General features: G+C 72.3%; 53 protein-coding genes (2 of these 53 only partly in view). 22 read left to right on the top strand and 31 right to left on the bottom strand.

Annotated elements, in window-relative coordinates; all coding sequences use genetic code 11:
- From AMK10_RS06500 to AMK10_RS06485, 4 genes are all read left to right on the top strand, one after another.
- Positions 1–190 carry the 3' end of a sensor histidine kinase gene (locus AMK10_RS06500; protein ID WP_073745655.1) on the top strand. 3,047 nt of this gene lie to the left of the window's left edge, so only the last 190 of its 3,237 coding nucleotides appear in the window; its start codon lies off the left edge, out of view; its stop codon occupies positions 188–190.
- Between the two features lie 10 nt (positions 191–200).
- The gene (locus AMK10_RS06495; protein ID WP_006127847.1) at positions 201–614 is read left to right on the top strand and encodes a roadblock/LC7 domain-containing protein; all 414 of its coding nucleotides are present in this window, start codon (positions 201–203) and stop codon (positions 612–614) included.
- A gap of 89 nt (positions 615–703) precedes the next feature.
- A complete protein-coding gene (locus AMK10_RS06490; protein ID WP_073745653.1) occupies positions 704–1,384 on the top strand; it encodes a DUF742 domain-containing protein in 681 nt (226 codons plus the stop codon).
- Positions 1,365–1,946, top strand: coding sequence for a GTP-binding protein (locus tag AMK10_RS06485; protein ID WP_014048542.1), 582 nt, complete (start codon positions 1,365–1,367; stop codon positions 1,944–1,946). Before AMK10_RS06490 ends, AMK10_RS06485 begins: the two co-directional genes overlap by 20 nt.
- A gap of 125 nt (positions 1,947–2,071) precedes the next feature.
- On the opposite strand, the gene AMK10_RS06480 is transcribed toward AMK10_RS06485, so the two are convergent.
- Positions 2,072–2,275: an acyl-CoA carboxylase subunit epsilon gene (locus tag AMK10_RS06480; RefSeq protein ID WP_073745651.1), complete on the bottom strand. Its 204-nt coding sequence runs from the start codon at positions 2,273–2,275 to the stop codon at positions 2,072–2,074.
- A 68-nt stretch (positions 2,276–2,343) separates the two neighbouring features.
- Positions 2,344–3,927 carry an acyl-CoA carboxylase subunit beta gene (locus AMK10_RS06475; RefSeq protein WP_073745649.1) on the bottom strand — a complete coding sequence of 528 codons (1,584 nt, stop codon included), beginning with the start codon at positions 3,925–3,927 and terminating at the stop codon, positions 2,344–2,346.
- Between the two features lie 595 nt (positions 3,928–4,522).
- On the opposite strand from AMK10_RS06475, the gene AMK10_RS06470 reads away from it, so the two are divergent.
- From AMK10_RS06470 to AMK10_RS06460, 3 genes are all read left to right on the top strand, one after another.
- The gene (locus AMK10_RS06470; RefSeq protein WP_198959651.1) at positions 4,523–5,734 is read left to right on the top strand and encodes a glycoside hydrolase family 64 protein; all 1,212 of its coding nucleotides are present in this window, start codon (positions 4,523–4,525) and stop codon (positions 5,732–5,734) included.
- Positions 5,735–5,931: 197 nt separating this feature from the next.
- On the top strand, positions 5,932–7,254 hold the full coding sequence (locus AMK10_RS06465; protein WP_073745645.1) for a metal-dependent hydrolase family protein: 1,323 nt from the start codon (positions 5,932–5,934) through the stop codon (positions 7,252–7,254).
- 288 nt (positions 7,255–7,542) lie between these two features.
- Entirely contained in the window at positions 7,543–9,291 is a 1,749-nt protein-coding gene (locus AMK10_RS06460; protein ID WP_073745643.1) for an amidohydrolase, read from the top strand.
- A gap of 87 nt (positions 9,292–9,378) precedes the next feature.
- Here the strand turns inward: AMK10_RS06460 and AMK10_RS06455 are convergent, their stop codons facing one another.
- Positions 9,379–9,903, bottom strand: coding sequence for a hypothetical protein (locus AMK10_RS06455; protein ID WP_073745641.1), 525 nt, complete (start codon positions 9,901–9,903; stop codon positions 9,379–9,381).
- Positions 9,904–10,145: 242 nt separating this feature from the next.
- Here AMK10_RS06455 and AMK10_RS06450 point away from each other — a divergent pair, with 242 nt between their 5' ends.
- Entirely contained in the window at positions 10,146–10,760 is a 615-nt protein-coding gene (locus tag AMK10_RS06450) for a YceI family protein (RefSeq protein ID WP_073745639.1), read from the top strand.
- A gap of 64 nt (positions 10,761–10,824) precedes the next feature.
- On the opposite strand, the gene AMK10_RS37930 is transcribed toward AMK10_RS06450, so the two are convergent.
- The 3 genes from AMK10_RS37930 to AMK10_RS06435 are packed head-to-tail and all read right to left on the bottom strand — an operon-like array spanning position 10,825 to position 12,959.
- Positions 10,825–11,466: an SAM-dependent methyltransferase gene (locus AMK10_RS37930; protein WP_073745637.1), complete on the bottom strand. Its 642-nt coding sequence runs from the start codon at positions 11,464–11,466 to the stop codon at positions 10,825–10,827.
- A complete protein-coding gene (locus AMK10_RS37925; RefSeq protein ID WP_073745635.1) occupies positions 11,463–12,500 on the bottom strand; it encodes an NAD(P)/FAD-dependent oxidoreductase in 1,038 nt (345 codons plus the stop codon). Before AMK10_RS37925 ends, AMK10_RS37930 begins: the two co-directional genes overlap by 4 nt.
- Before the next feature lie 15 nt (positions 12,501–12,515).
- Entirely contained in the window at positions 12,516–12,959 is a 444-nt protein-coding gene (locus AMK10_RS06435) for an ATP-binding protein (protein WP_073745633.1), read from the bottom strand.
- A gap of 112 nt (positions 12,960–13,071) precedes the next feature.
- Between AMK10_RS06435 and AMK10_RS06430 the strand changes: the two genes are divergently transcribed.
- Together AMK10_RS06430 and AMK10_RS06425 are read left to right on the top strand one after the other, a co-directional pair.
- Positions 13,072–13,893, top strand: a complete 822-nt coding sequence (locus AMK10_RS06430; RefSeq protein WP_073745631.1) for a helix-turn-helix domain-containing protein — start codon at positions 13,072–13,074, stop codon at positions 13,891–13,893.
- Positions 13,890–14,141 (top strand): DUF397 domain-containing protein, encoded by a 252-nt coding sequence (locus tag AMK10_RS06425; RefSeq protein WP_073745629.1) that lies wholly within the window; start codon positions 13,890–13,892, stop codon positions 14,139–14,141. The genes AMK10_RS06430 and AMK10_RS06425 overlap by 4 nt, the downstream gene beginning before the upstream one ends.
- Before the next feature lie 22 nt (positions 14,142–14,163).
- Here AMK10_RS06425 and AMK10_RS06420 read toward each other — a convergent pair whose 3' ends face one another.
- From AMK10_RS06420 to AMK10_RS06410, 3 genes are all read right to left on the bottom strand, one after another.
- Positions 14,164–14,667: an NUDIX hydrolase gene (locus AMK10_RS06420; protein WP_073745627.1), complete on the bottom strand. Its 504-nt coding sequence runs from the start codon at positions 14,665–14,667 to the stop codon at positions 14,164–14,166.
- Positions 14,668–14,725: 58 nt separating this feature from the next.
- Positions 14,726–15,754, bottom strand: a complete 1,029-nt coding sequence (locus AMK10_RS06415) for an RNA polymerase sigma factor (RefSeq protein WP_158070864.1) — start codon at positions 15,752–15,754, stop codon at positions 14,726–14,728.
- A gap of 119 nt (positions 15,755–15,873) precedes the next feature.
- Complete coding sequence (locus tag AMK10_RS06410) at positions 15,874–16,095, bottom strand: hypothetical protein (RefSeq protein WP_073745623.1); 222 nt, start codon at positions 16,093–16,095, stop codon at positions 15,874–15,876.
- 532 nt (positions 16,096–16,627) lie between these two features.
- Here AMK10_RS06410 and AMK10_RS06405 point away from each other — a divergent pair.
- The 6 genes from AMK10_RS06405 (at position 16,628) to AMK10_RS06380 (ending at position 24,041) form a co-directional block, all read left to right on the top strand.
- Positions 16,628–17,488 (top strand): SMI1/KNR4 family protein, encoded by an 861-nt coding sequence (locus AMK10_RS06405; RefSeq protein WP_241839481.1) that lies wholly within the window; start codon positions 16,628–16,630, stop codon positions 17,486–17,488.
- Positions 17,489–17,682: 194 nt separating this feature from the next.
- A complete protein-coding gene (locus AMK10_RS06400; RefSeq protein WP_073745619.1) occupies positions 17,683–19,056 on the top strand; it encodes a cellulase family glycosylhydrolase in 1,374 nt (457 codons plus the stop codon).
- Positions 19,057–19,215: 159 nt separating this feature from the next.
- Complete coding sequence (locus AMK10_RS06395; protein ID WP_382566571.1) at positions 19,216–20,346, top strand: cellulose binding domain-containing protein; 1,131 nt, start codon at positions 19,216–19,218, stop codon at positions 20,344–20,346.
- Positions 20,347–20,413: 67 nt separating this feature from the next.
- The gene (locus AMK10_RS06390) at positions 20,414–21,280 is read left to right on the top strand and encodes a hypothetical protein (protein ID WP_073745615.1); all 867 of its coding nucleotides are present in this window, start codon (positions 20,414–20,416) and stop codon (positions 21,278–21,280) included.
- Positions 21,281–21,444: 164 nt separating this feature from the next.
- Entirely contained in the window at positions 21,445–22,680 is a 1,236-nt protein-coding gene (locus AMK10_RS06385) for a M23 family metallopeptidase (protein ID WP_073745613.1), read from the top strand.
- 320 nt (positions 22,681–23,000) lie between these two features.
- Entirely contained in the window at positions 23,001–24,041 is a 1,041-nt protein-coding gene (locus tag AMK10_RS06380; protein ID WP_073745611.1) for an SGNH/GDSL hydrolase family protein, read from the top strand.
- Positions 24,042–24,151: 110 nt separating this feature from the next.
- Here the strand turns inward: AMK10_RS06380 and AMK10_RS06375 are convergent, their stop codons facing one another.
- The 8 genes from AMK10_RS06375 to AMK10_RS37405 all read right to left on the bottom strand — a co-directional run bounded on the left by AMK10_RS06375 (position 24,152) and on the right by AMK10_RS37405 (position 31,710).
- A complete protein-coding gene (locus AMK10_RS06375) occupies positions 24,152–25,393 on the bottom strand; it encodes an NADase-type glycan-binding domain-containing protein (protein ID WP_073745609.1) in 1,242 nt (413 codons plus the stop codon).
- Positions 25,390–25,977 (bottom strand): phage tail protein, encoded by a 588-nt coding sequence (locus AMK10_RS06370; RefSeq protein WP_073746093.1) that lies wholly within the window; start codon positions 25,975–25,977, stop codon positions 25,390–25,392. The genes AMK10_RS06375 and AMK10_RS06370 overlap by 4 nt, the downstream gene beginning before the upstream one ends.
- 62 nt (positions 25,978–26,039) lie before the next feature.
- Complete coding sequence (locus AMK10_RS06365; RefSeq protein WP_073745607.1) at positions 26,040–27,998, bottom strand: putative baseplate assembly protein; 1,959 nt, start codon at positions 27,996–27,998, stop codon at positions 26,040–26,042.
- Positions 27,998–28,441: a GPW/gp25 family protein gene (locus AMK10_RS06360; RefSeq protein WP_073745605.1), complete on the bottom strand. Its 444-nt coding sequence runs from the start codon at positions 28,439–28,441 to the stop codon at positions 27,998–28,000. The genes AMK10_RS06365 and AMK10_RS06360 overlap by 1 nt, the downstream gene beginning before the upstream one ends.
- The gene (locus AMK10_RS06355; protein ID WP_073745603.1) at positions 28,441–30,312 is read right to left on the bottom strand and encodes a VgrG-related protein; all 1,872 of its coding nucleotides are present in this window, start codon (positions 30,310–30,312) and stop codon (positions 28,441–28,443) included. The genes AMK10_RS06360 and AMK10_RS06355 overlap by 1 nt, the downstream gene beginning before the upstream one ends.
- A complete protein-coding gene (locus AMK10_RS06350) occupies positions 30,312–31,034 on the bottom strand; it encodes a CIS tube protein (protein ID WP_073745601.1) in 723 nt (240 codons plus the stop codon). The genes AMK10_RS06355 and AMK10_RS06350 overlap by 1 nt, the downstream gene beginning before the upstream one ends.
- A gap of 3 nt (positions 31,035–31,037) precedes the next feature.
- Positions 31,038–31,475: a phage tail protein gene (locus AMK10_RS06345; RefSeq protein ID WP_073745599.1), complete on the bottom strand. Its 438-nt coding sequence runs from the start codon at positions 31,473–31,475 to the stop codon at positions 31,038–31,040.
- Positions 31,476–31,560: 85 nt separating this feature from the next.
- Complete coding sequence (locus tag AMK10_RS37405) at positions 31,561–31,710, bottom strand: hypothetical protein (protein WP_158070863.1); 150 nt, start codon at positions 31,708–31,710, stop codon at positions 31,561–31,563.
- A gap of 1,033 nt (positions 31,711–32,743) precedes the next feature.
- Between AMK10_RS37405 and AMK10_RS06340 the strand changes: the two genes are divergently transcribed.
- Positions 32,744–33,853 carry a hypothetical protein gene (locus AMK10_RS06340; protein ID WP_143194942.1) on the top strand — a complete coding sequence of 370 codons (1,110 nt, stop codon included), beginning with the start codon at positions 32,744–32,746 and terminating at the stop codon, positions 33,851–33,853.
- Positions 33,854–34,579: 726 nt separating this feature from the next.
- Positions 34,580–34,759 carry a hypothetical protein gene (locus tag AMK10_RS06335; protein WP_073745595.1) on the top strand — a complete coding sequence of 60 codons (180 nt, stop codon included), beginning with the start codon at positions 34,580–34,582 and terminating at the stop codon, positions 34,757–34,759.
- 511 nt (positions 34,760–35,270) lie between these two features.
- On the opposite strand, the gene AMK10_RS37625 is transcribed toward AMK10_RS06335, so the two are convergent.
- The 4 genes from AMK10_RS37625 to AMK10_RS06320 form a co-directional block, all read right to left on the bottom strand.
- Positions 35,271–35,429 carry a DUF6760 family protein gene (locus AMK10_RS37625; protein ID WP_198959632.1) on the bottom strand — a complete coding sequence of 53 codons (159 nt, stop codon included), beginning with the start codon at positions 35,427–35,429 and terminating at the stop codon, positions 35,271–35,273.
- On the bottom strand, positions 35,426–35,908 hold the full coding sequence (locus AMK10_RS06330) for a hypothetical protein (protein ID WP_073745593.1): 483 nt from the start codon (positions 35,906–35,908) through the stop codon (positions 35,426–35,428). The genes AMK10_RS37625 and AMK10_RS06330 overlap by 4 nt, the downstream gene beginning before the upstream one ends.
- Positions 35,908–36,351, bottom strand: a complete 444-nt coding sequence (locus tag AMK10_RS06325) for a phage tail protein (protein WP_033298593.1) — start codon at positions 36,349–36,351, stop codon at positions 35,908–35,910. The genes AMK10_RS06330 and AMK10_RS06325 overlap by 1 nt, the downstream gene beginning before the upstream one ends.
- Before the next feature lie 107 nt (positions 36,352–36,458).
- Complete coding sequence (locus AMK10_RS06320; protein WP_073745591.1) at positions 36,459–38,084, bottom strand: phage tail sheath family protein; 1,626 nt, start codon at positions 38,082–38,084, stop codon at positions 36,459–36,461.
- A gap of 331 nt (positions 38,085–38,415) precedes the next feature.
- Between AMK10_RS06320 and AMK10_RS06315 the strand changes: the two genes are divergently transcribed.
- The gene (locus tag AMK10_RS06315) at positions 38,416–39,945 is read left to right on the top strand and encodes a COG1470 family protein (protein WP_073745589.1); all 1,530 of its coding nucleotides are present in this window, start codon (positions 38,416–38,418) and stop codon (positions 39,943–39,945) included.
- Positions 39,946–40,009: 64 nt separating this feature from the next.
- Here AMK10_RS06315 and AMK10_RS06310 read toward each other — a convergent pair whose 3' ends face one another.
- From AMK10_RS06310 to AMK10_RS06300, 3 genes are all read right to left on the bottom strand, one after another.
- Positions 40,010–42,124, bottom strand: a complete 2,115-nt coding sequence (locus AMK10_RS06310; protein ID WP_073745587.1) for an ATP-binding protein — start codon at positions 42,122–42,124, stop codon at positions 40,010–40,012.
- Positions 42,121–42,810, bottom strand: a complete 690-nt coding sequence (locus AMK10_RS06305; RefSeq protein WP_073745585.1) for a DUF4255 domain-containing protein — start codon at positions 42,808–42,810, stop codon at positions 42,121–42,123. The genes AMK10_RS06310 and AMK10_RS06305 overlap by 4 nt, the downstream gene beginning before the upstream one ends.
- Before the next feature lie 370 nt (positions 42,811–43,180).
- A complete protein-coding gene (locus tag AMK10_RS06300; protein WP_073745583.1) occupies positions 43,181–43,819 on the bottom strand; it encodes a helix-turn-helix transcriptional regulator in 639 nt (212 codons plus the stop codon).
- Positions 43,820–43,948: 129 nt separating this feature from the next.
- Here AMK10_RS06300 and AMK10_RS06295 point away from each other — a divergent pair, with 129 nt between their 5' ends.
- Positions 43,949–46,915 carry a LuxR C-terminal-related transcriptional regulator gene (locus tag AMK10_RS06295; protein ID WP_079180621.1) on the top strand — a complete coding sequence of 989 codons (2,967 nt, stop codon included), beginning with the start codon at positions 43,949–43,951 and terminating at the stop codon, positions 46,913–46,915.
- A gap of 208 nt (positions 46,916–47,123) precedes the next feature.
- A complete protein-coding gene (locus tag AMK10_RS06290; protein WP_073745581.1) occupies positions 47,124–49,322 on the top strand; it encodes an eCIS core domain-containing protein in 2,199 nt (732 codons plus the stop codon).
- A gap of 92 nt (positions 49,323–49,414) precedes the next feature.
- Here AMK10_RS06290 and AMK10_RS06285 read toward each other — a convergent pair whose 3' ends face one another.
- From AMK10_RS06285 to AMK10_RS06275, 3 genes are read right to left on the bottom strand one after another with little or no spacing between them, the layout of a single operon-like run.
- A complete protein-coding gene (locus AMK10_RS06285; RefSeq protein WP_073745579.1) occupies positions 49,415–50,458 on the bottom strand; it encodes an ABC transporter permease in 1,044 nt (347 codons plus the stop codon).
- Positions 50,455–51,348, bottom strand: a complete 894-nt coding sequence (locus AMK10_RS06280) for an ABC transporter ATP-binding protein (protein ID WP_073745577.1) — start codon at positions 51,346–51,348, stop codon at positions 50,455–50,457. The genes AMK10_RS06285 and AMK10_RS06280 overlap by 4 nt, the downstream gene beginning before the upstream one ends.
- A complete protein-coding gene (locus tag AMK10_RS06275; RefSeq protein WP_073745574.1) occupies positions 51,345–51,734 on the bottom strand; it encodes a GntR family transcriptional regulator in 390 nt (129 codons plus the stop codon). The genes AMK10_RS06280 and AMK10_RS06275 overlap by 4 nt, the downstream gene beginning before the upstream one ends.
- A 132-nt stretch (positions 51,735–51,866) precedes the next feature.
- Here AMK10_RS06275 and AMK10_RS06270 point away from each other — a divergent pair, with 132 nt between their 5' ends.
- Positions 51,867–52,625, top strand: a complete 759-nt coding sequence (locus tag AMK10_RS06270; protein ID WP_073745572.1) for a DUF4097 family beta strand repeat-containing protein — start codon at positions 51,867–51,869, stop codon at positions 52,623–52,625.
- A gap of 6 nt (positions 52,626–52,631) precedes the next feature.
- Here AMK10_RS06270 and ppk2 read toward each other — a convergent pair whose 3' ends face one another.
- From ppk2 to AMK10_RS06250, 4 genes are all read right to left on the bottom strand, one after another.
- Positions 52,632–53,582, bottom strand: a complete 951-nt coding sequence (gene ppk2, locus AMK10_RS06265) for a polyphosphate kinase 2 (protein WP_198959631.1) — start codon at positions 53,580–53,582, stop codon at positions 52,632–52,634.
- Between the two features lie 71 nt (positions 53,583–53,653).
- On the bottom strand, positions 53,654–54,676 hold the full coding sequence (locus tag AMK10_RS06260) for an iron-siderophore ABC transporter substrate-binding protein (protein WP_073745568.1): 1,023 nt from the start codon (positions 54,674–54,676) through the stop codon (positions 53,654–53,656).
- 31 nt (positions 54,677–54,707) lie between these two features.
- The gene (locus AMK10_RS06255; protein ID WP_073746089.1) at positions 54,708–55,529 is read right to left on the bottom strand and encodes an ABC transporter ATP-binding protein; all 822 of its coding nucleotides are present in this window, start codon (positions 55,527–55,529) and stop codon (positions 54,708–54,710) included.
- 58 nt (positions 55,530–55,587) lie between these two features.
- Positions 55,588–56,539, bottom strand: the 3' portion of a protein-coding gene (locus AMK10_RS06250) for a FecCD family ABC transporter permease (protein WP_073745566.1). Its footprint extends 122 nt past the window's final position; only the last 952 of its 1,074 coding nucleotides appear in the window; its start codon lies off the right edge, out of view — the gene reads right to left on this strand; it ends in the stop codon at positions 55,588–55,590.

Raw genomic sequence — 56,539 nt, 5'->3', positions numbered from 1 at the left:
CGGGCTCCCCCGTCGCGTGCCCAAGGCCAACCTGGTCGAGGGTACGGCGGAGCAGACCCAGCAGGGCGGCCCACAGGTCTCCCGCGCTCCGGAGGACGTGCGGGGCAGGTTGAGCAACCTGCGCCGTGGTGTCCTGCGGGGACGTACCGCGGGGTCGGACACAAGTAATACCTACAACCAGGAGCGTTAGTGTGAGCCCGATGAGCCAGGCGGCGCAGAATCTCAACTGGTTGATCACCAACTTCGTGGACAACACCCCTGGGGTGTCGCACACGGTGGTGGTCTCCGCCGACGGACTCCTGCTGGCGATGTCCGAAGGTTTCCCACGGGACCGCGCCGATCAGCTGGCGGCCGTCGCCTCCGGTCTGACGTCGCTGACCGCGGGTGCCTCCCGGATCTTCGAAGGCGGCGCCGTGAATCAGACCGTTGTGGAGATGGAGCGAGGATTCCTCTTCATCATGTCCATCTCTGACGGATCTTCACTCGCTGTCCTCGCCCACCCGGACGCCGATATCGGTCTGGTTGGGTACGAAATGGCACTTCTTGTGGACCGTGCAGGAAGCGTCCTTACCCCGGATCTCCGCGCCGAACTCCAGGGAAGTCTTCTTAACTAATAGACAGACAGTGCGTTTCTCGTCACCGCGCCATAAGGTGCGGTGGCGCGGCACCACTGGGATGGCGACCGGCAGTCGGAGGAGGAAACGTGGCAGCACCCACAGGCGGACACCCGTACGAGGGCGGTCAGCGGGTTCCGGGTGAGCAGGGTGACAACCGTTTCGACACCCCCTCCGTACCCGGCAGACAGGGTTCGCACGAGCCTTACCAGCCGTACGAGCCCTACCAGCAGCCTCAGCAGGGCGCGCAGGGCGGCGAGTGGCAGCAGCAGCCCCAGCAGCCCGGTTCCGGGTGGCCGCAGCAGCAGCCGTACGGTCAGCAGCCCCCGTACCAGCAGCCGCAGCACGAGCAGCAGCGGTACGAGGCGCCGCCGTCGCGCATCCAGCCGGTCCAGCGTCAGGCTCCCGCGCCCGCGAAGCCCTCGGCGCACAACCCGCTGGTCCGTCCCTACGCCATGACCGGCGGCCGGACCCGGCCGCGCTACCAGCTCGCCATCGAGGCGCTGGTCAGCACCACGGCCGATCCGGCCAGGCTGCAAGGGCAGTTGCCCGAGCACCAGCGGATCTGCCGGCTCTGCATCGAGATCAAGTCGGTTGCCGAGGTTTCGGCCCTTCTCTCGATCCCCCTCGGCGTTGCCCGGATCCTCGTCGCCGACCTGGCCGAGGCCGGACTCGTCGCTATCCATCAGCCCGGCGGCGACGAGGCCGCCGGCGGCCAGCCAGATGTGACACTGCTCGAAAGGGTGCTCAGTGGACTTCGCAAGCTCTAGCGGCGGAGCGGCCCGCTCCACTACCTCGGCGAAGATCGTGGTGGCAGGGGGCTTCGGCGTGGGTAAGACCACGTTTGTCGGTGCCGTTTCGGAGATCAATCCGCTGCGCACCGAAGCCGTGATGACGTCCGCGTCCGCGGGCATCGACGACCTGACCCACACCGGGGACAAGACCACCACCACGGTGGCCATGGACTTCGGACGCATCACCCTGGACCAGGACCTGATCCTCTACCTGTTCGGCACCCCCGGACAGGACCGCTTCTGGTTCATGTGGGACGACCTGGTCCGCGGCGCCATCGGCGCCGTCGTCCTCGTCGACACCCGCCGCCTCGCCGACTGCTTCCCCGCAGTCGACTACTTCGAGAACAGCGGCCTCCCCTTCGTCATCGCCCTCAACGGCTTCGACGGACACCAGCCCTACACCCCCGACGAAGTACGCGAAGCACTCCAGATCGGGCCGGACACCCCGATTCTCACCACGGACGCCCGGCACCGTGCGGACGCCAAGAGCGCGCTCATCACCCTGGTCGAGCACGCACTCATGGCCCGTCTGCGCTGACCCCGCCGCCGCACGGCGAAGGCCCCGTACTCCCTGGAGGAGTACGGGGCCTTCGCGCGTCGTGGGGCCCTGGAGGAGGCTCCAGGGGCCCGGCGGGCCCGTGGGGCGGCCTCAGGGGCCCGTTGTCAGCCCTGCCAGCTGTGCGGGGCGCGGAAGCCGGGGGTGCGCTCCAGACGGCGCCACCCGGCCGTGCTGCGGCCTCGGTGGGCGGGGGCGTCGGGCTGGGCGGCGGCGCGGGCGAGGAGGACCGCGGTGATGGCCGCGAGCTCCTCGGGGCCGGCCTGGCCCTTCTCGACGCGCAGGACCGAATCGGCGGGGTTGACGCTCATGGTGTCTCCGTCTTCTGGGCAGATGGGTCGCGGGGTCTTCCGGCCGGGTTCGCCGCCGGTGGCCGCGGCTACTGCGGAGGGTTGCCGTGCTTGCGGGACGGCAGGTCGGCGTGCTTGTTGCGGAGCATCGCGAGCGAGGCGATCAGTACCTCGCGGGTCTCGGCCGGGTCGATGACGTCGTCGACCAGGCCGCGCTCGGCCGCGTAGTAGGGGTGCATCAGCTCGGCCTTGTACTCCTTGACCATGCGGGCCCGCATGGCTTCGGGGTCCTCGGCGTCGGCGATCTGCCGGCGGAAGATGACGTTGGCGGCGCCCTCGGCGCCCATCACCGCGATCTCGTTGGTGGGCCACGCGTAGGTGAGGTCGGCGCCGATGGACTGGCTGTCCATCACGATGTACGCGCCGCCGTAGGCCTTGCGCAGGATCAGGGAGATCCTCGGCACGGTCGCGTTGCAGTACGCGTAGAGCAGCTTCGCTCCGTGCCGGATGATCCCACCGTGCTCCTGATCGACGCCGGGCAGGAAGCCGGGTACGTCCAGCAGAGTGACGATGGGGATGTTGAACGCATCACACATCTGGACGAATCGCGCGGCCTTCTCGGACGCCTCGATGTCCAGCACACCGGCCAGCGACTGCGGCTGGTTGGCGACGATGCCGACGACCTGGCCGTCCAGGCGGGCCAGCGCGCAGACGATGTTGCGGGCCCAGCGCTCGTGGACCTCCAGGAAGTCGCCGTCGTCGACGAGCTCCTCGATGACCTTGTGCATGTCGTACGGGCGGTTGCCGTCGGCCGGGACGAGGTCCAGCAGGACGTCGCCGCGCCGGTCGGCCGGGTCGTCGCTGGGGACGACCGGCGGGTTCTCCCGGTTGTTCGAGGGCAGCATCCCGATCAGGTAGCGGACCTCGGCGATGCAGGTCTCCTCGTCGTCGTACGCGAAGTGCGCGACGCCCGAGGTCTCGGCGTGCACATCGGCGCCGCCCAGGCCGTTCTGGGTGATCTCCTCACCGGTGACGGCCTTGACGACGTCCGGGCCGGTGATGAACATCTGCGAGGTCTCGCGGACCATGAACACGAAGTCGGTCAGCGCGGGGCTGTAGGCCGCGCCGCCCGCGCACGGGCCGAGCATCACGCTGATCTGCGGGATGACACCGGAGGCGCGGGTGTTGCGCTGGAAGATCCCGCCGTATCCGGCGAGCGCCGAGACGCCCTCCTGGATGCGGGCGCCGGCGCCGTCGTTCAGGGAGACCAGCGGGGCGCCGGCCGAGATGGCCATGTCCATGATCTTGTGGATCTTCGTGGCGTGGGCCTCGCCCAGCGCCCCGCCGAAGATCCGGAAGTCGTGCGCGTAGACGAAGACCGTCCGGCCGTCGACCGTGCCCCAGCCGGTGATGACACCGTCGGTGTACGGCTTCTTGGCCTCCAGGCCGAAGCCCGTGGCCCGGTGCCTGCGCAGCTGCTCGACCTCCTTGAACGATCCCTCGTCCAGCAGCAGCGCGATGCGCTCCCGCGCGGTCAGCTTGCCCTTGGCGTGCTGCGCCTCGGTCGCCCGCTCGCTCGGCCCGCGCCGGGCCTCGTCACGCAGCGCCAGCAGTTCGGCCACCCGGCCACGCGTGTCGTTCGGCTCGCCCGCGATTTCGTCCACAACGGTCATGCGTCGACCCTACGAACCCGACCCAGGAAATCCTGCCGTTCACTCCGGACAGTCTCCTGCCCGGTTTCCTGGTGGCACCCGACAGAACCGGGGCACGATGCATCCCATCTGCCAGCTCACAGGCCGTCCCCGTTGTAGGGCTTTGACAAAGTGCCCTCTGTGGCCCCGGCCACAGACCTCCCGTGCGCCACGCCGCGGATGCACCGGGGCGGGGGTACGGGGCGTACCGGAATGGCGGCGGGCGGGGTGATCCGGACCCGCCGGAGGACGGGACCAGTATCCGCCGCGCACACCCCTCCACCGGCCACCCCGGCCCGCTCTTCCCGGTGACGGCGGGCCGACTCGTTCGATTCCTGTTCACTCCGTGCGCACGGGGGCCGACCAAGCGTGGCGAAAACCCTTCCAGCGGCGTCGAGTTGTGAAGAACCGGCCGTTCTTGAGAGCGCTCTCAGTCCTAACTCTTGACGCTCGGCAGAGGCGTCGCAAGAGTGGTGCGCACCGCAGACGGCCCCACCGTTCCACCTCCCCGCGCCACCCCCCACACCCCTGTCTGCGCCCCCCACACATCGGGAGTTCCTCCGTGATTTCTCGCAGAATGTTCCTGACCGGCGCCGCCGCCTCCGCGACCGCGCTCAGCTATCCCCTCTGGGGCAGCGCACTCAGCCCGCGCACCTCGGCCGCCCCCGCCACCTGCGAACTGGCCCTGGAGAACAAGTCGTTGCCGGGGACCGTGCACGCCTATGTGACGGGCCACGAGCAGGGCACCGACCGCTGGGTGCTCCTGCGCCCGGACGGCAGCGTCTACCGCCCCGACTCCCCCGGCGCCCCGCAGACCCCGCTGCCGGTGGACTGCGCCATCCCGCTGAAGGGCGCGGGTGCCGGTCCGGTCGTGCTGACCCTGCCCCAGATGTACGGGGCGCGGGTCTACTTCGTACGCGACGACAAGCTGGACTTCTACCTCAACCCGGGCCCCTCGCTGGTCGAGCCGGCCTTCGCGACACCGGCCGACCCGAACTACGGCCGGACCTGGTCGTTCTGCGAGTTCACCTTCAACCCGCAGCAGCTGTACGCGAACATCAGCTACGTCGACCTCGTGACGGCGCTGCCGATCGGCCTGACCCTGGAGGGTGACGCCACGCACACGGTGGCCCCGCTCCCGGACGGTGCCGTCCAGCGCATCGCGGACGACCTCACGGCCCAGGCCGCCGCCGACGGGCAGCCCTGGGACAAGCTGGTCACCCGGGGCGGAGACGGCCAGGTGCTGCGGGTGGTCTCGCCGCAGAACCTCATGGCGCCGTTCTTCGACCGGCCCGACGAGATGCCGTTCCGGGATCTGTTCACCGCGCAGATCGACGAGGTCTGGGAGAAGTACCGCTCCACCGATCTGCGGATCGACCTCCAGGGCGGGCGGGGCACGCTCGCCGGCCGTGTCAGCGGGGACACGCTGACCTTCGAGGGCGGGCACACCTTCGTCAAGCCCACGTCGAAGGACATCTTCACGTGCAACCACGGCCCCTTCACGAACAACCCGGGTGACTCGGACGACAAGAAGGCGCTGCTGGCCAGGATCGCGGCGGGCTTCAACCGCTCGATCATGCTCAGCCACCCGCAGCAGCCCAACGGCACCACGGTGTCGGACTACTACAAGGGGTCGGTGACGAACCACTGGTCCCGGGTCGTCCACGCGAACTCCCCCATCGGCTACGCCTTCCCCTACGACGACGTGCGCCCCGACGGCGAGCCCGACGTCTCGGGGGCGGCCCACGACGGCAACCCGCGCCGCTTCACGGTGAGCGTGGGCTCCTGACGCCCGTGTGACGCGGCAGGGCCGCCCGCCGCCCGGCCGGGGCGCGGGCGGCCCTGCCGCGTCCGGCCGGGGCGGGGGGGCGGGCTCCCCGCGATCGGCCCGGGGGTGCGGGGAGCGCGGGCGGGCTCCCCGCTCCCCGGCACCCGTGCGGCCCAGTCCGGCCTGCGCCCGGGGCACGGGGGGCGGATCGTGGGCAGATGTCCTCCCTCGGTGAGACTCCCGCCGGCGACCCGCACGAGCGGGTCCTCCTCCAGGGCCTGCGCCTGATCGACGGCACCGGCCGGGACCCGGTGCCGGACGCGGCGCTGCTGATCGACGGTGCGGTGATCCGGTGGGCGGGTCCCGCGCTGGACCTCCCTCCCGACCTCGGCCCGGCGCGGCTGCTGGACCTCGGGGGGCGGACCGTGTGTCCGGGCTTCATCGACACCCATGTGCACTTCGCCCTGCCGGGCCCGGCGGGCGACCCCTTCCAGGGTCTCTTCGAGCTGCCGAGCTACCGCACCCTGAAGGTCCTGGAACGGATGCGGGTCACTCTGGAGAACGGGGTGACCACCGCACGGGACCTGATGGGCGTGGACGCGGGGTTCCGGCGGGCCGTGGCGGAGCGGAAGGTTCCCGGGCCCCGGCTGCTGGTCTCCGTCACCATGCTGAGCCAGCGGGCCGGCCACGCGGACTTCACGCTCGCCGGGGGGATCGACGGCCTCGCCGTCGCCGTCGCCTTCCCCGGGAGCCCACCGAGCCTGGTCGGTTCCGTGGACGACATGCGGGCCCGGGTGCGCGACCTGGTCGCGGCGGGCGCCGACTGCGTGAAGATCGCCACCAGCGGCGGGATCTCGTCCCCGCACGACCAGCCCGAGTGGCTGGGCCTGCGCCCCGAGATGATCCGGGCGGCCGTCGAGGAGGCCCAGGCCTACGGCGGCCTGCCGGTCGCCGCGCACGCCATGGGGCGGCCCGGCATCGAGGCCGCGGTCCGCGCGGGCGTGAGCAGCATCGAGCACGGTTACGACCTGGACGACGCACTGCGGGCCGAGATGGTGGAGCGCGGCCAGTACCTGGTGCCCACGCTGCTGGAGACGACCCAGGACCTGGACCCGGCGCACACCTCCCCCACGGCGTACGAGAAGGGGGTGCGCTGGCACCGGATCGCCCAGGAGTCGGTGGCCAGGTCGGCCTCGGCGGGGGTCAGGATCGCGATGGGCACCGACAGCGGTCTGGCCGTCGGCCACGGCAGCAATCTCCGGGAGCTGGGGCTCCTCGTGGACATCGCGGGGCTGACCCCCATGGCGGCGATCGTGGCCGCGACCTCGGACGCCGCGCGGCTCTGCGGCGTCGACGACATCACCGGATCCCTGGAGGCGGGCAAGTCCGCCGATCTGGTGGTGACGGACGTCGACCCACTGACGGGCATCGCGGCGCTGGGCGATCCCGCCCGCATCCTGGCCGTGGTGAAGGAGGGCCGGATCGCCGTCGACCGCGTGGGGGTCCTCGGCGAGGGCGTCCTGCCCGCGCTCTGCCCCTGAGCCGCCGGACCGGCCGAGGCGGAGTGCGCGACCCGGCCGGCACGCGGCCCGTCCCGGCCGTGAGGAAGGTACGACGCGGCCCGTCCCGGGCCGGCGGAGTGCGGCACTCCCTGGGCCGACAGCCCCTCCCGCCCGTAACGGAACAGGCGGCTCCGCCGACGCGTGGCCCCTACCGGGCCGTAGCGGAATGCGTAACTCCGAGGACACGCAGACCTCTTGACTTCGCAACATCCGGAATGGAGAGTGCCGGGCACTGTACTTGTACACACCATCGGCCCGGAGGCGCCTGTGTGCGATCTGCACGACCCCAGCGACCACGACCACGCGGTACGGACAGGTGACGGGCTCAGCCGCCGCCGGATCATGCAGATGCTCGGAGCCGCCGGAATAGCCACCACGGCGGTCGCCGCGACGGCGGACCCGGCCATGGCGGCGGCCTCCGACGAGGCGGCCGGACTCGCGTCGGCGGACGCCGCCGCCTACACCGCGCCCGAGGGGCTCGCCGAGGACTCGGCGGCGAAGCGGACGGCGCTCGGCTGGATCGAGAAGAACGCCTCCCGGATCACCGGGCTGAACGACGAGATCTGGGAGCACGCGGAACTGAGCCTGCGGGAGTGGAACTCCTCCCTGGCCCAGGCCGACTTCCTGCGCAAGGCGGGCTTCGACGTCCGGTTCGGGACGGCGGGCTTCCCGACCGCCTTCACCGCGACGTACACCCGCGGCAGGGGCGGCCCGGTCATCGGTTTCAGCGGTGAGTACGACGCCCTGCCCGGCCTGTCCCAGAACAAGGGCGTGGGCGAGCACGACCCGAAGGAGTACATCCACGATCCGTTCGCCCCGGGCTACGGGAGCGGCCACGGCTGCGGGCACTGCGCCCTGGGAGCGGCTGCGGCGGCGGCAGCAGCGGCGGTCGCCGAGGCGTCCCGGCGCCACAAGCTCGACGTGACGGTGAAGTTCTTCGGCTCGACCGCCGAGGAGCAGCTGATCGGCAAGACGTACGCCGTCAGCAAGGGCGTCTACGACGGGCTCGACGCCTTCCTCGACTGGCACCCCTCGACCGGCAACGCCACCGGCTGGGGCACGTCCAACGCGATGACGGCCGTCACCTTCACGTTCCTCGGCGTCGCCGGCCACGGCGGTACCCCGCTGGGCAACAAGAGCGCGCTGGACGCGGCCGTGATGATGGCGACCATGTCGGAGTTCCTCCGCGAGGAGAGCATGGGCCCGTCCGCCCGGCTGCACTGGGTGATCAACAACGGCGGGGACATCCCCAACGTGACCCCGGAGATCGCGGAGATCTCCTACTACGTCCGCGAGGGCAGCGTCGCGCGCGTCGCCTCGCTGCTGGACAAGGTCATCGCCGTGTCGGAGGCCGCGGCGACGGCGAGCCGCACCTCGGTCCGGCACCGGATCACCTCCGCGTGCTGGAACCAGCTCCCGTCGAAGGCGTTCGCCGAGCTGATGTACGACAACATGCGCCAGATCGGGCCGCCGGTGTTCTCGGCGGACGCCCAGCGTCTGGCCAAGGAGCTCCAGAGCTCGCTGGGGCTCCCGGAGAGCGGCCTGCACGACAAGATCGGCACCCTGTCCCCGCCCAACCCGGTCTTCCTGGGCGGCGGTTCCACCGATGTGGCCGACATCAGCTGGCAGGTGCCGACCGTCTCGATGGGTGCCGCGCTCGCCCCGGTCGGGTCGAAGATGCACACCTGGTCGACCGCCTCGTGCGCGGGATCGGCGCCGGGCCACGCGGCGATCAGGGCCGCGGCCGCCTATCTGGCCGCCACCGCGGTGGACCTCCTGGTGAAGCCGGAGCTGCTGGCCGGCATCAAGGAGGAGTTCCGGAAGCGGACCGAGGGCCTGACGTGGAAGACCGCGCTGCCCGAGGGGTACGAGCCGCCGATGTACGAGCCGCCGGCCTGGTTCCTGAAGAAGACCGGACAGAGCTGGCCGCCGGAGAACATCACCTGGCCACCGCGCCGGGTGGTCAGCAAGGAGAAGTTCGCCTCGCTCGGCCCCGCGCTGGAGCCGCAGGTCTGACGCGGCGCCCGGCATGACGCGGCGGTGCCCCCGCCCGGCCCCGGAAACGGCCGGACGGGGGCACCGCCGTGTGTGCGGTGGACGCGGTCAGCAGCCGCCGCAGTTGTAGTACGTCACGTCCCAGTGGTTGCCCTCGTCGGCGTAGACGTTGCCCGAGCCGGACTTGTACTGCGGGGCGCCGTCGCCGCGCAGGCCGATGTAACTGAACACGCCCTTCACGTAGTTCGTGAGGCAGGTGCTCTTGCCGAAGTCGAGCTTGTAGCCGTTCCAGTGCGAGTACGTGCCGCTCGCGTGCCCCGTCTCGGTGCCCCCGGTGATGTTGAGCGCGCACCCGGTGGCGCTCTTCAGCGTCTGGGCGCCCTGGGCGCTGGTCAGGTTGAGCTGGTCGAAGGACGTGCAGGTGGAGACGTTCCTGTTGGAACAGCCCCCGGAGGACGACCAGGTGATCCCGGACGAGGTGAAGCGGGAGGTCGCCTGGGAGTGCGTCAGCTTGGTCACGGCGTGCGCCTCGGTGGCACCGCCGCCGAGCACGCCGACGCCGGGCGCGAAGAGGGCGCCGAGCACGAGGGCGAGGGCGGTGAGGGCCGAGCGGAGTCTGGGACGGTTCAGCATGGGGAAAGTCCTCCTGCTCATGACAATTAGGGGGCAGGGAGATACTGCCCCAGCTCTACGCGCGTCCGCCAGGGGGTCACAGCGGACAGGAGCGCGGCGGGCGCGACTTTCGGACCGGCCTGGACCCTTGATGTTGAACTTTGAACAAGATGGGTCTACAGTGAATCTCGTTGAAGGTTAAACCAAACGTTCGGCGGTCCGATCCAACGGAACGCGCCGGAACACGTCCCCGAGGAGGAGCCATGGCTCTGTTCAACCGCAAGAACACCGCCCCGTCCACCACCGCGACCCTCGCCGTGGACCCGGCGCTGGCCGCCCTGACCGGCACCTACACGATCGACCCGGCCCACAGCAGCATCGGCTTCACGGTGCGCCACGCCATGGTCACCAACGTGCGCGGCTCCTTCGGTGACCACGAGGGCACCCTCGTGCTGGACGGCACGGACCCCTCCGCCTCCAACGCCTCGATCGACGTCAAGATCGCCAGCGTCGACACCGGCATCGCCGACCGCGACGGCCACCTGGTCAGCGGCGACTTCTTCGACGCCGAGACGTTCCCCCTGATGACGTTCCGCTCCACGCAGGCCGAGCAGCTCGGCGGCGAGACCTTCCGCATCACGGGCGACCTCACGATCAAGGACGTCACCCGCCCGCTCTCCATCGACCTGGAGTTCAACGGCTCCGCCACCGACCCCTACGGCAACCAGCGCGTGGGCTTCGAGGGCAGCGCCGAGATCCTGCGCTCCGACTGGGGCCTGACCTACAACGCCGCGCTGGAGACCGGCGGCGTGCTGGTCGGCGACAAGGTCAAGCTGAACTTCGACATCTCCGCGATCAAGTCCGCCCCGCAGGCCTGACGCACCCCCACCGAGCGCGCCCGCCGGCCCTCCCCCTTCCGGGGAGGACGGCGGGCGCTCGGCGTCAGCGGTCCGCCGGCCTGCGGCGGACCTTCAGCGCGTTGTCGGTGCGGGTCGTGGGGTTGCCGTCCGGGTCGTTCTGGATGCGTTCGTGTTCCTCGCTGAGCAACACCTCCCACTCGCCCTCCGGGAGTTCGAGGGAGGCGAGCACCTCGTCCGTCGTCGGCAGCTCCATCTCCGGGTGGTCGTGCTCCCAGGAGGGGAAGCCGGCGTGCCCGACGATCAGCAGCACCCCGCCCGGAGCAACCGCCGACGCCGCCCGGCGCAGGATCGCCTCACGGGGAAGGTCGCCCATCGAGTGGAGGAACTGGGCGGAGACCAGGTCGTACTCCCCCTCCGGGAACGACGCCCCCAGGTCGTGCCACTGCCAGTCGATGCGGTCAGCGACACCGGCCTCGGCCGCGTGGACCGCAGCGCGCTCCAGCGCGACCCGTGAGATGTCGGTCGCCGTGACATGCCAGCCCCACCGGGCGAGCCACACCGCGTCGGCGCCCTCGCCGCAGCCCAGGTCGAGCGCGCGGCCGGGCCCCAGGCCCTCCACCTCGCGGACGAGGACGACGTTGGGGTTCCCGCTCCAGATCCGGTCGCTCTCGCGGTACCTGTCGTCCCACATCTCGGCGTCGGTGCGGGTGCTGTCCGTGGTCATCGGGTCTCCTGAAGTCCGTGACGGCGGTCCCCGAGCACGCGCTCGGTGACCTGGCGCTCGGCCTCGGCCGAGAAGGGGGTGCGGCGGGCCTCGACCGCGCGGCGGGTGTCCTCCTCGACGAGGTCCATGTTGATCATCGACGCGGACTTGAGTCCGGCGGCTGCGGCGCCGACGACCTGCTCCATGAGGTTGGCGACGTTACCGGCCACCCATACCCCGGGCACCTCGGTCGCCCCGGCGGGGTCGGCCGCGATGTACGTGCCGACGACCTGGCCGCCGATCTCCATGGGCGTGGGCCGCAGGCCGAGGCCCTCCAGGACCGCCGAGCGGGCGGTGAAGCGCGGAGCGACCACGAGCGCCTCGCGCGGGATCACCGTGCCCCCGGCGAGGCGTACGCCGGTGAGCCGGTCGCCGGTCACCTCCAGCCCGGCCACCTCCCCGTCGACCACGGAGATGTCCCGGGCGGCCAGACGCTCGTACTCCTCGTCGGTGAAGTCCGCCCGGTCGTGGCGGAACAGCACCACGTCGTCGGACCACTGCCGCCACAGCAGTGCCTGGTGCACGGCCATCGGATTGACGGCCAGAATGCCGACCGCTCGGTCCCGCACCTCCCAGCCGTGGCAGTACGGGCAGTGCAGCACCTCCCGGCCCCAGCGCCCGGCCAGCCCGTCGACCGCCGGCAGCTCGTCGACGAGCCCGGTGGTCACGAGGAGGCGGCGCGCCTCGACGACGCCGCCGTCCTCCCGTACGACCCGGTAGCCGTCGGCCTCCTTCGCGGCGGACACGACGTCGCCCCGGACGATCTCCGCGCCGTAGTCCGCCGCCTCGGCCCGGCCGATGGCCAGCAGCTCCGAGGGCGGGGTGCCCTCGCGCCCCAGGTAGTTGTGCACGTGGGACGCGGGCGCGTTGCGCGGTCTGCCGCCGTCGATCACGAGCACGGAACGCCGCGCCCGTGCGAGGGCGAGCGCCCCGCTCAGTCCGGCGGCCCCGCCGCCGATCACCACTACGTCGTACCGCTGGTTCGTCTCGTTCATGCGGAACACCTCCTGTCACGGCAGATGGTGCGCCCGCTCACCCCGTTCGACAAACTTGCTTGCCGAAGCGGCAAACTCGCACCAGACGGTCTTCCCCGGCTGCCGCTCCCCCACCCCCCAGTCGTCGGCGAGCGCCTCGACGAGCACCAGCCCCCTGCCCCACTCCGCGTCGAGCGGGGGCACGGCTTCCCTGACCTGGCCGCCCCCGCTGTCGTGCACCTCGACCCGGAGCACGTGGCCCAGGGTGAGGTGGACCCGGAAACCTCTGCCCGGCGGCACCCCGTGGATCAGCGCGTTGGTGGCGAGTTCGGTCACGCAGAGCAGTACGTCCCCGATGTCCACCTCGCACGCCCAGTCGAGCAGCGCCTGCCGTACGAACTTCCGCACGAGGGGGACGGACCTGCGCTCACGCCGGTAGAACGCCTCACGGAAGGAGGCGAGTCGCGTTGTCTCATTCACAGGACGACTGTCACAGAACGTCACTACTGTGAAGCACCGCGTCAGGTCGTACACCAGGTTTGTACGAGCCCTGACGGGTCCGGCGGGGCTCGGGTACGGGGAAAGGCACGGCATGCATTCGGTGAAGAGGAACAAGCGCGTCACGTCCTGGCATGTCATCGGCGCGCAGCTGGCCGCGTTCCGCCGCGCGGCGGGGCACACGCAGACATCGCTGGCCGACCGGTTCTGCGTGGGCGAGGACACGATCGCCTCGATCGAGCAGGGGCGCCGCGCACTCCAGGCGAACTTCGCGGCACAGCTGGACGAACTGCTGGATACGAAGGGGGCGTTGGGGGTCGCGGTGGCGAAGGTGCCGCAGAAGGAGCGGTTCCCGGCGTTCGTGCAGGACTTCGTGGAGTACGAGCAGGAGGCGGTGACGCTGCTGTCGTATCAGAGCCAGGTGGTTCCTGGGCTGCTCCAGACCGAGGAGTACGCCAAGGCGGTGTTCGCGAGCCTCTACCCACCCCTGGAGGACGGTGAGTTGGAGGAGCGCGTCGCGGCCCGGCTCGACCGGCAGCGCGTCTTCGACCGCAAGCCCCGACTGATGGCCAATTTCCTGTTGGAGGAGTGCATTCTGACGCGCCCCCTCGGGGGCCGGGCCGTGCTGCGCGAGCAGATCCTGCACCTTCGCCACTGTGCAGAATTCCCCTTTCTGGGACTCCAGATCATGCCCACGAACCGTGAGACACATGCCGCGCTCGATGGGCCGATGGTGCTGCTGGAGACGCCCGACCACGATCAACTGGCTTACATCGAGGGGCAGCGCGTCAGCGTGCTGATCGACGACCTAGACGAGGTCAGTGTGCTGCACCAGAAATATGGGATGCTGCGTTCGCAGGCGCTGTCCCCCGAGGAGAGCAAGCGCCTATTGGACGACCTGCTAGGAGAGTCATGACGCGCGCAGCACACGGCACAGGCCTCACCTGGTTCAAGTCGAGCTACAGCGGCAGCGAAGGCGGCGACTGTCTCGAAGTCGCCTACGACTGGCACAAGTCCAGCTACAGCGGCAGCGAGGGCGGCAACTGCGTCGAGGTCTCCGCCCACCCCTCCGCCGTGCACATCCGCGACTCCAAGGTCACCGACGGCCCGGTCCTGACCGTGCCCCCGGCCGCCTGGGCGGCCTTCGTGAGCGCCACCGCCTGAGGACACCGACCCGCCCAGGGTTTCACCAGCGGGCGACCAGCGTCTCCTCCTTCCCCCGGTTGCGATACAGCCAGGTGGTCCCCGGCGCGACAGCTCCGCTCAGATAGCCGACGATGGGGTCCCGCTGCGTTGCGCTGTCCAGCTTGCCGAGCAGCTTCAGGGCGTCGGGCAGAGGGAAGAAGGCGGCCTGTTCGATGTCGTCGTCCTCCGGCGCGACGTCCCCCGACCACTCGTCGACCTCGAAGGCGACGGCCAGCGCGGAAGGGTGCCGTTCGGAGTCGATGTGCATGAGGAACGCGGTCCGTACCGGGTCGCCCACCAGCAGCCCCGTCTCCTCACGCAGTTCGCGCCGGAGAGCTTCGTTCATCAGCTCGCCGTCCTCGACTCCACCGCCGGGGAGGGACCAGAGGTTCTCGCCGTCGGCGCCGAGGCTCTCACGCACGAGCAGGACGTCGTCGCCTCGGCGGACGATGCCGATGACCAACTGCACACGGGGAGCCGGGGTTTTCGGATTCTCTGCTGCCATGCAACAGACCGTATGTGACGGCCGGTTCGCAGGTGGCCCGGGCCGCCATGGGTGAGCTCTACGGCAGATCGACGGTCACACCGAGCCCCGTGGCGGCGATGTCCGTCCGCACCGAGGGCAATTCCGGACGACGGACATCCGGGGTTTCCACGGGCAGTTCCGGTATCGGTTGGCGTGTGGCCACCGAGGGCAGTTCGGGCGCCGGTGAAGCGGACCCGATCGATATCTCCACGACCACCCGGCCCGGCGGATCGTAGGTGTCCGACTGCTTCTCCGGGACGGACCGCGAGGAGGCGCCCTGGCGCCGCGGGTCCGTGGAGGGGAACGCCGGGGCCGGACGCACCCGGGCCGTGCGGGGGGCGGGGAACTCGGCAACCGGTGCGGCGGGCGGCGCCAGGGCCTCGGATCTGCTGCCAGGAGGCGGGCCGTCCGGCCGGTCGAGGGGCCCGGCGGGGAGCACCGCTCCCGCGACGGCGAGGGTCACCGCCGCCGTGGTCGCTCCTGCGGACTGACCGGCGCCCGTACGGGGAAATCTGCGCACACACAGCCATGCTGCCGCGGCCAGTGCGAGGCTCCCGGCCAGGGTGCCGCGCAGCGACCTCCGGGCCCTGGACAGCAGCGACTCGGTCGCCCGGTAGCTCAGCCCCATGGTTTGGGCCACCTGCCCGACGTCGAGGTCCTGTGCCTGGAGCCGGAGCGCCTGTGCCTGGCGGGCCGGGAGGAGTTCGGCGGTGCGTTCGGCCAGCCATCTGGCCTCCGCGCGGTCGCACGCCTCCTCCTCGACCAGGGGGGATGCGGCGGGAGCGGCGGACAGGGACACGCCCAGCTCCCGGTCGCGGGCGATCTGCCGCTGCCGGTCGGCACACGCGCGTACGGTCGCGAGCCTGAGCCACGAGCGGACCCGGCCGTACTGGACACCGGGGTCCTCCACCGCGCGGATCATCGCCTCCTGGACGGCGTCCTCCGCCTCCTCGGCGCTCGACGACCGGCTGCGCGCGATCTCCAGCAGTTCGTCCCGGTGACTCCAGATGAGCTCCCACCGGTTGCCCGGGGCACCTGGACGAGGAGCGGTGCTCGGCTCGCTCACGTTCAAAGCCTCTGGTCCGTGGTCTCGGGTCGGATGTGCGTCGGCGAGGTCGGCCCGACGGCCCGTGTGCCCCGCGACCCGGCAGGACGGGGGTGGGGGCACACGGGGCCGGCCTCGGGTCAGACCGAGAGCGTGGCGGCGGAGCCGAGCCCGGCGACACCGAGCACGTTGGCGCCGACGGCGCCCGAGACGCTGCCGGAGAGCAGGTCGGCGTTGAGCCCACCCGAGATGCCACCGACGAGGGGCGCCTCGACGGAAGCGGCGCCGGCGAGGCCGCCGGACACGGCGTCCAGGTCCGCGTCGGAGATTTCCTGGGTCGCTATCTGGGGGGTGGAGCTCATGATGTGAATTCCCTTCGCATTAATTCCGAAATTCCGAATGGCCCGGCCCGACTCCGCAGTGGGGAATGGGCCTTGCCGCTGCCACGGCCACAGGAAGGGTTTTATCGGCCGCCCGGAGGCGTCGAATTTCCTTACGGCTTCCGCGATGTGAGGGATGTAAACACGCGAGGCTGCCGCAGGGCCACCTTCCGGTATTTCCACGGCTGTTTCCGGGGCGACACGGTCACATCACCCCATGGACCCGTACAGTTCCTTCACTTGTCCGGCCGACGGACGTTCCACCGGCGGGTTCACCGATACCCCGCGAAAGGGACATAGCCTTCTGCCGGCGTCATGGTTCCGGCCCGCACCGTGCGAGCCCCGGCACGCACCCCGCCGTCTGCGGACACCGTGTGCAGATCCGCAGCAGACGCCCCGGCCTGTGCGCCGGGGCCGACCCGGGGCAAGGGCCGGGGGATCTGGGATGCTGCCCGCACCCGCCTTCGCCCCGAGGGCGGCGCGCTCCCGCCGGACGCCCCGCATGGAGGTTCACGTGACCGTTCCGCACAGCTCCGTCGCCCGGGTGATCGAACGCGTCCCGCCTCCCGTCGCGGCTGTGGACGGCCATGGGGACTGGGCGGAGGCCGAGCGCGCCCTGGGCACCCCGCTGCCCGAGGACTTCAAGCAGCTGGTCACGGCGTACGGGCGCGGGGACTTCTGGGGCGCGCTGTGTCTGTGCACCCCGTTCGGCGACAGCAACCCGGTCCCGCTCCGGGCGGACCTGCTGGAGGACTTCGGTCCGCTGCGCGACGACTTCCCCGAGGACTATCCGTACCCCTTGTTCCCGGAGCCCGGCGGGCTGCTCGCCTGGGCGGTGACGGAGAGCGCGGCGCACGTGTGCTGGCTGACCGAGGGGCCTCCCGAGTCCTGGCCCGTGGTGATCTGGTCACGGGACGACGACTACGAGCGGTTCGACTGCGGGGCCGGTGCGTTCCTCGAAGGCCTGACGGACCGCGGCATCACCTCCGAACTCCTGCACCACGACCCGGAGCTCACCCCCTGGTTCGACCCCACGATCCCGCTCGATCACGTGTACGTGAAGCTGGGAGACGGGGCGCGCCCGTACTCCGAGCGTCTGGGAATCCTGCGCGAGGCGCTCGGCCCCACGTCGGACCGTGGCGGACACGAGCACGACGGGATGCGGCAGGACCACTTCGCCGTGGACGGCACCGGCTGGCTCATGACGTACGAGTCCGCCTACGGCCATCAGCTCCGGGTGGCGTTCCCGCCCGCCGACAGCGAGTCGGCGCGGCGCGCGGTGCTGGCGGCGGTGGAGCTCATCGGGTGCCCCGTCCTGTCGGTGGACACCGTGCACGGCACGTCGTCCTGGGCCTGCTCCTCGCACACGGCCTGACCAGGACCTGTCCGCCACGGCCCGCCGTCGGCCGCCCGCTCCCGCACCGCGCCTCCCGTACGCCTCTTCACCGAAGCCTGTCGCATGTCTGTACGCGCATCGGCGCTTCGGTGTACGTTCTCGGGCCGATGGCCTTGGGAGCGCTCCCACTCCCCAGCCCCCCACCGTTTCCGCTCCGCACGAGGAGGAACGACATGAAACGCCTGCTCGCCTTACTGGCGACCTGCGCGACGATCCTGGGCCTGACAGCCGCACTGAGCCCACAGGCGGTGGCCGCCACCGGCTGCAAGGTCGACTACACGGTCACCAGCCAGTGGACGGGCGGCTTCCAGGGCGGGGTGAAGATCACCAATCTGGGTGCCCCCGTCAACGGATGGACACTCGGCTTCACCATGCCGGACCCGGGGCAGAAGATCGCCCAGGGCTGGAACGCCACCTGGTCGCAGTCCGGTTCGGCGGTCACCGTCACCGGCCTCGACTGGAACCGCGCGCTGGCCACCGGCGCGTCGGCGGAGGCGGGATTCACGGGCACCTTCACGGGCGCCAACCCCAAGCCCACGGCGTTCACACTGAACGGCGTCGCGTGTACGGGCGGCACGACGGAGGAACCCCCGCCCGACCCCGTCGACGGAACCCCCGTGGACATCAACGGCCCGCTCCACGTCTGCGGCGTGAACCTGTGCAACCAGTACAACCGCCCCGTCCAGCTGCGGGGCATGAGCACGCACGGCATCCAGTGGTTCGACGCGTGCTACAACGCCGCCTCCCTGGACGCACTGGCGAACGACTGGAAGTCGGACCTGCTGCGCATCTCCATGTACGTGCAGGAGGACGGCTACGAGACCGACCCGGCAGGCTTCACCAGGCGGGTGAACGAGCTCGTCGACGCGGCCGAGGCCCGCGGCATGTACGCGCTGATCGATTTCCACACCCTGACGCCGGGCGACCCGAACTACAACCTGGAGCGCGCGAAGACGTTCTTCGCCTCCGTCGCCGCCCGTAACGCCGGCAAGAAGAACGTGATCTACGAGATCGCCAACGAGCCCAACGGCGTGAGCTGGTCGGGCATCAAGAACTACGCGGAACAGGTCATCCCGGTGGTCCGCGCCGCCGACCCGGACGCCGTCGTCATCGTCGGCACGCGTGGCTGGTCCTCGCTGGGCGTCTCGGACGGCTCCAGCGAGAGCGAGGTCGTCAGCAACCCGGTGAACGCGACCAACATCATGTACGCGTTCCACTTCTACGCCGCGAGCCACAAGGACAACTACCGCGCCACTCTGAGCCGGGCGGCCTCCCAGCTGCCGCTGTTCGTGACGGAGTTCGGCACGGTGAGCGCCACCGGCGGCGGGGCGATGGACCGGTCGAGCACCACGGCCTGGCTGGACCTGCTCGATCAGCTGAAGATCAGCTACGCGAACTGGACCTATTCCGACGCCGACGAGAGCAGCGCGGCGTTCCGGCCGGGCACCTGCGCGGGCAGCGACTACAGCAGCAGCGGTGTGCTGACGGAGTCCGGTGCACTGCTGAAGAGCCGCATCAGCACGCCCGACAGCTTCCCCACCAGCTGACGTCCGGCGGGGCCCCGGCCACGCCGGGGCCCCGCGCAGGGTGGCGGGACCGCTCCCGCCACCCTCCCGCACCCCCTCACCCCCACCTCGGAGGCACCCGTGCGCGACCTTCTCCCTCGATTACCCCGCCGCTCATGGGCGGCACTCCTCACGGCCCTCGTGCTGCTGGCGTCCGGCTTCACCGCGCTGTCCGGCCTCACCGCGACGTCCGCCGCCGGCGCGGCGTCCAGCTGCCGGGTCGACCACACGGTCGACGAGTGGACGGGCGGCTACGTCGCTCGGATCAAGGTCACCAATCTCGGTCCGGCGCTCGACGGCTGGCGCCTGACCTGGACGTACACCGGGGACCAGCAGGTGACGTCGGCCTGGAACGCGACCGTCACCCAGACCGGGGGTTCCGTCACCGCCGTCCACACGGACGCGAACCGCGCCCTCTCCACCGGTGGCACGGTCGAGTTCGGCCTCCAGGGCACCTGGCGGTCCGCCGACCCCGCACCGGTGGACTTCGCCCTCGACGGCGTGTCCTGCGGGGACGGCACCACCCCGCCCCCGACCACACCGCCGCCGACCACACCTCCCCCCACGACACCTCCGTCCGGTGCGGACTGCGACGACGCGTTGATCTGCTCGGACTTCGAGGACCAGGCCGGTCCCGCCCCGTCGGGCGCCTGGCAGTTCACCGCACCCGACTGCCAGGGCACCGGTACGGCCTCCGTCGACACGGCCGTCGCACACAGCGGCAGCAGATCGCTGCGGGTCGACGGCGGGACCGGTTACTGCAACCACGCCTTCGTCGCCTCCACCGCGGACCTGTCCTCGCTCGGCCCGGTGATGTACGTACGCATGTGGGTCCGGCACACCACCGCTCTCCCCGCCGCCCATGTCACCTTCGTCTCGCTGCCCGACACCTCGCAGAGCGGGCGGAGCCTGCGCGTCGGGGGCCAGAACGGCGCCCTGCAGTGGAACCGCGAGATCGACGACGCCACCTTGCCGGCCCAGAGCCCGGCCGGAGTGGCGCTGAGCAGGCCGCTGCCGACGGACAGCTGGCAGTGCCTGCGTCTCGCGATCGACACGACGGCCCCCGGCCTCGACACCTGGCTCGGCGACGAGCGGGTTCCCGGCCTGCACGCCGACGGTGTCCCCACACAGGACGTCGACCAGCAGTGGCTGGCCCGGACCACGCCGCCCCGGCCCACCGCACTGCGCCTGGGCTGGGAGAGCTACGGGACGGGCGCCGACACCCTCTGGTTCGACGACGTGACCGTCGGCTCGGCGCCCCTCGCCTGCTGAGAGGAACTCCCCCTGCCCGCAACGGAATCGGATGCCCTCCGGCGGACATCGTCGCTAAGGTCCCGCTATGACCGCCAACCCGGGTTCCGCCCCGCCCTCCCTGACCGCGGGCAACCGCTCCGGCTCCTTCACGCTGGAGCGACGATCGATACTGCTCACAGAGGGCAGCGTGCGACGGCGCATACCACTGGAAGCCATCGAGGTGGTCCGCGTGGACGACGGGGCGCACCGGCCGGCGGTACAGGTCGTCCTGACCGCTCCCGCGGGCACACCCGGCGCGGTCTTCCGGGTCGGCTGCCGCAACGCCGCGTCCGCGACGGCCTTCGTGGAGGCGGCCGGCCGGGCGCTGCCCGTGAGAGAGGCGGACGCACCGCGCGAGGACGGCGGGGCGCGGGTCGTCGTGCTTCCGCCGGCGGAAGACCGTGACAGGAGGTCGGCCCGCGACTGGCTGACGATCGCGGCTCTCCTGACGCCCGTGGCCCTCTACGTGGCGGGGCTGGTCGTCCTGATCGCGCACGGGGACGTGCTCGGGGTGATCTTCTGGCTCCTCGGTCTGAAGCCCCTGGCCTTCGGCCTGTTCCTGTACGGGGCGTCGGCGAAGGCTCTGTACGACCGGTGGCTCCTGCGCAGTCGCGGCATCTCCGTGGTGGCGACGTTCGACCACACCGAGGGCAAGAAGCGGATCTTCGGCTTCGTCGACGCGGAGGGAGTGCGGCGGTTCTTCGAACCCGACCACGCGGCCGAGCCCGTCGGCGGGGCACCGCAAGGGGTGGCCGCCCACTACGACCCCCGGCACGCCGATCGGGTCAAGGCCGTCCTGCCGGTGCGGACCTGGGTGCTCAGGACGATCGGGGTGGCCTTCGGCGGCACGTTCCTGCTGGTCATCGGGTTCTTCCTCGTGCCCTACCAGCTGATCGAGGTGCTGTCCCGCTGACCGGCCGAGGCGGATCACCCTCGGCTCGGGCGGTGTCGTACGGCCGCTGGGGCGGCCGAAGCCGGTTGCGTCGGCTTCGGCCGTCCCGCGCGCCCCGGGGTGCAGGGGGTTCGTCCGGATCCGTCCGCCACGAATGACATAGTGATCCCCAACGCAAGGTTCAAATGGGGGAGTTCGGGCTCGTGAGGATCGCTCGCTGGTTGGTGCCGGTCGTTGCCGTGGGTGTGGTGACGCCGGTGTCCATCGGAATCGGGACTCTGTTACTGGGCTCCGACGACAGCGAGGCGGCCGGCGGCGGCGTACCCGCGTCGGTGGGCACCGAGCTGAAGGCGGGCGACGTGGGTGTCCCCGTCATGTACGCGAAGCTCATACGTGACGCTGCGGAGGACTGCGGCGACAAGCTGCTCACCGCGCCCGTGCTGGCCGCGCAGCTGAAGCGGGAGAGCAACTTCAACGCGAGGGCCAGATCGGTCGCGGCGGGCGAGCCGGCGGACGACGAGGGCTCGTTGACGGACCCGCGGAGCGCGGAGCAGCGGGCCGAGGACGAGAAGGCGGGCGGGGACGGCCTCGCCGACGAGGAAGCGACCACCGGCCCCGGCTCCGAGGACGGCTCCCCGGGCGCGGACCTGGCCGACGCGTCCAAGGCCGAACGGCCCGTCACCAGAGGCATCGCGCAGTTCTCCGACGCCGACTGGGCGGCCGAGGGCATCGACGGCAACAACGACGGCGTGAAGGACGTCCTGGACCCGGCGGACGCCATACCGGCGCAGGGCAGGAAGATGTGCGAGCTCCTGGGGACCGCGAAGAAGCACCCCGGCTACCGGGGCGCCCCCCTCGAACTGGCCCTGGCGGGCTACCGGCTGGGATGGAAGGCGGTCGAGGAGTACGGCGGCGTGCCGCGGGCGAGCGGAGCGGACGGCGAGACGTACGCATACGTCGAGGCCGTCATGAAGTTCTCCCCCAAGATGGTCGTCCCGGTCGGCGGCGCCATGTCCGGCGGCTGGACCCTTCCCGTCGAGGGACCGGCCGGCACCCCGTACCACCAGAGGGGCACCTCCTGGTCGACCGGTCTGCACACCGGCGTCGACTTCGTGGTCCCCACCGGGACGCAGGTCAAGGCGATCGGCCCCGGCGAGGTCGTCACGGCCGGGGACGGCGGGGACTACGGCAACCAGGTCGTCATCCGTCACGAGGACGGCACGTTCAGCCAGTACGCCCACCTCTCCCAGGTGAAGGCCGTGGTCGGCCAGAGCGTCCAGGGCGGCACGCTCATCGGCTGGTCCGGCGACACCGGCAACGCCACGGGGCCGCATCTGCACTTCGAGGTCCGCACGGGGCCCGCGTTCGGGTCCGACATCTCCCCCGTCCCGTTCCTGCGCGCCAAGGGCCTGATCCTCTGAGGGCGGCGCACCGGCCGTGGGGGCGTGGGCTACACACGGTCACCCCCGGCGGGGCCGGGCGGAGCAGCGTGCCCGGTGATCGCAAGAGGATCGCCAACCGGCATGCGGAGCAGGGCAGTTCGAGTTCACGACCGTGCGGTCAGTGACCTGTCCGCCGGGCCTCGCGGCCACGGGAAACACGAAGATCTGACCATTTGGTTCGATCGAGGGATGCCGGTTCAGATTCCGGAAGGGGGCGGTCCGTTCGCGTGGATGATCTTGGCCGAGGCGCCTGCCATCTCGGCCCAGGTGCCCTCCACAGATCCTGGAGGATCCATCCCATGCGACACCCTGTCTCCCGCGCCCGCGCACTGGCCATGGGGCTCGTGCTGGCAGCGGCCGTGCTCTCGCCCTCCGTCAGCGCCCAGGCGGCGGCCGACCAGTACGAGTGGGCCGCGCTGGGCGACTCGTACACCGCCGGCGGGTTCGTCGGAGACCCGCTGCCCGCGCTCGGTGACGCTTCGCGGGACGGCTGCGACCGGAGCACCAACTCGTATCCCGACGTCGTCAACGGGGAACTCGCCGAGTTCCCGCCGGGCAAGACCGTCCACCTGACCGACGTCAGCTGCGGCAACGCCACCATCGCCCACATCGCCAAGGACAAGCAGAAGCCGATCAGCCCGGTCCAGCCTCCGGCCGACGGCTGGTCCGAGGTGGACCCGCAGATCAAGCGGGCCCAGCTCGACGACGAGACCGACATCGTCACGATCGGTGTCGGCGGGAACAGCCTTCCCTTCGGCGGCATGCTCATCAAGTGCCTCGAAGAAGGCGTGGGCACGAAGTCCTGCCGTGAGCACTACACCAATCCCCCCGAGGGGGAGGAGAGCATCCAGGACAAGCTCGCGCGGGTCCAGGACGAGTACATCGAGATGCTGGCCGAGGTGCACCAGGCGGCGCCCAACGCCAAGGTGATCACGGTCGGTTACCCGGCGATCCTGCCGGACGAGGCAAGTGACTGCAACCGCCTCTCCCTCACCGAGCTCGGCTCGATCAAGCACACCGACATCGACTGGCTCCGTGACGACGTGCTCAAGCAGCTGAACAGCACGATCCAGCGGGTCACGAACTTCTTCGGCGACCGCTACGTCGACATCTACTCGTCCAGCGTGGGCCACGACGCCTGCCAGCCGGCGGACACCAAGTGGGTCGAGGGGATCTGCGGCGACGCCGCGGACCACTGGCCGTCCAGGCTGCCCGGCACCCTGCTGAACTGCGGTCCCATCGGCAAGCGCGTCACCCTGGTCCACCCCAACGCCGAGGGCCACGCCAACACGGCGGCACACGTGGAGCGGGCGATCCGCATCGCTCTCCTCGAACGCTGACGCCCCGGGGGCCCGGCCCGGTCCGGGGACGCGGCCCCCTCGGGTGAGGCGGGGTGTCCGGAAGGCTCCACGCGTTCCGGACACCCCGCCTGTCAGTCCCGGAGCGGGCCTCAGGTGCCGCTGGTGGTGGCGCGGGTGAAGAACTCGATCTCCGCGATCGAGACCTGCTTGTCGGAGCCGGTGTTGAACGCCGAGCGGATGACGAACCGCACGCTGACGACGTTCTGGGCCCGGAACTTCCGCTGCTGGGGGCCGCTCATCTGGTCGAGCTTGATCTGGCGGGTGGTCTTCTTCCCGTCGGCCGTGGTGATGACCGCGTCCATGCGGTGCGGCAGCGCGGCCTCGGAGAGGTCGGACGCCTTGGCGGAGATGCCGGACGTGATGAGGATGTCCAGCAGACGGGTGGGTTCCTGGAAGCGTGCCTCGACCCACTCCCCCTCCGCCGTCTCGGAGACCCCGGGCCCCCACCAGCTGTTGTTGACCTTGTCGAAGAGCACCTTGGGCGGGTGGCCGCCGAAGGAGCGGGAAGCCGCCGCGGAGTCCGGGCTGATCTGCGCCCGCTTCGCGAAGTGGTCACGGGCCGCGTTCCACGCCGTACTCACGTTGAAGGCCGCGTAGATCACCAGCCCGAGCGCGAGGCCGTACGCGAGCCAGGTGAAGACGCGGCCGATGCCCCGGCGCAGCCTCGGGCGGTCGCCCGCCCACGGCGCCGGGCCGTTGCCGAAGTCCCGCAGCCGCCGCCACCAGGGGCGCCGGGCCTCCGGAACGCCGGGGCGCTCGTCGAGGGACATGCCGCAGCGTCGGCAGAAGTGCCGGTCGGGGCGGTTGCCGACCTCGCACCAGTGGCACGGGGGGCCCGTCTCGTCGGCCGGTTCGCCTCGGGGGGCCTGGACCTGGGGACGTGCCGCGGCGGGCATGCCGGGGAGGACCGGGGCGACGTCCGGTTCCGGTGCGGCGGGGCCCTGGTCCGCGACCGGCACGAGCAGCGCCCTGGCCCGGGCGCTCGCGTCGGCGTCCGTGGCGGGGGCGGGCGCGGGTGCGTCGGTGGCCGCCGGGATCGTGGGGAGGGTGTCGTCCTCCTCGGGGACGAAGGGCGGCGCGTCGGCGCGCACAGGTTCGCGTTCCGGTTCACGCGAGGGCTCGGGCTCGCGGGCGCGTTCGGGCTCGCTCGTGGGCTCCGTGCTCGCGGCCGGGCCGGGGGTCCAGCTCAGGACCGCGCCGCAGTCGTCGCAGAAGGACTGGCCCGGGGTCGCCCGCGTACCGCACTCGGCACAGTGACGCGGCCGGTCCCCTGTGTCCGCGGCGGCCCCTGAAGGGGGTGGCGTGGAGGAGGAAGCCTGCTGACTGGTCACCTGTCGGAAGTCCTTTCGGCGGTGGTCACTCGGACCGTGTAAGGCATGTGGGCGGGGCGGGCTGCCGCTACGAGGCGCTCCAGCCGGTGCTCGGCGGCGGGACCGGGGTCCGGCAGCCGCAGGGTGACGTGCAGATGCGGGCGGCTCTCGCCGGGGACCGGCCCCAGGGGCCTGGCGTCCCAGGAGGCGGCGCCGCTCTCGGTGATCTCCGGCTCCACGCCGAAGGCGAGGCGTACCGCCTCGGACAGTCCGCGCCGGGTGCCGCGGATGCGGTGCAGTCGCACGGCGGCGGTCACCGCGGCGCGCAGCGCGGCCGTCTCCGGCGTGTCCTGCGGGTGGGCGGCGGCCGAAGCGGTGGGCAGGGCCTTCGTGACCGGGCCGTCTTCGGCCCCGGCCGTGTCGGGCGCCTCGGTCTCCGCGCCCACCCAGCTGCCGAGCCAGCGGGTGAAGTCCGCGGGGGCGAGCGACGGCGTGAAGTAGGCGTCCAGGCAGTCGAGCACGTTGTGGAGCGGCGCGAGGACCTCGTCGAGACCGGCGACGAAGCGCTGGGCGAGATCGTCGTCGGCGAACACCGCCGGGAGCATGACGCCCAGCGGTGCCGAGGAGCCGAGTCCGTCGACGGAGCCCCGCCTGCTCCCGCTCGTGGTCACGAGGCGTCCCCGATCACCCGGACGCGGTGGTCGAACGAGAAGACGAGCGCGGGTGCTTCGAGATCGATGCGCTCCGTGGGGTCGCCGCGCTTGCCGCTGAGCGGGTCGGCGGGGTGCAGCAGCACCTCGTCCACCAGCTCGACGCCGGGGACCCGTTGCAGCACGGCGAACACCTCGCCCGCCTGCACGGGACGGCCGAAGGGCCAGCCCGTGCCGTGCGCGCCCCCGGTCAGCGGGTCGAGATGGCGGTACAGGGCGTCGTGCGCCTGCCGCCTGACCCGGTCGGTGTCGGCGCCCCGGAAGGCGTGGACCGTCGCGACGACCGTCACGCCCTGGTAGAACGGCGGCCCGACCGCCAGCCGGGTGCCGATCAGGCGGCGCTCGTCCAGGTACCGGGTGATGCGCCCGAGCAGGGCGTCCCCGGGGACGAGCTGCTCGAAGCGCAGCCGGCCGCCCGGGTCGGAGACGGCCTGCGGGACGACCAGCACCCGTACGGCGTGCGCGCCGTGCTCGTCCGGGTCGGCCGCGAGGCAGGTGATGCGCGCGGTCTCGGGCGCGGCGCGCCGCGCGAGCTCCTCGTAGTCCCGCAGGGTGACGGCGCGGTCCTGCGCGCTCAGCGCGATGGGCGCCCTGCGCTTCGCCTCCTCGACGGTCTCCCCGTCGACGCCGCCGCGCGCGGCCTCCCGGTTGACGACGTCGGAGACGTACGGCACGGAGTCGCGCAGCACCTGGATGGCGCCCCTGGCGACGTTGCCGGCCTTTCCGCCGCCCGTGCGGTAGCGGCGGGCCCGGATGGGCGCGCCCTTGGGCGGCACGGCCCCGTACTGGCGCAGGGTGCCGTCCTGTTCTCGGACGGACGGGCCGAAGGCGATCTCGCCGGTGGTGGCGTCCAGGGTGATGTGCCGGTCGGCGGGGCCGGAGGCGGCGAAGTGGCCGACGGTCTCCCAGTCGACCCAGCCGTCGCGCTCGGCGACCTGGAGGAGCAACGGCTGCGCGTCGCCGACCACGGGGCTGTTGGCCAGCCGCAGCCGGTGTCCGGGGAGCCCGGTGGCCTCCCCCAGTGCCTCGTCCCGCACTGTCTCGGCGTGCACGACGCCGGTGGTGCCGCCGATGGTGAACGCCTCGGCGGAGCGGATGGTGGGCGAGGTGGTGTAGAAGGGCTGACCCTGTTCCGGGTCGGTGACCCGGCAGCGCAGCCAGCCCGCCTCGCGCCGCCCGGTGCGGGAGAGGGCGTGCCCGCCGGGGACGTGCAGCACGACCTCGCCGGGGCGGTTGAGGCCACCGGTGGTGTCCCGGTCGACGTCGCAGGCGGCCCAGCCGTCGGCGGTCCACGCCTCCCAGACGAGCGGCGGCTGTCGGGGGTCGACGCCGACGCCGTCGACCTGGCTGTCGAGCTCCAGGACGACCACGCACTCCGGTACGGCGGCACTGAGCCCGAACAGCATGCGGTCACCGGGGCGCGGGGCCTCCGTGAAGCAGTTCACGTCCTTGGACTCGGCGAGGTCCGAGGTGCGGTCGACCGCTTCCTGGTCGACCGACTGGACCACGAGGTACGACAACTCGCACGGGATCACGGTGAGTTCGCGCTCGGTGGCGAAGACCACCGCGTCCTCGGTCTGGGTGCGGACGGTGGCGACCTCGGTGCCCGTCGCCAGGACGACGGGCTGCTGCTGCGGCGCCGACAGCCAGAAGGTGACGTCGGCGCGCGCCGCGGAGGGCGGGAAGAGCGTGATCCCGATGAGGTCCAGGAACGCGAGGTGGTTCTTCTCCGGCACCCGGTTGAGCCGGTAGACGATCTGGTCGGCCATGTGCGCGACCGTCTCGACGAGGGTCACGCCCGGGTCGGAGACGTTGTGGTCGGTCCACTCGGGGGCGCGCTGCTGGATGTAGCGCTTGGCGTCGTCGACGAACTGCTGGAAGCGCCGGTCGTCGAGGTTCGGGGAGGGCAGGGCCATCAGCGGTCGCTTCCAAAGTGCTCGTCGGGCGTGCCGGACCCCTCGGGCCCGTCGTGGGAGGGGATCACGTAGAACGGGAAGACCAGACTGCGCGGGTTGTTCGTACCCGTGATCGAGTAGCGGACGTCGATGAGGAGCACGCCCTGTTCCGCGCCGGCCGTCACCGCGACGTCGTCCACCTCGATGCGCGGTTCCCAGCGGTCCAGGCAGCTGTGCACCTCGTGCTGGATGCGGCCTGCGGTGGCCTCGTTCACGGGGGCGAAGACCATGTCGTGGATGGCGCAGCCGAATTCGGGGCGCATCGGCCGTTCACCGGGCGCGGTGGAGAGGACGAGCCGGATGGCCTCCTCGACCTCGCGTTCCCCGCTGACCAGCGCGATGCCGCCGGTGGGGCTGATGCGCAGCGGGAAGGCCCATCCGGAGCCGACGAACTGTTCGGCCATCAGATGCCTCCCACCGTCAGCACCGGCTTCATCTTGGACAGGACCAGGGGGGCGTTCAGGCCGATCTCCACGCCCGAGTTGATCTTCAGGGCCAGTCCTGCGGTCAGCGTCATGGCGGCACCGGCCGACACGCTCAGCGCGCTCGCGTTCACGGACGTCACCCCTGCCTGCACCGACAGGGCGCTGGCGTTGATGTTCATGGGTCCGCCGCTGCGGATCGTCATGGAACCCACGGCGTTGAGCGAGAGGTTGCCGCCCGCGTTGACGGCCACGGCGCCGGTCCCCCGGATGGAGACCTTTCCCTTGCTGTCCACGACGATCTCGGTCTTCGTCCGGTCCAGATTGATGGTGAGCCGGTTGTCGCCGGTGGAGAGGCGCACCCCGCGCTTGAGGCCGACGCTCTGGTCGAGCAGGTCGAGACGGTTGTTGCTGCGGTCGGACAGGGTGCGCCGGGTGACCTTGCCGCGCGTCGGGTCGTACACGGGCACGTCGACGGGGTCGGGCTTGTCCACGCCGTTGTAGAGGCCGCCGATGACGTACGGGTGGTCCAGGGCGCCCCGGTCGAAGGCCACCAGCACCTCGTCGTCGACGTCCGGGGAGATCATGCTGCCGCCCTTGGTCCCGCCGAACTGGACGGTGCGGGTCCAGTCGCTGACGTACATGTCGTCCAGCCACGGGAACTTCAGCTTGACCCTGCCCTGCCTCAGCGGGTCCTTGATGTCGGTGACCAGGGCGTTGGCGACGCTCGGCAGCCCGGCCGCTCCGGCGTCGCCGCCCCCGGAGGTGAGCCCGTACAGGGAGCGCCACTGTCGCCCGCTGACGTTCAGGAACGTCTCGTAGTGCTCCTGGTCCCCGAAGGTGTGGCGGGCGGCCGTGACGGTGTACTTCCCCTGGAACGGCTTGCCGACGTCCTTGAGGGTGACGGCGACGCCGGGGCGCAGTTCGGTGTTGCCGCGTGCCGTGATCTCCACCTCGGCGAAGGAGGAGGTCACGTCGTCCGCCACGGCGTCGGCGGCGTGCTTGACCTCGTCCAGCTTGTCGTAGGGCGTGTCCGTGACGACGAGTTCGGCCTTGCCGAACGTCTTGGAGACCTCGGCCGGTGTGGTGCCGATGTCGAAGCCCGTGTTGGTCCGGGCGAACGCCTTGGAGACCAGGGGCTGCTTGGTGGTGACGTTCCAGCCGCGCGCCTCGACGGTGGTCACCTGGTCGGCCGAGGTGACCGCCGCACGGCAGCGCAGGATCTCCTCGCCGCCCTTCAGGAGGAGCGCGCTCTGTGCGCTCTGCAGGCTCTCCGGGGGAGCCGTCGCGGCGAGTTGGCGCTTGACGAACTGGAAGCGGCCCTTGGAGTTGATGGACATCACCATCTCGTTCTCGTCCGCGAGCCGCTGGACGAAGTCCCAGTCCGTGACGTTGGCCTGGCTGATGAACTCGTACTGCCCCTTGGTCCGCTGGGTCTTCCCCAGCGGGATGCCGCTCTTGCGCGCGAGCTCGACGGCGATCTCGGTGGCGGTCTTGTTCTTGTAGGCCGCGACCCTGCGCTGGCGGAGCATGCGGTGGCCCTTGTCGTAGCCACGGATGACGGTGAACGTGCCGGTGCGGTCGTAGTCGGTCTCCAGCGCGGTGACCTCGCCCGTGATCAGCGGCGTGCCCTTGCCGTCGGACATGGGCGAGATGACCACGGGCACGCCGATCTCGACGTTCAGCTTGGCGAGGATGTCCTTCTTGTCGTCACGGAAGGTGAGGTGGAACGCCCCGGGCACCCCCGCGCCGAAGTCGACCCGGCCCGCCACGAGCTTCGTGTTCTCCGGGGACTTGAGCTTGGTGCCGGCGATCTGCACCGCGAGGATGTTGGAGAAACCTATGTCGGGCATCAGGCGCCGACCTCTTCGGCGGCGGGGAGCATGAGTTCGGAACCGGGCGTCAGCGACTTCGGGTCGTCGATGTCGTTGGCCTCGGCGATCGTGCGCCAGACGGTGGCGTCCCCGTACTCGCGCCAGGCGAGGAGCTGGAGCGAGTCACCGGCCACCACCCGGTGCACGCGGCGGGTGGTGAGCGCCCCGGAGGTCGGGTTCTGGCCGGGGGTGCTGCTCGGGATCTCGTGCAGGTTCACCTGGCAGACGGCCCGGATGGGCATCCCGTTGGTGTTGAAGAGGGTGTACTGGGCCTCCACCGAGCTCACGTACGCGTTGAAGCGGGCCGTGGAGAAGGCACCCCATTCGAAGACCACCCAGGGGGTCGACGGCTGGTTCGCGGCGATGCTGGCGGTCGTCGTCTCGCAGCAGGAGAAGAGGGCTTCGACCTTCTTGCGCACGTCGTTGCTGTCCGGGTCGTCGGAGCGGTCGAGGAAGATCTCCACCGACATCTCCCGGGGCTCGGGCCCCATGAACTCCGGGACCGCGCCGTCGCGCACCGCGGCCGTGGGCGTGGTCTTCCACTGCGCCCTGCGGGTCAGCGACAGCTGGGACGGGTTGAAGTCGAAGTTGAACGTCTTCATCAGCGCGCCGGGGCTGGTGCTGCTGCCGATCGGCGGCTGGTGGATCGCGAGCGTCGCCCGCACCAGGCTGTCGCCGATGCCGAAGCTGGAGAGGTTCATCGGCTACGCCTCCCCCGCGTCCGTGAAGCCGTGATGGGCGATCTCCAGCACCTCGGTGGCCACGGCGGGGCTCGCCGGGTCGAAGGAGGGACCGCGCCAGCTCACGGGGAGTACGTCGATGAGCCCCCACTGCGCGACCAGCGAGCCGTCCGCGCGCAGCGCGGCGATCTGCCCGGTGGGCCGGGTCACCCCGGTGGTCACGGAGGAGATCCACTCCGCCACCTTCGCGGTCTCCTCGGTGAGGGGCCGGGTCAGCGTGATGTTGGAGAAGGTGACACGGGAGGGCAGCTGCCAGACGAATCCGTTGTTGCCGCCCTCCTGCCGCTGCTCGATCTCGACCTGGGAGGAGAGCCCTTCGCAACCGTTGAAGTTGCCCAGGCTCTCACCGTCGATGGTGAGGTTGAAGAAGATGGTGGAGCCTGCGTCGAGTTCCTGAGGCATCGGGTGGGGCCTTCCTGCGGTTCCACGTGCGGTCGGGGCGGGTGTTGCGACGGTCTGGGACGTACGGGCGTTCTTCGCGGGGCGGTCAGTGGCGCGGGTCGCGCAGCCTGCCGATCCGCTCGCGGTCGAGCCGCAGCTCGGTGCGGAGCAGACGGGTCATCGGCCCGATGAGCCGGTGGACCAGCTCCGCCAGCTGGTCCTCCTTCAGCTCACGCGGGGCGAACTGGCTCGTCACGGACGGCGCGGGCTTCTCCGCGGAGCTCTGGCCGCCGCCTCCGCCGCTTTGCCCGGCGACGGGCGTGGCGCGCGGCGGTGCGGTCACCCGCGCGGGCGACCGGGGCGGAATCGGGGGCGCGGGAGGTGGGGTGGGCTGCGAGGCCGGGACGGAGGGCACCCGTTGCACCGGGAGCGCGGCGGGCGGAGCGGGCCGGGCGGGCGCCAGGGCCACGACGGGGCTCCGGACGGGCCGGGGCACGGAGGCGGCCGGGGCATCCGGGGCCTGGTGGGCGCGGGGAGCTCCGGGGAGGCCGGGTGCCGCGGCCGAGTGCGTACGGGCGCCCCGGCCCGGAACGCCGGGCGCGTGCACGGGGACGGACGGGACGCTCGGTGCGGGGGCGGGGACGGGGCCGGTTCGGGAGCGCTGGACGACCGGGACGGTCGTGGAGGGCTGGACGAGCGGGACGGCTGTGGAGCGCTGAACGGCCGGGACGGTCGTGGAGGGCTGAACGGCCGGGACGGCTGCGGTGCGCGGAGGGACAGGGGCGGCTGTGGCGCGTTGGACGAGCGGGGCGGCTGTGGTCCCGGGACCGGGACGCCGACCTTCGTTGTCAGGGCGCGCGGGCGCGGCTCCGGGGCGGGGTGCCGTCGCGGGCGGAGTACGGACGGCGGGCGGCGGCGAGGACGCCGCTGAACGCTGTACGGCGTGAGAACGGGCACCGGCACCACCGCCGGCTGCCGGGACGGCACCCGGTGCGGCGGTCCGGACGCGGTGCAGACGCACGGCGGCCGGGGCGGTCCTCACCACCGGCGCGGGGGCCTGGGCACTCCTCGCCACCGGCGCGGGGGCCGGTGACGGCGAGGGCCGTGGTGCGGCGCCACGGACGCCCGGGAGTGCGGGTGCGCCAGGAACGGCGGCCCGCTGCACGGCGACAGGAGCGGCACCGGGCACGGGGGTGGCCTCACGTCGCCGCGGGGCGGCGGCCGGAGCGTTGCCCACGGCAGGGGCCACGGGCCCCGTTCCACCCGGCGGCGGGGTGAAACCGGCGGCCGTGACGGGCCGCGAGGAACCCAGCAGCGGGGCCACGGGCACGGGCCGCGCGGCGGGCGCCGGGGCTCCGGCAGGCGCCTGGTTTCCGGCAGGGGAACGCGCCCCGGACGGACGGGGTCCGGCCGGGGCCCCGGCGGGACCGGAGGCCGGGGCGGCGGTGAACGGCGCGGCGGGAGACGGCACCCGGGCCGGGGCCTGGATCGTGGGCCGGGCGGGGGTCGACCGCTGCACGGGCAGCACACCGCCCGAACGCCCGCTTCCGGACGCGGTGTTCGCCACGGCCCGGACCGGCCCCCGTTCCGCGGGACCCGGCCCGGAACCGGAACCGCCTGCGGGTACGGAACCGGTCACCGGCGCCGCTCGCGTGGGGCTCACCGGCAAGGCGGCCGGAGCCGCCCCCTGCCGCCGCACCGGCACAGGGGGAAGCGCGGACCGCTGCACCGAAGGCACCGCGGCCGAGGGGGCGGCGCCGGGTGCTCCGGCCGCCATGGGCGGTGTCGGACCCGTCGGCGGGGCGGAGCGGCCCGCGTCGGACCCGCTCAGCGGCCGGTCGGGCACACCGGGCGCCGGCGCGCCGGACGCGGGCGCCGGACCGGTGGCCGGGGGTACGGCGCGGCGGGCGGGAGCCGGATGCGTGGATGCCGAGGGGGCCTGGGCACGGGGGCCGGCCACCGGGCCGGGACCGGCTGAGGGCGCACCGAGCCGGGACACCGGAGGCCGGACCGCCGGTCCCGGCCCGGTAGCCGGACCGCTCGGCGCGGGAACGGCCCCGCTGCCGGACGGGCCCGGGGCGGCCGTCCGCCGCACCGGTCCTGAGGCACTGGTCGTTCCCGCGCCCGGACCGGCCGCGCCCGTGGACGCGCGCGTCGGGACGACGGGGCGCCCCTGGACGCTGCCGGGCCCCGGCACCGCACCGCTCGCACCGGTGACGGCACCGGGCGAACCGGAGGAGAGAGGCCGGGAGTCCGGAGCAGCCCCGGTGGTCGTGGGCGGGCGCACACCCGGTGCCCCGCCGTCGGCGGCGGCCTCGCGCGGCCGCACGGGCTGCGCCGGTGCCGGGGCGGCGGGCACCGGTCCCGTCGACGGCCCGCCGGCTGCCGGGGAACGCTGAACGCGGGGTGCCCGGCCGGGAGTCGCGGCAGCCGCCGGGCTCGTCCGTCCGCCGGCAGGCCCGCTCGACGGGGCGCCCAGCCTCGGCCTGACGGCCGGAAGAGGCCCGGGTGTTCCCGTACCCGTACCGGCCGCACCGGCTCCGGACGGGCCTGTCGCCCGCGTTCCGGCCGGACGGGCGGCAGGGACCGGCCGTGCGGACGGCAGTCCGCCGTTCCCTCCGCCGGACGCACCGGTGCGCCCCGACGGCACTCCGCCCCCGGGGATGCCCGGGGGCGGGACCGCGGGTGTTGCCGGTCCTTGCGATGAGGGCCGCGGCGCGGGACCGGCGCCATCAGGACGCCCCTGCGCCGGTGCGGTCCGCGAAGCCGGTGGAGCCGGCACCGAGGCCGGTCCCGGCAGAGGGGGCCCGAGCAGCGGGCGCCGGCGCGGCGCGGAGGCTGCCGGTCCGGGCACACCCGGCTCACGCCGTGGCGCGGGGGGCGCCGCCGTACGTCGCTGCACGGGGAGCGAGGAGGTGCGGGCCGGCGGAGCCGGGTCCGGCCGGGGGGCCGCCTTCGGCGCAGCCGGCGGTCCGGGCTGCCGGGGGGCCGGCGGCTCCGTCCGCGCGGAGCCGCCCCGGGGGCCGTCCTGGTCCCCCTCCGGGCGCGGGCCGCGGACAGCGGGAGCCGGAGGGAGCGACGGGCCGGGGGCAGGCGCCGGAGTGCCGGAGGAAGGAGGCAGCGGAGTGCGGGAGGCTGACGCCGGGGAAGGGCCTGCCGAGGGCGACGGTGCGGACGTCGGCGTGGCCGCCCGGGCGGCCTGCGGGGCGGGCGTCGCCCTGCTCGGCGCCACGGCGGGAAGCACCCTGCGCTGCCCTGTGCCCGGGGCCGAGGCACGGGTCAGCGCCGAGGGCGCGGGCGCCTGACGTGGCCGTACGGGAGCGACCCGCGGTCCCAGGGCGCGCTGGACCGACGGCCCCTGCCAGGAGGCGGCCGTACCGCCGGGCTCCCCGTCACCGTGACCGTGGTCGACGGCGGCGGCCGGGGCGAGCCCGGACTCGCCGGGACCGGCCGTCCCGGACCCCAGGGTGAACGACCGTGTGTCCTTGATGAGTCCGGTCGGAGCGTCGTCGAGGACGGCGTGCGAGAGCGTGCCGGAGAAGGAGGGGTTCTGCCATGCGGTCAGCGAGCCGCCGAACTCCGCCGACGCGACCGTCTGACGCGCCGGAGCCTGCGTCGCGAGCCGGATCGGCGGAAGACCGGCCCAGCCCTGTCCCCTGCCGGGAACACCGGCGCCGCCCGCACCGGCTCCTTCACCCGCGGGAGCGCCGGGAGCGCGGGGGGCGGGGCCGGGTGTCGTACCGTCCCCGCCCGCTCCGCGCTCCCGGCGCTGGTCACCGGGTCGGCCCCGGCCCTTGAGCCGGTCGAACATGCCCATCACCGCTCCGTTGCAGCACGCGTCACCAACGTGGCGATCTGATCGGCGAATCGCCGCCGCTCACGGTGTTCCAGGTCCAGAATGTCGTCGAGGTTCCAGTGGAAGTGGTAGGCGATGTACGCGATCTCCTCATGGATGCGGTCGGTCGCGTACGTCACGATTCCCCCAGGCGGCTCCCGCCGAGCTCGACCTCGAAGGGCTGCTCGCAGTGCGGGCAGGACACGCCGGCCCTGGTGTGGCCCTCGGCGTTGACCTGGCGGTAGAAGTCCTGGAGGAAGGCGAGGTCGGAGGCGAACATGTTCTCCACCACGCCGTCGTGCATGTGGGCCACGGTGCCCAGCTGGGTGATGACCCGGCCGAGCAGGACCACCGACAGATACGCGGGGTTCTCCTGCACCCGCATGTCCCGCAGCGGGATCAGCTCGTCCCGTGCGGTCGCCAGTCGCATGACGCCCTCGCGGTGCACCGTGCCCATGTCGTCCACGTACCCGCGCGGCAGCTCGAACGCGAACTCGGTCCGCAACTGCTGCCGTACGGGAGGTGCTTCCGCCGGGGCGACGGCCGGGGCCGCCCCGTCCGCGGGAGCGGACGTGGCGGCGGCGGCGTCGGTGGCGGGCCTGGCAGGTCCGCGGCGCATTACTCGGTGACCAGCTCTTCGTAGACGATCGTGACGGTCTCGGTCATCACGGAGGCCTCGCCGGCCGTCGCCGCCGCGCCCATCACCTTGGTGCACCAGGCGTTGCGCAGGTGCTGACGCCGGACCGGGTTGTACTGGTAGTCCATGTAGATGATGCTGGCGTTCTTGCGGGCCGAGCCCATGTCGCCGCGGAGCGAGGCGTTGATCCACTCGGTGAACGCCGTGGACTGCTCCATGCCGCGCGTGACGGTGGTCTCGCCGGCCTTCTTCACGCCGGGCATCTTCTTGGTGATCGGCTGGCCGTTCGCCGAGACCTGCTGGTACTCGATGACGTCCTGCTCCATGCCCACCTCGCCGACGGCGTGGAGGTACTCCACCATGACTCCGTCGATCTGGAGGCCGAAGTTGTGGGTGGTGAGGGCGTCACCCTGGGAGAGACTCATGAGAAGCCGTTCCTTCTACTGAGGCCGGGATCCGGGCCTCGGGCTGGGACCCGAGGCCAGGATCCGCGGCGGTGCGGGAGATCGAGCGGGGCGGGAGGCTGCGGCGTCTACTCCTCCAGCTCGCCGCTGCCACCGGAGAACTGCGCCAGCCGGAAGATCACGAACTCGGCGGGCTTGACCGGGGAGACACCGATCTGGCAGATGACCCGGCCCAGGTCCACCGACTCCGGCGGGTTGGTCTCCGCGTCGCACTTCACGTAGTAGGCGTCCTCCGGCGTGGCGCCGAACAGTGCGCCGCTGCGCCACTCGGTGACCAGGAACGCGGAGATGTTCCGCCTGATCCGGGCCCAGAGCGCCTGGTCGTTGGGCTCGAACACCACCCACTGCGTGCCGTTGAGGATCGACTCCTCCAGGTAGTTGAAGTACCTGCGGACGTTGAGGTAGCGCCAGGCCGGGTCGGAGGAGAGGGTGCGCGCTCCCCAGACGCGGATGCCGCGGCCGGGGAAGGTGCGGATGCAGTTGACGCCGATCGGGTTGAGCAGGTCCTGCTCGCCCCGGGTGATCTGCATCTCCAGGTCGACGGCGCCGCGTACGACCTCGTTGGCGGGGGCCTTGTGCACACCGCGCTCGGAGTCGTTGCGGGCCCAGATGCCGGCGATGTGACCGCTCGGCGGGATCAGGCGGGTCTGGCCGCCGGCCGGGTCGAAGACCTTGATCCACGGGTAGTAGAGCGCGGCGTACTTGGAGTCGTAGTTGGACGTCTCCTGGCGCCACACCCGGATCTGCCGGGCGTTGAGACCGGGCGGCGGGTCGATGATCGCCAGCCGGTCACCCATCAGTTCGCAGTGGGCGATCAGACCGAGCTGGACGGCCTTCACGGCCTCCAGGTCGATCGCGCCGCGCTGGTAGGCGGCCATCAGGTCGGGAACGGCGACCATCGAGATCTCGTCCACCGCTTCGAGGCCGCCGAAGCCCGTACGGTCCGAGGAGTCGCCCAGGTACTCGGCGATGCCGACCGACTCGCCCTCCGCCGCGTCCGGGACCGCGGGGGTCTGCGCGGCGGCCGCGGGCGCCTCCAGCGCGACCGTCTGGTTGTCGGGGCGGGCGAGCTGCGACGCCGCCGCGCCCTCCTGAACCGAGATCAGCTTGGAGCGTTCCTTGACCTGGGTGACCACGTAGTTGCGGGCGCTCTTCTTCGCCGAGACGTCGAAGGTCTCCACGGCCTTGGCGCCGTCCTTCACGACCAGGCGGAAGCGCTCGGCGGGGCCCTCGCCCTCGGCGTCCGTGACCTCGACGCTGAGCGTGCCGCTCTCGCCGGGGGCGACGGCCGAGACCTTGAACGTGCCCAGGGCCGCGGGCTCGCCGGCCGTCAGCTCGGCGGGTGCCGCACCGCCCGCGACGGCCTGCCGGCCGCGCTGCGCGCCTGCCGCGTCGGCGCCGTCACCCGGCGCGCCCGCCACTCCGCCGGGGGCCCCGCCCACGCGGACGACGTAGGCGGCGGAGCCTCCGTTGTTGAAGAAGCCGTACACCGAGTGCGCCAGGAAGTAGCCGTCGGTGAACTCGCCGAAGGACGCGACGTACTGGGTCCAGTTGGTGACCAGCGTCGGCTCGTTCAGCGGGCCGTCGGGCGCCAGCCCGACGAATGCGGCCACCGAGGTGCCGACCCCCTCGATCGGGCGAGAGCCGCTGGCCACCTCTTCCACGTACACGCCCGGCGACAGGTAAGACGGCATGCTCTGCTCTCCTCGGGGTACCGATACAAGACCAGACTCACCCTCGCTCCCCGGCGGCGTACGGGTAAACGTCCTCCGGTGCCTTGTCGAGGGCACCCGTCATGCCCCCAGGGGCAACCGCGGGAGGATTCCCGGGGCTTCTCGCGCCACCAGGGCTCCCGTGCCGCACGGAGGCACCGCACGGCGCGGTGCGGGCGCGGACACGGTCGCGCGCCCCCTGGAGCGGTGCCGCGCGCGAGGGGATGCGAGGGCAGCGGGCGATACCTTTCGGGCACCGGGAGTACCCCGCGGCCTCTGACAGCGCCTCTCCCGTCAGCAGTAGCGTCGTCGGGTGACGACCTGGACATCCCTGGAACCCGCCTCGACCACGGTCGACCCGGGCAGCAGCACCACCGTTCGACTGCGACTGCGCAACACCGGCGATGTCGTCGACGAGTACCGCTTCGAGGCGGTCGGCGACGTCGCACCGTACGTCTCGGTGGAACCTCCGTCCATCAGGCTCTTCCCAGGCACCACCGGGGTCGTGGAGCTGACGTTCGCCCCGCCCAGAACCCCGGACGCGACCGCGGGGCCGCATCCCTACGGTGTGCGCATCCTGCCCACCGAGCACCCCGAGGCCACGACGGTCGCCGAGGGGAACGTCACCTTCACCACCTTCATGGAGGTGCGGGCCGAGCTGGTCCCGCAGACCGTCAAGGGCCGCTTCAGGGGCCGGCCCAAGCTGGCCGTCGACAATCTCGGCAACACGGTGCTCACGGCGTCGATCGGCGGCGGCGACAAGGCCAGCGACGACCTCTCGTACGAGATCGTCCCGTCCAACGTCCAGATCCAGCCCGGCCGCGCGGCCTTCGTCGACGCGACGCTCAAGCCCCGGCAGATCACCTGGGCGGGCAGCAAGCAGGAGCGGCCCTACGAACTGTCCGTGCGGCGCTCGGGGTTCGAGCCCCTCGCGGTGAACGGGACGTACGTCCAGCGCAGTGTGCTGCCGTTCTGGATGATGACCACGCTGAGTCTGCTGCTCGCTCTCACCATCACCGGCCTCGTGCTCTGGTTCACCTACAAGGCACCCGTCCGCACCCTCGCGCAGCCGAAGATGGAGCAGGCGGCGGCCGCCGAGCTTCCGGAGGAACCGCCGGAGCAGCCGACCCAGAAGCCCACGCAGGAGGCCGCGCCGTCCGAGCAGCCCGAGGCGTCGGGCGGCGGCGGGCAGGAGAAGGAGCCCGAGGAGGAGGAGAAGGTCGAGAAGGGCCCGCTGCCCATCACGTCGGAGGACAAGCCGAACCTCTTCGTGCAGTTCGCACAGGTACGGCTGGTCACGGGGGCGGGCGGCTGCAAGCTGACCGCCACGCACACGGTGGGCAAGCTGGACGACGCGACCCGGAAGGCCGTGAAGTGCTTCCAGGAGTCCCAGGACTCGAAGTACGGCGCCTTCAGCCAGCTGGTGAAGAACGACGGGGCCGGAAACATCGGCCGCTCCACGATGACGGCGCTCCTCGCGTCGCACTTCGCCGCCGTGAAGACGGTGGAGCTGAAGCCGGACGAGTTCAGCCCGGAGGTCCTGTGGGCGCGCAACGCGCTGCTCTGGGGCACGCAGGCCGAGATCGACGACGGGGACATGGACCTGGCGGTCTACGCCACGAAGGCCAACATCGACTATCTGCGCAAGGGCATACAGCCCAAGGAGAAGCCTTCCCAGGGCCTCTTCGACAGGATCAAGGAGTACCAGCGGCTGTTCCAGGCCGAGGAGACCGGCGTCCTGGACGAGCTGACGCTCAACAAGCTGAAGCTGGGCTGGATCAACGGCCAGGACCAGCCGGGCACGGTGATCGCGAAGGGCTGGCTCCCGGCGCCGATGGAGTAGGGCGGCCGGCCCGCGGGCCCGTGGTCCACCACTCTGGTGGACCACGGGCCCGCGGCGCGTCCGGCTACCAGGACGCGTCGTCCAGGACCAGCCGGCCCGCCTTGCGGTACTCGCGCCGGGCGCCCGCCAGCAGGTCCGCCGTCGACACGCCGTCGCCGCGGCCGGCCGCCGCGTACGCGGCCGTGACGACCGCGCTGCGGATCGACCCGCCCGCCAGCTCGAAGTCCGCCGCGCAGGACACCGGGTCGATGCCGTCGGCGCACGGGACGTGGGCGAGGCTGTGCCGCCACAGCGCCAGGCGCTGTTCCTCGTCGGGGAACGGGAAGTCGACCACCAGGTCCAGCCGGCGTGTGAAGGCCTCGTCGATGTTCGCGCGCAGATTGGTGGTCAGCAGCGCGATGCCGTCGAACGACTCCAGACGCTGGAGGAGATAGGCGCTCTCCATGTTCGCGTGACGGTCGTTGGAGCTGCTGACCTCGGAACGCTTGCCGAAGACGGCGTCCGCCTCGTCGAAGAGGAGGACCGCGTCCGTGCGGTCGGCCTCGGTGAAGATGCGCTCCAGGTTCTTCTCCGTCTCGCCGACGTACTTGTCCACGATCGACGGCAGCTGCACGACGTAGAGATCGAGGCCGAGTTCACCCGCCACCACCTCGGCGGAGAGCGTCTTCCCCGTGCCGGAGTCGCCCGCGAACAGCGCCACCACGCCCCGGCCCCGTCCGCCGCCCGCGCTCAGCCGCCAGTCGCCGAGCACCCGGTCGCGGTGCTGGGCGCGCAGGACCAGCTCCCGCAGCTGCCCGAGCGGCCTCTCGGGCAGGACGAGGTCGTTCCAGCCGACGTCGGGCCGGATGCGGCGGGCGTGCCGTTCGAGGCCCGAAGCGGACTGCTGCCGGGCGGCGCGGCGCAGGTGCGCGGCCGACAGCTCCGTACCCTCGAACGCGGCGAGTTCCAGGGCCGCGCGGGACGCACGGTCGATGCCGCCGGGTCCGAGCCGGTAGGCGGCGACGACCGGAGCCAGATCGAAGTCCGGCTCCCCGGGGCCGAGCGCGTCCCGCCAGGCGTCGAGATCGCCGGCCCGCTGCCGGGGCGCGTCCAGGACGACCGGGTCGCGCCCCCGGTCGCACCACTGCGGGTCGTAGGGGCGCGGGTCCGTGAACAGCACCGGGACGTCGTTCACCGCGAGCGCCCTGATCAGTTCCTCGGGCCTCTCGGGCAGCGGGCTCACCACGATCGCGCGGCCCGTCAGCCGCGCCTCGCGGAGCAGTTCCCGGCACGGGAGGCGCGGCCCGGTCGTGCGGTCGTCCGGCGCCTGGTCCTCGGAGCGGTGGGGCCCCGGCCGTTCCCCGGGAACGAGGTGGAGGGCCGGGATGCCGGCCGCGCCCAGGGCGGCGGTGGCGAGGGCGAGCCCGTCGCCCTCCCTGTGCTCCCGCAGGTAGACGGTGAGGGGGCGCTCCGAGAGCTGGTCGGCCAGCCTGCCCGCGAGCGGCCCGGCCCCGGCGCCCTCCCGATCCACGTCCGCCTCCACGGGCCGGTACGGCAGCAGGCGTACGGTCCCGTCGAGCGCGGGGTCCGGGGTGTCGTCGCCGAGCAGATGGGCGACGACCCGGTCGGGGACGCGCAAGGAGCGGCTGAGGAAGGGGCGTTCGGGGTCCTCCACCTCGATCAGCCCGCGTGCGAGCAGCCGCGCGGCCGGATGGAAGCGGGACCGTCCCGCGGCGGAGTGCGCGGGCACCCCGCACAGGTCGAGCGCGAGGGCGACGGTCGCCCTGCGGCGGGTGACGTCGTCGTTGAGGTAGCCGTACAGCGACTCGAACGTACGGTCGAGGTCGGGGGCCAGTGCGACGAGCAGGATCTGGGTGTCGAGCGGGCCGAGGCGCAGCCAGTGGGCGAGCCAGTGGAGGCGGTCGCCGTCGGGCGGCTCGGGGGCCGATGACTCCTCCGGCTCGTCCGCGCCTTCCGCCTCGGGCGTCGCGGACCCGTCGGGCTCCTCCGCGCCGGGCGGATACTCCGCGCTCTCCGTGCTCCGGAACAGCAGATGACGTACCGCGTCGTCCGTCAGATACATCCCGCGCATCGGATCGTCCGCCGTCGGGTCGGTGGCGCTGCGCTCCTCGACGAGGAACGCGACGCGCTCCCGCAGCCCGGCGAGCCGTTCGAGCAGGGGCGAGGTGGAGTCGCTCATGCCCGCCGCTCCGTGAGCGTGCCCGTCGCGCCGTGCCTCTTCGCGAAGTCCTCCTTGGCGGCCTCGACGCTGTCCTGCCTGTGGTGGCGCTCGGGGCTGTCGTCGGGCGGGCCGTCCGTCCCGCGCACCTGGACACCGAGTCCTTCCGTGACGGGCGGGCCGACCTGGTAGTCGGGGGACGCCAGGAAGGGCGCGGTGATCACCACGTCGAGCGAGGGCTTGAGTTCACCGCCGAGCGCGGACCAGATGTCGGCGAGCGAGCGGGCCTCGGTGTGCAGCCCCGCCACGGTCAGCGGGACGGAGAGGCCGAGCCCGGCGAGTGTGCCGGTCAGGTCCTCCGGCGGAAGAATCTCCTTGGGCAGGAGCGTGTGGAGCACGGCGGAGAGCATGCGGTGTTCGTCCTGCGGGCGCTTGGTCCAGGCCGTCACGAGATACGAGAGCCGGAACCAGCGTGGCGGCTGGTGCTGCCTGAGGACGATCCCCTGCTCGTCGCGGACCGACATCTTGCCGCGCGTACGCCGCTTGGTGTCCTCGCGGATGTCGTAGAGATACGCGTCGATGGTCGGGGCGTTGCGCCGGGCCGCCCAGTCGCGTGTCGGGGCGTCGAAGGTGACCTCGACGTCGGATCCGGCGAAGGCGCCGCGGACGAGCAGCCCTCTCAGGATGTCGTCCACCTCGTGGATCACGGTCGTGCCTGCCCTTCACCGTCGCTGCCCGTCACGGGACGCTCGTCGCCGAACGCACCGTGCCGGGAGGACCTGTTCCGTATCGGTCTTCATGGACCCGCCCGTGACGGACCGGTCTGCCGGGCCCGTCCCTCGGGGACACCCGCCCGTCGGGGACACCGGCCCGTCACCGCGCCGGTCCCGGCCGTGCGTGGCCCGGCCGTCGCCGTCGCAGCCGGACATGGCCGCTCGGCACGGAGTGCCCCCAGCCCATCGTCGCCGTGCGGGCACCGGCCCCGCGAGGCACCCGGGGGACGAGCGCGGGGCATCCTCGCTGCCCCCGTGTCGTCCAACTCCTGTCCGCGGGGCCCTTGAAACAGCGCACGGGCCGTCAGATGTAGCCTTCGCGTAAGGCATAGGCCACGGCATGGGCACGGTTGCGGAGCTGCAGCCGGGTCGTCAGTCCGTGCATCACGTTCTTGACCGTGCGTTCGGAGTACGACAGTTTGCTGGCAATCTCCCCGGTATCCATTCCCTCGGCCACCAGCCGGAGCACGTCGACCTCGCGTGGTGCCAGACCGGACACCGTGGCGCCCGACACGCTGGTCGTGCCGCGCTGCAACGTGCCGACCTGGGCGATCAGCCGCCCCAGCAGGTCCGACGGCAGATCACCGTCGCCCCGGGAGGCCGCGAGCACCGCTCGGAGGAGACGGTGGCCGGTGGCCTCGCGCCGCCAGACGATCGCGCCGACGCCGTACTCGATCACCTGGAGCAGTTCCGCCTCGCGGATCAGGCTCGTGACCAGGACGGCCTTGGTGCCGTCCGCGCGGGTCAGCCGCCTCAGCCGCGACAGCGTGGGCTCGTCGAGGGCCTCGGCGAGCAGGACCGCGACCGTGCCCGGCCGGCCCGCGCCCTCCTCGATCAGCTCCACCTCGGAGTGCCTGCGCAGCTGGCTGACCGCTCCGTCCATGGACAGCGGGTCCGACGCGTGGACCTCCACGGGGATTCTGACCGGGGCTCGAACAACCATGCCTGTACGTCCTCGTGTCTTGCCTCAACGGAACCACCCGTTCGTACTCCTCCCATCCTTCCTGCGCCGGCAGGCCCCCACCAACGTGGCCGACCACGAGACCGACCACGAGATCGGCGGCACGTCCCGATGACCGCGTTATCGAGTCAGCCCCCTTCCTGCCTCCCCTTCCCCGCCCCGCCGCCGGACCTGGACCCCGCCTCCGCCGGGCTGCTCGAACGCGAGCCGGCGCTCGCCCTGCTGGCGGCCGAGGCGGCACGGGCCGTGGACGGATCGGGACGGCTCGTGCTGCTCCGCGCTCCGACCGGCACGGGCCGCAGCGCGCTGCTGGAGGCCGCCGCGGGACTGGGTGCCGGGCTGGGCCTGCGGGTCCTGCGGGCCCACGCCTCCGCCGAGAGCTCCGGAGTCCCCCTCGCCCTCGTACGACAGCTTCTCGGCCCACCGCACGGGCCCGGCGCTCTCCACGACGACGCCCCGGAGGGCACGGACCACCTCGCCCTCGCGTCCCGCTTGTGGCAGTCCCTGTGCGAACGCGCCGCCGCTTCGCCCCTGCTGGTCGCCGTGGACGACGCGCACCTCGCCGACCGGGCCTCCCTGCGCTGGCTCGCGGAGGGTGCCAGGCGGCTCACCGGCATGCCCGTCCTGATGGTGGTGACCGAGCGCGGGCAGTACGACATCGCCCCGGCGGCACCGGGCCTCGCGTACTCCCTGCCACCCGGTGTGGTCCGGATGCACGCGGTGGCACCGCTGAGCCGTCCCGCCGCCGAGGCGATGGTGCGCGGGACCCTCGGCCAGGGCACCTGCGAGTCCTGGGTGGACGGCTGTGTACGGGCCGGCGCCGGCAACCCCCTGCTGCTGCGCGCCCTGCTCGACGATCTGCGGGCGGTCTTCCCGCACGGCGGCCGGGCCGTGGTGGCGGACGGCGGCGGCCCGGAGCCAGGACTTCCCGAGAACGTCGCCGAGCTGTATCCGGGTGCCTTCGTGGCAGCGGTCTCGTGGTGGCTGCGGAGCGCGGGCCCCGGCAGCACCACCGTGGCCCGCGCGCTCGCCGAACTGGAGGTCTCGGCACGCGACGAGAGCGGGTCCCACGGCGGCCCGGGGGTGCCCGGCACCCGCCCGGGACCCGTGGCGCACGGCGTCCACGGTCCGGGCCATGAACCCGGCGACGACTTCGCCGACTTCCTCTCCGAGCTCACCCGTACCGACCCCGACCGCGTGAGCGGCTGGATCACCGCGATGGTCCGGCTCGGACTGCTGCGCCGCGCCCCCGGCACCGGCGTCCCGCGCTTCGCGCACCCGCTGCTGCGCGGAGCGGTCCTCGACGGCCTGCCCCGTTCGCACCGGCAGGCCCTGCACCTGCGCGCGGCGGAGCTGCGCCAGCGCCGGGGCCACGGGGTCGAGGCGGTGGCCGGGCATCTGCTGCGTACCGCCCCCGGGGGTACGGAGAGTGCCGCCCAGGCCCTCCTGGACGCGGCGGCCGACGCGTCCAGGGCGGGCAGGGCGAGTGCCGCCGCGCGCTATCTGCGCCGCGCTCTGGACGAACCGATGCCACCCGGGCGCCGGGCGGCGGTCCTCACGGAGCTGGGCGAACTGGAGTTCGCCACCCTGCGGACCGGGGGGATACCCCGCCTGGCCGAGGCCCTGCGCCTCCAGGAGGAGCCCCGGGACCGGGTGCTGGCCGCCGTCCACCTGGGCAACGCCCTGGCCAACCGGGGCAAGCCGCACGCCGCCCTCGACGTCATGCGCGAACTGGGCCCGCTGGACGGGGAGCCCGCCCTCGCCCGCACCATCCAGACGGCGTCGGCCTTCTTCTCGGACCACGACCAGGAGAGCCGGCGGGTCGTCTACACCCGGCTGCGGGAGCGCGCCGAGCGGTCCCCGGAGTGGATCAGCCCGGCCCTGCGCGCCCTGCTGATCCGCTACGAGTCGACGGCCGGGCTGCTGTCCGCCGAGACGGCCATGCGGCAGATCCGCTGGCTGCTGACCGCCCCCGAGGACCCCTTGCTGGTGCCCTATCTCCTGGGTACGGCCGCGGCCGTGGCGCAGTGGGCCGATGCGCCGGAGGACGCCGAACGCATCATCAGGACGGGGCTCGCCGAGCACTGGGTGTCGCCGCTGCACCCCGTCCACCGGTCGCTGCTCAACACCCGGCTGGACACCGCCGCCGCGGCCGGCCGTCACGGGTGGGTGCTGGAGGAGACCGCCCAGTGGTCACGGACTCCGGGAGACCCGTCCCCCACCGGCGCGAGCAACTTCCTGGCCCACCGCGTCCTCGCACTGGTCGGGTGCGGCCGCTCCGCCGAGGCCGAACGGCTCGTCGCCGGTGTCGACGTCGGCCGGACGGAGGACGGCTGGGAGCAGAATCGCTTCCTCTACGCACGCGGTGTCCTGCGTGCGTCCGTCGGCGATCCGGCGGGCGCCCTGGCCGACTTCCGGGAGTGCGGCCGGCGTCAGGCAGGCCGCGACGTGGAGAGCCCCGTCGTCACACCGTGGCGTTCGGCCGCCGCCGAGTGCCACCTCCTCCTGGGAGAGACACCGGAGGCCCTGGCCCTCGCCGAGGAGGAGAGCCGGTACGCCGATGTGTGGGGCACGCCCCGGGTCCGCGGCCGTGCCCTGCGCGTCCTCGGCTCGGCCACCGGCGGCCGGCGCGGTCTCGAACTCACCTCCGAGGCGGTCGGGTTGCTGCGTGGCGCGTCGCTCGACGTCGAGCTGATCCCCGCGCTGATCACTCACGGGCTCCAGCTCACGGCCGCCGGACAGTCCCGCAGGGCCCGCCTGCTGCTCAGGGAGGCCGCGACGGCAGCCGAACGGACGGGCGCTGTCCTGCTGTCGGCCCGCGCGGAGCAGGCACTGCGTGCCGGCGGCGCCCGCCGGAGGAACGCCCCCTTCACGGGCCGCGACTCACTGACCGCCAGTGAGCGCCGCATCGCCGCGCTGGCCGCCGACGGACGGACGAACGCCGAGATCTCCGAACTGCTGCATCTGGCACGGCGTACCGTGGAGACCCATCTGACGAGCACCTACCGCAAACTCGGCATACGACGGCGGGTGGACCTCCCGGCCGCGCTGAACGGCGGCGCGGAGGAGCGCACATGACCGGCGGTGCGGGCGGGCACGCCCGGGCGTGCCGGCAGCACGGGCCCGGAGGGCAGGCAGCCGGCCGAGGGCGGCCCCTGCGAGGGCCGTTGCCCTCGCGGCCCGCCCGCTCACCCGCGCGGCCCGGCATCCTGCCCTCGCGGCCCTCCCGCCTCCCGCGCGGGACGGGTGACGATTCCTGATCAGGCTTTGAGTGGCGAGGAGTACCGTGCGCGCGTACAGAGCACAGGCCGAGCAGGTCCGTGGCCCGGAGAGCGGCCACCGCGCGAAGGCGCCTGCCACGTTCGCCCAGCGTGTCAGGGCTCTCCAGCGTTCGGCGGGCAACGCGGTCGTGGCCCGAGCCGTCGAGGAGGAACGGCACGAGCACGGCGCCGGGTGCGGCCACGAGACCGCCGAGCCGCCGGCCGCCGACGCCTCCGTACAGCAGTCGTCCGTGGTCGACGCCGTCCGCTCCCCGGGCCGTCCGCTGGACTCCCGTGTCATGGAGAGGGCGGAGCAGGGCTACGGCATGTCCTTCCGCCATGTGCGTGTCCACAGCGATCCGGTCGCGCAGCGCTCGGCGGCGGCACTCGGCGCCCGCGCCTACACCACGGGCCACGACATCGTCGTCGGCCCCCAGGGCGCGGACGACGAGACGATGTTCCACGAGCTCGACCATGTCCGCCAGCAGTCCCTGGGCCCCGTCGCGGGGACGGACAACGGGTCGGGCGTGGCGGTCTCCCACCAGGACGACCCCTTCGAGCGCCATGCCAGCGCGAACGGCCGGAGGATGGCCCAGGGGTCCATGCCGGACCTGACGGGACCCGGGTCCGGCGCGTCCACCGGCACGCCCGCCGAGGCGCACGAGGGCGGCGGGATCACGGTGGCCCGGATGATGTCCGGCGGGGGCCGGAGGATGCACAAGAAGGACCGCGGCCAGATGTTCGAGATCACCGGCCCCCAGGGCCCGATCGTCGGCAGGTACATCAGGTCCTCGTCGAGGGGTACGGAGATCTTCGCCACCACCACCCAGGGGCGCATCGAGGTGTACCCGGAACAAATCCTGGGCCCCCGGGCCACAGTGGGCGGCATCCACCCGCAGGGCCGGACCCGCCCGCCCGAGGAGAATCTGCAGGACCGGAACCAGATCTACCTGTCCGAGGCCGACCTGTCCGCGGCACGCGCGCGGCTGCGACGGGACCCGGGGGCGGCGAGCACGATGGCCGCCACCACCTTCGAGGAACAGCCCGACTACGAGGGGTACGAGAACAACCGCGAGGACCTGCGGAGACTCGGCGTACCCGTCCTCAACAACGTCGACCTCAGCCGTCCCGAGGCCGCCGACCGCCTCAGCGGCGTCGGCCCGAACGCCAACCTGCACTTCCAGATGCCGCGCGTGCCGCGGGGAACTCCCGGCTATTCCACCCGGGAGCTCGTCAGGGACACCGGACGGCTGCCCGGTCGCGCCGGCCGTGACGACGTGACGGTGAGCGTCACCACGCCTCATCCATCCCAGTACCCGAGGCCGGGGACGCACAACGGCTTCTACGGCATGGAGAACAGGAAGGGCGTGCCGGAGGGCATGAGGATCACCGGGGAGCACTCGGACGACGACGCCGATCTCGAGGACTACGGCTACGGTCACCGCCAGTCCACCAGGGACGTGGGCGCCGCCGTGGCCGATCGCCGGAAGACCTATCGGATGGAGCCGGACCGGCGCAGCAACAGCCCGGACGAGGACGAGGACCGTTCGTACCGCAGCCGGAGCAAGAGCAGGAGCCGCGCGAGCCAGGCTCCCCAGGCCCCCAGCCGCCGGCGCAGGTCGAGCCGGCCGCCGGTGAGCACGATCGGCCGCCCCCAGGTCGCCGCCCCCGTCAACTACGCGGCGGCGGACGACGAGGAGGAGATCTTCGGCAGCCAGCAGCCCGAGGAGAGCATCGGTCACCGGCACCGCCGGAGCAGGCGCGCCCCCAGCTACGTCATGGAGCCCGCGCCCGAACCCGAGCCGGAGCGCCGGCACAGGAGCCGCAGCCGCCGCCCCGAACCGAGCTTCGCACCCGAACCCGAGCCGGAGCGCCGGCACAGGAGCCGCAGCCGCCGCCCCGAACCGAGCTTCGCACCCGAGCCCGAGCGTGAGCGCAGCCGCAGCCGCAGCCGCCGCAGGTCGACCCGGCCCCCCGCGGGCATGTCCAGCAGCCGTCCCATCGAGATCGGCGACGACTTCTCGTACGGGGCCGGGCCCATCGACGCCGAGCCGCGGCGTGAACGCGGACGCAGCAGCCGGCCCTCGTCCTCGCGGACGCCGTTCATCACGGACAGCGGGCGCAACACCTTCGTCCCCAGCAGCTACGCCGAGCCGGAGTGGGACGAGGACTTCCCCGGCGACGTCAACCCCTTCGCGCCCCGGGAGCGTGGCCGTCGCCGGTGACGTGCGGACCCTGCCTGGTCACGCGTGGGCGGCCGAAGCCGGTTGCGTCGGCTTCGGCCGCCTCTCGCGTACGACGGCCGTCTCTCGTCCCGTCAGTTCAGGCGCCGGCGCAGCCACCAGGTGCAGAAGCCGGTGAGCAGCCCGGCCAGGGCCAGGAAGACGCCCGTCTCGATCCACTGGAAGGTCCAGTAGCGGTCGGCCGGGTGGTGGGCGACCTCCACATGGAGGTCGGACTTCGCGAAGCACTCCACCGGGTCGATGTCGCGTCGCGCGCAGCCCTCGGCCCCCCTGACCTCCCTGCCGGACGAATCGAGCACCGGGCCGCTGCCGGACACCACCCAGGCACCGGGCCTGGCCACGCCGACGACCACCTGCGCGGCGTCGCCTTCGCCGGACATGGAGATGTTCGTCGCCTCCCAGCGGGACCCGGAAGCGGCGGCGCCGTTCCCGTCCTCGCCCGGACCTCCGCCGCGCAGACCGAGCGCGGCGAGCGCGATCTCGGCGCGCACTGGCGCCATGAAGTGCGGGCGTACGACGAAGGGCATGAGGACCTGGACCGCGACGAAGACGGCGAGGGTGGCCGCCATGGCCGGCACGGTCCTGCGGATCAGGAGTCCGGCGCAGACCCCGACGGTGAAGGCGAAGGCCGCGTAGGCGAGCGGGACGATGCCCCGGCCGTCGAAGACCACCGGGGTGAACCGGTCGCTGTTGATCTCGTCGAGCGGCGACGCCCACCAGGTCACCATGAGGCTGAGCAGGGCGGTGACGGCCACGGCCGCCAGCCCGACGGCGGTGAGCTTGACGCCGAGCCAGTGGGTGCGGGTGATGCTCTGGTTCCAGATCAGCCGGTGGGTGCCGGTCTCCATTTCGCGCGCGATCAGGGGCGCGCCCCAGAAGACGCCCATGAGGCCCGGTACGGCGATCAGGAGGCCGGTGACGAACGAGGACAGGGTGGCGTAGCGGGTGACGAACGCGTTCCGCGCCGCCCCGCAGTCGCTGCCGCACACGGCGACCGTGCTGTCGTAGGTGTCCCGGAGCTGGAAGCCGGTGATCACCAGGGTGGCGGTCACGGCGACGAGTGCGGCCAGGGCCACCAGGGTCTGGACGCGGTACTGGCGCCAGGTGAGCCAGATCATCGCTGTGCCTCCAGGACGGTGCGGCCGGCGGGGCCGGACGTGCCCTCCGCCATGTAGGTGAGGACGAGGTCCTCCAGGCCGAGAGGTTCCAGGACCCAGGCCGGGTCGTGGACCGGGGCGGGGGCCCGGACGACGAAGGTGCTCTGCCGTTCGGTGTGGGTGGCCTGGAGGACGGTCATCCCCTCCGGCAGGCTGCCGGTCTCGCGCCGTGCGGTGGTGAGCCGGAAGTGGGTGGAGAGGAGCTCGTCCACGTCCCCGGCTATCTGGACCCGGGAGGCGACGAGCGAGATCAGGTGGTCGCAGACCCGCTCCAGGTCGGAGACCAGATGCGAGGACAGGATGACGGTGGTGCCGTGCTCGGCCACGTACTCCATGAGTCCTTGGAGGAACTCGCGCCGGGCCAGGGGGTCGAGGGCCGCGACGGGCTCGTCGAGGATGAGCAGTTCGGGACGCTTGGCGACGGCGAGGGTGAGCGCGACCTGGGCGCGCTGGCCGCCGGAGAGCCTGCCGACGCGCTGCGCGGGGTCCAGGCCGAGGCTCCTGACGCGCTCGTCCGCCAGCGACGCGTCCCAGCCGGGGTTCAGCCGCCGCCCCAGGCTCAGGTGGTCGGCGACGGACAGCCCGGCGTACGTCGGCGTGTCCTGGGCGACGAACCCGACCTTGGCGAGCTGCGCGGGGCCGGAGGCGGGGCGCCCGCCGAGGACCTCGACGGTGCCCGAGGTGGGGGTGATCAGGCCGCAGGCCAGCTGTAACAGGGTGGATTTTCCGGCCCCGTTGGGCCCGACGAGGCCCACGACGCGGCCGGACGGCACGCTGATGGTGCAGTCCGAGAGGGCCTGGCGGCGGCCGTACCGCTTGCTCAGGCCCTTCGCTTCCAGAATGGCTGTCATCGCTCCTCTTCGGTGGGTGTGCGGAATGTGCTCAGGAACAGGGCCTCGATGCTCTCCTCGTCCAGCCCCGCGGTCCGCGCCCGCTCCAGCCAGCCCCGCAACTCGCGTCGCAGCGGCTCGTGTTCGGACAGCGAGGCGTCGCTGAGGGTGCTGGACACGAAGGTGCCGACGCCGGGCTTCTTGGCGACCAGGCCCTCGTACTCCAGCTCCCGGTAGGCCTTGAGCACGGTGTTGGGATTGATCGCGACCTTGGCGGCGACGTCCTTGACCGTGGGCAGACGGTCCCCCTCGAAGAGCAGCCCCAGGCGCATGGCCTGACGCACTTGGTGGACCAGTTGCAGGTACGGCGCGACGCCGGACCGGGCATCGAGGTGAAACTCGATCACCGTCTCCTCTATTCATCTAGGTTCCTAGCACTATAGGACTCTAGCGACCCTCCGGGTGTCAACGCCTGCCGGGGAAAAGGCGGTTCTCCGACACCTGCCATGGGGTGCCCCGCGCAGGGAAGGCGGGCAGACATGAACATCACGGTTTTCACGCGTGGACGGCGATGGGCCGCACTGCTGGCGGCCGCGCCCCTCGTCGCGGCGTGCGGCGGGCAGGCCGACCCCGGCGCACCGGCCGGCGGGGCGCCGCCGGTGCTGCGCCCGGGTGCGCACCTGGTGATCACGACCGGCGACGGCGTGCGTCTGCGGCCGGCCGACGGCGACCGGGCGGTCACGGAGGCGCGGATCGGCAGCGGCTGGTCCCATCGCGACGGGCTCTGGGTCCTCGACCTGTCCTGCCCGCGCCACGAGGGTCACGAGGACGGCCGGTGCCCCCGCATGCCCGCGGTCGGCGTTCCGGCCGGGGTCTCGGTCTCGGTCACCGCCAGGAACGCGGGCATCGACGCGACGGGCATCGCGGCGGGGCTGGACCTGACCACGGTCGACGGGGACGTGACGGTCACCCGGTCCGGCGAGGACGACGCCACCGTCCGCCTGGTGACCCGCAACGGCTCGGTGCGCACCGGCGCTCTGCGCGCGGCGGGCGTGCACGCCGAGACCGAGAACGGGGACGTGACGCTCGGCAGCGCCACCTCACCGGCGCGGGTCACCGCGTCCACGACCAACGGCTCGGTGCGGGTGTCGCTTCCCCACGGCGCGCCCGCCTACGCCGTCGCAGCCACCACACGGAACGGCCGGGCCTCCGTCGCCGTCCCCGCCGCCACGCGGGAGAACGGCCACGAGATGCGTCTGAGCACCGTCAACGGCGACGTCACCGCCGTGCGGGACTGAGACCTCTCAGGGGTGCGCCCCCGGCCCCCCGGTGTACGGGGCGAGGCGGGTGGGCGACAGGGCGGTGTCCTCCTCGCCCGGCTCCAGCAGGGTGGCGGCGGCGCCCACGATGAGCGGGTCCGGTGTGCCGACCGCCTCGGCGCTCTTGGCCGTGTAGTCGACCCGGGCGAGCAGGCTGCGCATGGCTTCGAGGCGGGCCCGGCGCTTGTCGTTGCTCTTCACGACGGTCCACGGTGCGTGCTCGGTGTCGGTGGCGCGGAACATGTCGATCTTCGCCGTCGTATAGGCGTCCCAGCGGTCGAGGGAGTCGATGTCGGTGGGCGAGAGCTTCCACTGGCGTACGGGGTCGACCTGGCGGATGGCGAAACGTGTGCGCTGCTCGGCCCGGGAGACGGAGAACCAGAACTTCACGACGATGACGCCGTCGTCGACGAGCATCCGCTCGAAGGCGGGGCACTGCCGGAGGAAGAGCTCGTACTCGGGCTGGGTGCAGAAGCCCATGACCCGTTCGACGCCGGCCCGGTTGTACCAGGAGCGGTCGAAGAAGACGATCTCGCCCGGCGCGGGGAGGTGGGCCACGTAACGCTGGAAGTACCACTGGCCCCGCTCGCGGTCCGTGGGCTTGTCGAGGGCCACGATCCGCGCGCCACGGGGGTTGAGCCGCTCGGTGAAGCGCTGGATGGTGCCGCCCTTGCCCGCGGCGTCACGCCCCTCGCACACCACGACGACGCGCGCCCCGGTGTCCTTGGTCCACCGCTGCAGCTTGAGCAGCTCGATCTGCAGGATGCGCTTGATCCGCTCGTACTCCTTGCGGCGGATCTTGCGGTCGTACGGGTAGTTCTCCCGCCAGGTCCTGATCGGCCGGCCCGCCTCGTCGAGCAGGATCGGCTGCTCCGGCCTGCTGGTGTCGACGGTCAGGCCGTCCAGCAGCTGCTTCTCCGCCTCGTCGCGCTCCATCAGGCCCAGCGTGGCACCCGTTCGGGTTCCCCGCCACCAGATGGCGGGGAACCCTCGGTGGACGGCGCGTTCTACTTCATCTTCTCCGCGAAGAGCGGGACGACCTTCTCCAGCGCGTAGGAGGTCGACAGGATCGAGTCGGTGGCGAACGCCGTGCTGATGTTCTTGTCGTCGAAGACCAGGGAGTGGCCGGCCTTCACCGACGGGACCGCCTTGTAGAGCGGGTCGTCGCTGATGTCGCTCGCCGGGATGCCGATGGGCGCCATGACCGTCAGGTCGGCGTCGAGGAGGTCGAGCTTCTCCTTGGAGACGGAGATCGAGAAGCCCTCGCCGGCCTCGGCCTCGACGGCCGGGTTGTTCTCGAAGCCCAGGCGTTCGACGAAGTCGACGCGTCCCGTGCCGGAGACGTAGGCGCCGTATCCCTCGGAGGTGCGCGAGCCGAGCGTGATCGTGCTGCCCTTGAACTCGGGGTGCGCCTTCACGGCGTCCGCGAACTTCGCCTCGGTGTCGGCGATCAGCTTCTCGCCCTTCTCCGGCACGCCCATGGCGGCGGCGACCACCTCGGTCTGCTTCTCCCAGGAGAGCTTGTACTGGTCGCTCCCCTCGGGCACGCCGACCGTGGGGGCGATCTTGCTGAGGGTGTCGTAACGCGTCCGGTCGCCGCTGGACTTGGTGTCCAGGATGAGGTCCGGCTGGAGGGCCGCGATCTTCTCGAACTCGGGCTCCAGCGTGCCGATCAGCTGCGGGCTCTTGTCGTACCTGCCCTTGGCCCAGGGCCCGACGCCCTCGCCGCCGAAGGCCAGCCAGTCGCTCGCGCCGACGGGCTGACCGCCGAGCGCCAGCACCGTCTCCGCGTCGCCCCAGCCGAGCGCGACGATGCGCTTCGGGGCCTTGTCGACGGTGATCTCGCCGAACTTCGTCGCGACCTTCGCGGGGAAGGCGCCCGTGGCCGCCTTGCCGGAGGAGGCGGCGGAGCCGGAGGTGTCGTCGGAGGAGCCGCAGGCGGCCAGGCCGACGAGGAGGGCCGCGACGGCACCGGCCATCAGGACCGGGGTGCGGCGCGCACGGCGGAGGCGGGGAGCGGAATCGTTCATGTCGTTTAGGCTAGCCTAACCTAAATAACGGTCAGGACGCGGGTCGGCCCACCCCGTCCCGCACATGGTGGCGCCCCAGGGGCACCACCATCGGCGTGCCCGACGCGGGGTCCTCCATCACCGAGCAGCGCATGGCGAAGACCTCGCCGACGAGCTCCTCCGTCACGATGTCGGCCGGCCTCCCCTCCGCGACGATCCGCCCGTCCTTCATGGCGATCATGTGGTCCGCGTAACGGCAGGCGAGATTCAGATCGTGCAGCACGGCGACCATGGTGACGCCGTGCTCGTGGTTCAGATCGGTGAGCAGGTCCAGGACGTCCAGCTGGTGGCTGGCGTCCAGGAAGGTCGTGGGCTCGTCCAGGAGGAGGATGTCCGTACGCTGCGAGAGCGCCATGGCGATCCACACCCGCTGGCGCTGCCCGCCGGAGAGTTCGTCCACCGGGCGCTCGGCGAGTTCCAGGGTGCCGGTCGAGAGCAGCGCCTGGGCGACCGCCTCGTCGTCCTCGGGGCCCCAGCGGCGGAACCAGCCCTGATGCGGGTAACGGCCGCGCCCCACGAGGTCGGAGACGGTGATGCCCTCCGGTGCGGACGGGCTCTGCGGGAGGATGCCGAGCACGGCGGCGACCTCCTTCGTCGGCATCTCCTGGACGCTCCGCCCGTCCAGCAGCACCGCGCCCCCCGACGGTACGAGCAGCCGCGCCATCGCCCTCAGCAGGGTGGACTTGCCGCAGGCGTTCGGGCCCACGATGACGGTGATCCGCCCCGGGGGGACGTCCACGCTCAGACCGGAGACGATCTCGCGGTCGCCGTAGCCGAGGCGGACGTCCTGGGCTCGAAGGGTGTGCTCGGCCACGGCGTGGTCACGCCTTTCCTCGTAGTGCGTTCCGGAGTTCGGCGTGTCCGCCCCCGCCTCAGCCACCACTGCCTCCACGGTTGGCGCGGGCCAGGAGCAGCAGCAGGTAGGGGGCGCCGATGAGGCTGGTCACCACACCCACCGGAAGCTGCACCGACGGCAGCAGGTGCTGGGCACCGAAGTCGGCGACCAGGACGATCAGGGCGCCGGTCAGCGCGGCGTGCGGGAGCGCCGCGCCCTGGCCCGGTACCAGCCGGCGGGCGATGGGACCGGCCACGAACGCCACGAAGTTGACCGGTCCCGCAGCCGCGGTCGCGACGCCCGCGAGAGCGGTCGCACAGCCCAGCAGGGCCAGCCGGCCGGGCTCGACACGGGTGCCGAGACCGGCCGCCGCGTCGTCCCCCAGCTGGAGCGGGCCCAGCGTGCGGGCGGCGAGAACGGTGAGCGGCACGAGCACGGCGAGGGCGGTCAGCAGCGGCCACACCTGCCCCCAGGAGCGGCCGTTGAGGGTCCCCGTCAGCCAGAGGAACGCCTCCTGCGCGTCCGCGGTGTCGGAGCGGGCCATGACGTACCAGACCACGCTGCTCAGCCCGGTGCCGAAACCCACGCCGATCAGGACGAGGCGCTGGCCCACGACGCCCTGGCGCCAGGCGAGGAGGTAGATGGCCGCACCGGCGGCCACCGAGCCGATCAGGGCGCTCCCGGACAGGGCGAGTCCGCTGACCTGGAAGAGCAGCGAGGCGGTGACGGCGACGGCGCTCGCCCCGGCGCTGATGCCGATGACGTCCGGGCTGGCCAGCGGGTTGCGCAGCACGCACTGGAAGACGGCTCCGGAGAGCCCGAAGCCGATACCGACCAGGACCGCGAGCAGGGCCCGGGGCAGCCGCAGCTCCAGGACGACGAACCGCGAACCGCCGTCGCCGCCCCCGAACAGGGTCTCCACGACCTTGCCGAGCGGCATCACCATGTCGCCGTGGCTGAGCGAGAGCGCGAACATCGCGCCGACGCAC

The organism is Streptomyces sp. CB02058, assembly GCF_001905505.1.
Classification (GTDB): Bacteria; Actinomycetota; Actinomycetes; order Streptomycetales; family Streptomycetaceae; genus Streptomyces.
Note: the sequence above shows the minus strand (reverse complement) of the source record. Positions and strands in the feature narration are given on the sequence as shown.

What these genes read in the sequence shown, in the direction of transcription:
- AMK10_RS06285 (WP_073745579.1), bottom strand. Translation starts at nt 50,458, where the DNA reads ATGATCTGGCTCACCTGGCGCCAGTACCGCGTCCAGACCCTGGTGGCC.
- AMK10_RS06410 (WP_073745623.1), bottom strand. Translation starts at nt 16,095, where the DNA reads ATGAGCTCCACCCCCCAGATAGCGACCCAGGAAATCTCCGACGCGGAC.
- ppk2 (WP_198959631.1), bottom strand. Translation starts at nt 53,582, where the DNA reads ATGGAGCGCGACGAGGCGGAGAAGCAGCTGCTGGACGGCCTGACCGTC.
- AMK10_RS06310 (WP_073745587.1), bottom strand. Translation starts at nt 42,124, where the DNA reads ATGAGCGACTCCACCTCGCCCCTGCTCGAACGGCTCGCCGGGCTGCGG.
- AMK10_RS37925 (WP_073745635.1), bottom strand. Translation starts at nt 12,500, where the DNA reads ATGAACGAGACGAACCAGCGGTACGACGTAGTGGTGATCGGCGGCGGG.
- AMK10_RS06495 (WP_006127847.1), top strand. Translation starts at nt 201, where the DNA reads ATGAGCCAGGCGGCGCAGAATCTCAACTGGTTGATCACCAACTTCGTG.
- AMK10_RS06360 (WP_073745605.1), bottom strand. Translation starts at nt 28,441, where the DNA reads ATGGCCGAACAGTTCGTCGGCTCCGGATGGGCCTTCCCGCTGCGCATC.
- AMK10_RS06450 (WP_073745639.1), top strand. Translation starts at nt 10,146, where the DNA reads ATGGCTCTGTTCAACCGCAAGAACACCGCCCCGTCCACCACCGCGACC.
- AMK10_RS06455 (WP_073745641.1), bottom strand. Translation starts at nt 9,903, where the DNA reads ATGCTGAACCGTCCCAGACTCCGCTCGGCCCTCACCGCCCTCGCCCTC.
- AMK10_RS06480 (WP_073745651.1), bottom strand. Translation starts at nt 2,275, where the DNA reads ATGAGCGTCAACCCCGCCGATTCGGTCCTGCGCGTCGAGAAGGGCCAG.
- AMK10_RS06465 (WP_073745645.1), top strand. Translation starts at nt 5,932, where the DNA reads ATGTCCTCCCTCGGTGAGACTCCCGCCGGCGACCCGCACGAGCGGGTC.
- AMK10_RS06350 (WP_073745601.1), bottom strand. Translation starts at nt 31,034, where the DNA reads ATGAACCTCTCCAGCTTCGGCATCGGCGACAGCCTGGTGCGGGCGACG.
- AMK10_RS06355 (WP_073745603.1), bottom strand. Translation starts at nt 30,312, where the DNA reads ATGCCCGACATAGGTTTCTCCAACATCCTCGCGGTGCAGATCGCCGGC.
- AMK10_RS06470 (WP_198959651.1), top strand. Translation starts at nt 4,523, where the DNA reads ATGTTCCTGACCGGCGCCGCCGCCTCCGCGACCGCGCTCAGCTATCCC.
- AMK10_RS06390 (WP_073745615.1), top strand. Translation starts at nt 20,414, where the DNA reads ATGACCGCCAACCCGGGTTCCGCCCCGCCCTCCCTGACCGCGGGCAAC.
- AMK10_RS06325 (WP_033298593.1), bottom strand. Translation starts at nt 36,351, where the DNA reads ATGAGTCTCTCCCAGGGTGACGCCCTCACCACCCACAACTTCGGCCTC.
- AMK10_RS06425 (WP_073745629.1), top strand. Translation starts at nt 13,890, where the DNA reads ATGACGCGCGCAGCACACGGCACAGGCCTCACCTGGTTCAAGTCGAGC.
- AMK10_RS06430 (WP_073745631.1), top strand. Translation starts at nt 13,072, where the DNA reads ATGCATTCGGTGAAGAGGAACAAGCGCGTCACGTCCTGGCATGTCATC.
- AMK10_RS06420 (WP_073745627.1), bottom strand. Translation starts at nt 14,667, where the DNA reads ATGGCAGCAGAGAATCCGAAAACCCCGGCTCCCCGTGTGCAGTTGGTC.
- AMK10_RS06385 (WP_073745613.1), top strand. Translation starts at nt 21,445, where the DNA reads ATGGGGGAGTTCGGGCTCGTGAGGATCGCTCGCTGGTTGGTGCCGGTC.
- AMK10_RS06400 (WP_073745619.1), top strand. Translation starts at nt 17,683, where the DNA reads ATGAAACGCCTGCTCGCCTTACTGGCGACCTGCGCGACGATCCTGGGC.
- AMK10_RS06320 (WP_073745591.1), bottom strand. Translation starts at nt 38,084, where the DNA reads ATGCCGTCTTACCTGTCGCCGGGCGTGTACGTGGAAGAGGTGGCCAGC.
- AMK10_RS06260 (WP_073745568.1), bottom strand. Translation starts at nt 54,676, where the DNA reads ATGAACGATTCCGCTCCCCGCCTCCGCCGTGCGCGCCGCACCCCGGTC.
- AMK10_RS06280 (WP_073745577.1), bottom strand. Translation starts at nt 51,348, where the DNA reads ATGACAGCCATTCTGGAAGCGAAGGGCCTGAGCAAGCGGTACGGCCGC.
- AMK10_RS06380 (WP_073745611.1), top strand. Translation starts at nt 23,001, where the DNA reads ATGCGACACCCTGTCTCCCGCGCCCGCGCACTGGCCATGGGGCTCGTG.
- AMK10_RS37930 (WP_073745637.1), bottom strand. Translation starts at nt 11,466, where the DNA reads ATGACCACGGACAGCACCCGCACCGACGCCGAGATGTGGGACGACAGG.
- AMK10_RS06270 (WP_073745572.1), top strand. Translation starts at nt 51,867, where the DNA reads ATGAACATCACGGTTTTCACGCGTGGACGGCGATGGGCCGCACTGCTG.
- AMK10_RS06370 (WP_073746093.1), bottom strand. Translation starts at nt 25,977, where the DNA reads ATGCTCCCGGCGGTGTTCGCCGACGACGATCTCGCCCAGCGCTTCGTC.
- AMK10_RS06295 (WP_079180621.1), top strand. Translation starts at nt 43,949, where the DNA reads ATGACCGCGTTATCGAGTCAGCCCCCTTCCTGCCTCCCCTTCCCCGCC.
- AMK10_RS06300 (WP_073745583.1), bottom strand. Translation starts at nt 43,819, where the DNA reads ATGGTTGTTCGAGCCCCGGTCAGAATCCCCGTGGAGGTCCACGCGTCG.
- AMK10_RS06365 (WP_073745607.1), bottom strand. Translation starts at nt 27,998, where the DNA reads ATGGCCCTGCCCTCCCCGAACCTCGACGACCGGCGCTTCCAGCAGTTC.
- AMK10_RS06330 (WP_073745593.1), bottom strand. Translation starts at nt 35,908, where the DNA reads ATGCGCCGCGGACCTGCCAGGCCCGCCACCGACGCCGCCGCCGCCACG.
- AMK10_RS06475 (WP_073745649.1), bottom strand. Translation starts at nt 3,927, where the DNA reads ATGACCGTTGTGGACGAAATCGCGGGCGAGCCGAACGACACGCGTGGC.
- AMK10_RS06345 (WP_073745599.1), bottom strand. Translation starts at nt 31,475, where the DNA reads ATGCCTCAGGAACTCGACGCAGGCTCCACCATCTTCTTCAACCTCACC.